We start from the raw sequence: 57,671 nt of genomic DNA on the forward strand, positions 1-57,671 counted from the left end.
GCTTCCTTATGCTGGCGGCGTGCATTGTAGAGAATGGGCATGCCAAAGCCGAAATGGGCGCGTTGTGCCAGTGCGAGGCCGATGCGGCCCATACCGACAATCCCCAACGTTTTGTGATGTACATCGGTGCCGAACCAATCCGGCCCGATGCTCTTGGTCCATTCACCTACTTTCACGCGTTCAGCCACCTCGACTACGCGGCGAGCCGTGCTTAACACCAGTGCCATTATCGTATCCGCCACGGTTTCGGTCAGTACGGTTGGGGTGTGCATCAGTAAGACATTACGGGCGTTAAGCGCCTCGACGTCGAAATTGTCATAGCCTACGGAGATTGTTGAGGTTGCGCGCAGCCTGGGCATGTTCTCCAGCAGGGCGCTATTGACGGTTTCGCTGGAGCCCAGCAGACCTTCCGCACTGGCGAAGGCCTGCGCGTGCTGTGCGACCGTTTCCGGGCGCAGGTTAGGGACTTGAGTCACCGAAAAATGTGCTTCCAGGCGCTGCAGTAAATCGTCAGGTAACGCTTTGTAGAGAATAATGGACGGCTTCATGCGAATCTCCGTAAGTTAAAATTTAAGCGTGGCGTGCGCCAACCGGAATGCGGGTATTATTAGCAGGCTTAACAATCAGAGTTAGCCACACTGAGACAAAAAGCGCCACCCCCATAAAAATGTACGAGGCGGACGGGCTGCCGGTGGTGCCATTGAGGTAGCCAACAAACCAGGAGCCAAAGAATGATCCCAGCGCGCCCATACTGTTAATCAGCGCCATGGCGCCCCCGGCGACGTTACGCGGCAGCATTTCAGGAATGATGGCGAAGAAGGGACCATACGGGGCGTACATCGCCGCACCGGCTATCACCAGCAGGGTGTAAGACATCCAGAAGTGGTCAGCGCCAACGGCCCAGGAGCCGATAAAGGCACACGCGGCGATCAGTAACAGCGGCCAGACAAACAGCTTACGGTTTTGCAGTTTGTCGGAAGCCCATGAGGCCAAAATCATCGCGACGGTGGCGGCCAGATACGGGACCGATGAAAGCCAGCCCACTTCCACCATGCCGAGATTCGCGCCGCCGCTGCGGATAATTGACGGCAGCCACAACACAAAACCGTAAACGCCGATACTCCAGGTAAAATACTGCATACACAGCAGGATCACATTGCGTGAGCGGAAAGCCTCACCATAGTTACGCACGGCTTTAATTCCCTGCTGCTCTTGTTCCAGCTGTGCCTGCAGCGCGCTTTTTTCGGACTCCGTCAGCCAGCCCACCTGGGAAGGTTTGTCTTTGACCAGCACCCACCAGCAGAACGCCCAGATGACGGCCGGAAAGCCTTCGATGATGAACATTTCACGCCAGCCGAGCGCCTGAATCAAATAACCCGAAACGACGGACATCCACAGCACGGTGACCGGGTTACCGAGGATCAGGAAGGTGTTGGCGCGTGAACGCTCGGATTTGGTAAACCAGTTGCTGATATAAATCAGCATCGCGGGCATGACGGCGGCTTCTACGACGCCAAGAATAAAACGGATGGCGGCAAGCATGGGGATGTTACTGACCATTCCGGTCAGCGAGGCGCACCCGCCCCACAGGATCAGGCAGATAAAAATGAGTTTTCGTACGCTGCGGCGCTCGGCGTAAATTGCGCCTGGGATCTGGAAAAAGAAATAGCCGAGGAAAAACAGGGCACCCAGCAGGGAAGAGATCCCTTTGGTAATGCCAAGATCCTCGTTAATGCCTGCGGCGGAGGCGAAGCTGAAGTTCGCGCGGTCGAGATACGCCAGGCTGTACGTGATGAACACGATTGGCATGATGTACCACCAGCGTTTTGCTGCATTGGTTGAGCTATTCATAGACTGCCCTCTGGTTATGCTGTTACGCCGCCTCTGTATGTAGGGTACAGAGTGGGCCGGGGGTTTATTCCGCTAATTGTTCACGTGTGGGTAATCCTTCGCTGTCGCCCTGAACCTGTATGGCCAGGGCGCCAATTTTATTGCCTCGGGTCACCGCCTGATGCAGTGAGTGCCCTTCCAGCAGTGCGCTGATGACGCCGACCGCAAAGCCATCGCCCGCGCCGACGGTATCGACCACGTTGTCGACCTTCACCGGTGCGACGCAGCCCTGCTCGCCGTTGGCTGCCTTATACCAGGCGCCATCGGCACCTGTTTTAACAATCACTGCCTTCACGCCATGGCGCAGATAAAAGTCAGCGATGCCTTCAGGCGTCTGTTGTCCCGTCAAAATCATGCCCTCTTTTAACCCCGGCAGAACCCAGTCGGCCTGGAATGCGAGTCGGTTGAGTTTCTCCACCATCTCCGCTTCGCTATTCCACAGCACCGGGCGTAAATTGGGATCGAATGAGATAGTCTTTCCCTGGGCTTTCATGGTGCGGGCGGTATGGGCCAGCAGTTCGTAAGAACTGGCGGACAGCGCTGCCGCCACGCCACTCAGGTGCAGGTGGCGTGCGCTGGAGAAGTACGCTTCGTGATAATCCTCCATGCCAAGATGGCTGGCGGCTGAGCCTTTGCGAAAATATTCCACGATGGGATCGGTTCCATTTTCGACTTTAGATTTCAGCTGAAAGCCGGTTGCGTAGCGTCCATCCTGGGTGACTCCCTGCGCATCAATCCCTTCCTTTTCCAGCGACTTAATAATAAATCGGCCAAAACTGTCGTGACCTACGCGACTCACCCAGCCGACCTTCAGGCCCAGACGGGCAAGGCCGGTTGCCACGTTAAGCTCTGCGCCCGCGACCCGTTTGATAAATGTCTCTACATCCGCCAGTTCGCCGGTTTGCGTGGCGACAAACATCGTCATTGCTTCGCCAATGGTGACGACATCCAGTGAATTTTTCATGTGTTACTCCTCGCGTAGCAGTTCGACGTAGTGACGGGTCACCGCCGCTAAGTCATGCCCTTCCAGGGGGAATTCAATGCCGCGCGGGACGTCCGTGGGCAGCGTGTTTAACAGTGCCAGCCAGCGCGGGTCTGCCCGATCGGGCGCAACGGCACGGAAGCTGTCGAGATGCGGAGTGGCGGCCTTCACATGGATATATCCCACGGTTGAGGCGAGCGCCTGCGCGGCGTCTTCGGGGGAGTCGCCGACCCACAGCCAGTTGCCCATATCAAAGGTCAGGGATACCGGCAGCTCCTGCTTCTGGCAGGCATCCCTGAAGTGCAGCATAGGCTGCAGGCGTCCGCAGGGCGTTTGATCGTTCTCGACCACCAGTTCCATACCGCTGTCGTTGAGCCACTCACGCAGTGTGTCGAATTGCTGAGTATGGGAAAAATGACCCAGGGAGACTTTTAACCATAACGCCTGCAACGTTTGGGCTTCCTGAAGGAGCGCCGGCAGGTGGGGATTGAGATGACCATCTTGTAGAAATAGCGGTTCTGGCGCGGAGTAGCAGGCCAGCAGGCCGAAGATTTCAATCGCGGATGCCAGGGTTGGCAGCGTTTTAAGCTCGGTGTCGCTCAGCATTTCGCGGCGAATTTCAACGCCGTCAGCACCAGCTTCAGCAATAATAGGCAGCATGGCAGTTTGCCCGCCTGCTGCATGCACCTGGTCGTAACCGTAAGCAGCGGTGACCACCATAATTTTTCTTTTCATGGAAACTCCAAATCGTGCGTTCTTGCTATAACGCTAGATGGAACCGGTTCCAAAGAAAAGACTATGATGCCGAATTTATGATCACCATCACGAAGGAAATTTAACGGGCGGTAGACCCGCGAACGATCAGCTCACCTGAGAAAACCTGTTCCTGAACAGCATCCGATTTACCATCGATCCGGCGTACAACCTGCTCGACGGCGGTATAGCCAATCTGCCAGGTGGGCTGCTTCAGGGTGGTGATGCCGACGCCAGCCAGTTCGGCCCATTCCAGTTCGTCAAAACCGAGCAGGCCGATGTCGCTGCCCCAGTTGAGGCCAATACGCTTCAGCGAGCGGGCCACCTGCAGCGTGAGCGCGCCGTTGGCAGAGATAACGGCCTTACGCATTCCGCGATGCTGCTGATGAAACTGACGCAGCGTGTCATCCAGTTGCGTATTTTCCGCCAGCGAAACCTCGGCATTTTCGGCGATAACGCCGGGATATCGCGCCAGCGTGGCGCGAAAAGCAGTCAGACGTTCGCGTCGGGTGTTAACCATCCCCAACGGCTCGCTGAGGAACAGAATAGCTTCGAAGCCTTGTTCAATCAGGTGCTCAGTGGCAACTGTCGCCGCCTGGGTGTTATCCAGACCGACCATATCACAGGCGAAATCCGGAATTTTACGATCAATCAACACCATCGGTAGTGCAGACTGTTGCAGGCGGTTCAGCCCTTCTTCGCGCATGCCGACGGCATTCACCACAATCCCCTCAACCTGATAGCTGCGCAGCAGATCGAGATAATGCAGCTCCTGGTCCACTTCGTTGTTGGTATTACAGACCAGCGGGGTAAAGCCTTTTTCGCGACAGGCAGCTTCGATACCGCTTAACACGTTAACGGAGTAGGGGTTGGTAATGTCGGCGATAATCAGGCCTATCAGGCGGGTACGGCCATGCTTCAGGCCTCGTGCCATCAGGCTGGGGCGATAGTCGAGTTCGGCAATGGCGTGTTCAATGCGGGCCAGCAGCGCGTCGGAAAGCAGATGCTTCTCACCGTTGAGGTAGCGTGAAATGCTGGTCTTACCCGTTTTTGCAGCTTTCGCCACATCGCTGATGGTGGCACGTGTTGATTTGCTCATCGCTGATTTCCCTGAATTTAGTGTGAACACCTTATCGTGAAAATCAACGATGGCAAGTGCTTCATGCCGGATAAGGCGCAGCCTGTCTCCGGCACAAAACGTTACTGAATTGGACTCAACGTGATTTCTACGCGGCGGTTTTGTGCTTTACCTTCCGCGGTGCTGTTGCTGGCTATTGGATTCGCCGGGCCCATTCCACGGGTGCGGATACGGTTAGCTTCCACACCCTGAGTGATCAGGGCGCTGGCAACGGAGTCCGCACGCTGCTGTGACAGACGCATGTTCAGATCCTGGCTGCCGGTGCTGTCGGTGAAGCCCAATACGTTGACCGCGGTTTTATTGTACTCTTTCAGTACCATAGCCACGCCGGTCAGGGTGTTGGCCCCGGCAGGTTTCAGGTTGGCGCTGCTGCTGTCGAAGGTGACGTTGTTGGGCATATTCAGAATGATGTTATCGCCACTGCGCGTCACGCTCACGCCGGTTCCCTGCATTTTTTCGCGCAGTTTAGCTTCCTGCACGTCCATGTAGTAACCGATACCACCACCCACGGCGGCCCCTGCGGCTGCGCCAATCAACGCGCCTTTGCCGCGATCTTTCTTCGACGAGGAGAGCGCGCCAATGCCCGCACCCACCAGCGAACCAATGCCCGCCCCCATGCCGGATTTACCCGCTTCGCGTTCACCGGTGTAAGGGTTTGTGGTGCAGCCAGAAACCGCCAGGGCGCCGCTCACGATGGCAGCAATCACAAATACACGTTTCTTCATCTTAATTCCTTAATGACTTTTTTATTCTTTACCACAGCGACTGTGGCGGTTGATTATGACGTGTGAACATGAAGAAAATTCCAGGGAAGACTCTGAAATTTGTAAGTAACATTGAACGGCATAATAAATAAGCCGTCACATCGCATTCAGGAGCGCCATCTTGGCTAATTCACCCGCACATTACTCGGTATTAACCGCCGCCCACTGGGGACCCATTCTTGTTGAAACCGATGGCGACACGGTTTTCTCCTCGCGTGGCGCATTGCCCACTTCACAGCCCAATTCGTTGCAGACCGTGGTGCGCGATCAGGTACATAGCAAAACGCGGGTGCGTTTTCCGATGGTGCGTAAAGGCTTTCTGGCCTCGCCGGAGGCCCCACAGGGTGTGCGCGGGCAGGATGAGTTTGTCCGTGTCAGCTGGGATGAGGCGCTGAATCTGATCCATACCCAGCATAAGCGCATTCGCGACAGTTACGGTCCGTCCTCCATTTTTGCCGGTTCGTACGGTTGGCGTTCGAACGGTGTGTTACACAAGGCCGCGACCCTGCTGCAGCGGTATATGGCGCTGGCGGGTGGTTATACCGGCCATTTGGGGGATTACTCAACGGGGGCGGCGCAGGCCATCATGCCGTACGTCGTGGGCGGGAACGAAGTCTATCAGCAGCAGACCAGTTGGCCCGTCGTACTGGAGCACAGCGACGTGGTGGTGCTTTGGAGCGCGAATCCGCTCAACACCCTGAAGATTGCCTGGAACGCCTCTGATGAGCAGGGGCTCGCGTACTTTGAGGCGTTACGCAACAGCGGTAAACGCCTGATCTGCATTGATCCGATGCGATCGGAGAGCGTGGATTTCTTTGGTGACAAAATGGAGTGGGTCGCCCCGCATATGGGTACCGATGTCGCCCTGATGCTCGGCATTGCCCATACGCTGGTGGAAAACGGCTGGCACGACGAGGCGTTTCTTGCCCGCTGTACCACCGGTTATGAACGATTTGCCGACTATCTTGTGGGGAAATCCGATGATGTCGCCAAAACGGCAGAGTGGGCTGCGGAGATTTGTGGTGTACCTGCGGCGAAAATACGTGAACTGGCAGAAATATTTCACCAAAATACCACCATGCTGATGGCCGGGTGGGGTATGCAACGTCAGCAGTATGGTGAACAAAAGCACTGGATGATCGTCACGTTGGCCGCCATGCTTGGGCAAATTGGCACGCCTGGCGGTGGTTTTGGTCTCTCTTATCATTTTGCTAACGGCGGCAATCCGACGCGTCGCGCGGCGGTGCTCGCCTCCATGCAGGGGAGCGTAAAAGGTGGCACCGATGCGGTGGATAAAATCCCGGTTGCGCGCATCGTTGAGGCTCTGGAGAACCCCGGAGGGTTCTACCAACACAACGGTATGGACCGCCATTTCCCGGATATCCGTTTTCTCTGGTGGGCGGGCGGGGCAAACTTCACCCATCATCAGGATACCAATCGTCTGATTCGCGCCTGGCAAAAGCCAGAGCTGGTGGTGATCTCCGAGTGTTTCTGGACTGCGGCGGCGAAGCATGCCGATATCGTTTTGCCCGCCACCACCTCTTTTGAGCGTAACGACCTCACCATGACTGGTGATTACAGTAACCAGCATCTGGTACCGATGAAGCAGGTTGTGCCGGCACGCGATGAGGCGCGTAATGATTTTGATGTCTTTGCTGAACTCAGCGAGCGCTGGGAGCAGGGCGGGTATGAACGGTTTACGGAAGGCAAAAGCGAGCTGGAATGGCTGGAGACCTTTTACAAGATTGCCGGGCAGCGCGGGGCCAGCCAGCAGGTGACGTTGCCGCCCTTTGCCGAGTTCTGGCAGGCCAACAGGCTTATCGAAATGCCGGAAAGTGCCGTCAACGCGCAGTTTATTCGCTTTGCTGATTTTCGCCGTGACCCGCAGGCGCATCCGCTGAAAACTGACAGCGGCAAAATCGAAATCTACTCGCAGAAGATTGCAAGTTACGGCTACGCGGATTGTGCAGGGCACCCGATGTGGCTGGCGCCGGATGAATGGTTCGGTAATGCTGAGCCCGAGCAATTACAGGTGCTGTCGGCCCATCCGGCGCACCGTTTGCACAGCCAGTTGAATTACAGCACGTTACGCGAGCAGTACGCGGTGGCGGATCGCGAACCGGTGACCATTCACCCGCAGGATGCGAGGGCGCGGGGGATTGCCGATGGCGACACGGTCAGGGTGTGGAATCATCGCGGGCAAATTCTGGCCGGGGCGGTGGTGACGACAGGCATCAAAGCGGGCGTGATTTGTATTCACGAGGGCGCCTGGCCAGATTTGGACCTGTCCGCAGGGGGTATTTGTAAGAATGGCGCGGTGAATGTGCTGACCTGCGATCTCCCCAGCTCGACGCTGGGGAATGGCTGCGCGGGCAACACCGCGCTGGCGTGGCTGGAAAAGTACACCGGGCCCGCACTGGCGCTTACGGCGTTTGATCCGCCTGCCAGTTCATAATCCACGTGGGGTGATGCGTCTCTTCCTGCCATGCGCTGTCTTCAATACGAAAACCCAGCGCATGGTAGAAATTCACCGCCGACTGGTTCTTCTGATAAACCTCAAGGCTGAGTAACGAAAAGCGCTGCTGGACATGCTGCACCAGCGCTTTGCCGATCCCGCTTCTGATGGCGGTAGGTTCAACAAACAGTGCGCCCAAAAAGCGCGCTTCCATCACGCTGGCAAAGCCTTTGAGCTGGCCGCTTTCCTCCCATACCCAGGTTTGTGCTGCGGGCAGGTAGACATCGCGTACGATGGGTTCACTCTCACGCCAGTAGCGTTCTTCAATAAACGGATGAGCATAAATCGTGCTATCCATCCACAGCGCCAGAATCGGCGCCAGATCGTCAGGCGTTGATTGGCGAATCATGTTGACCCTCCGGGTAGCAAATACAGCCGGTGACATGGTCGTTGACCAGCCCGCATGCCTGCATAAAGGAGTAACAGATGGTGGTGCCGACAAACTTAAAGCCGCGCTTTTTTAACGCTTTTGAGAGCGCGTCAGACGCAGGGGTTGAGGTGGGGATGTCGCTCAGGCTGGCGGCGCGCGTCAGCTGCGGTTGATGATCAACGAACGACCAGACAAACTCGCTAAACGGTTCGCCGTTTTGCGCCATCGCCAGGTAGGCGCGTGCGTTGCCTATAATGGCCTGAATTTTCCCTCGATGACGAATAATACCGGCATCCAGCACCAGCCTTTCGACATCATCTTCGGTCATCGCGGCAACGGCGACAGGATCGAAATGGTGGAAAGCATGACGATAGTTTTCCCGTTTCTTCAGGACGGTTATCCACGATAACCCCGCCTGCTGCCCCTCCAGACAGATCATCTCGAACAGCTTTTGACCATCGGTTTCGGGGACACCCCACTCCTTGTCGTGATAGGCAATGTATAGTGGATCCTGACTGACCCAGCCGCAACGCTGCATATTCTTCCTCGCTGTTTTTACTGGCGTAAAAATTTCATTCGGCTCGCCTTGACGCGCCCGCTAAAAAGACAATATTTAATACAGGGCCTAATGTGCCCGATATCCTTCACACAATGACAATAATATCGCCGAATTCGGCTCTTTTCTGGAGTCGCGTTGATGATTATAAGAAACAGTAGTGGTCGCCAGAGGTTCAGCCTTCTGGTGAGCGTCGTGGTCTGTGCGCTGTCTACCCATACGGCCTATGGCTGGCAACAAGAATATATCGTTGATGCTATGTCAGGTCATACGGCTGAACGTTATACATGGGACAGCGATCACCAACCACGCTATAACGACATACTTGAAGAACGCATTCGTTCCACGAAGAGCGTGGCGGGTCCGGTGGTGAACCTGGCGGACCAAACGACGCTGGATACGACCAGCGGTATGAGTATGGGCTGGAATTTCCCCGTGTCCAGACAAGTGACGACCGGCCCGATCGCAGCCCTACATTATGACGGTTCGGCAACGTCCACCTATAACGAGTTTGGCGACAGTGCGACGTCCGTCACGCAGACCGATCCGTTATGGCATGCCAGCGTTAGCACCTTAGGCTGGCGGGTTAATTCGCAGTTTGGCGATGTGCGTCCGTGGGCGCAAATCAGCTATAACCAGCAGTTTGGCGAGAATATCTGGAAGGCGCAATCGGGCCTCAGCCGGATGTCTGCGGCGAGTCAGGACGGCAACTGGCTGGATGTTACCGTGGGTGCCGATATGCTGCTCAATCCGCATATGGCGGCCTATGCTGCGCTCTCTCAGGCGGAAAATAGCACCAATAACAGTGACTATATGTACACCATGGGAGTAAGCGCTAAATTTTAACGCGAACATGCGTAAATAAAACAACTCTGTTACATATTAGAATCAATAATCACACGCGTCTCAGTGATAGCGGGTACTCACTTGTGTGAAAAAAACCGGTCCTCTCACTTTTTGTCTCGTCATTCATTCCGCAATCCAGGCATTTCATTCCGTTCTGATGGCACTTCATGCCGTTTTCCCCTCGTCATAAATGCACTTCGGTATGGTTGTTGGCAGAGAATTTCCCATTTTGCTTATGCAGGAATACTGCCATGAAAACTTCTGATTATCAGCGTACCCGGTGGCTGACCCTGATCGGCACCATCATTACCCAATTTGCCTTAGGTTCGGTTTACACCTGGAGCCTGTTCAATGGCGCGCTTTCTTCAAAGCTGGATGCGCCGGTCAGCCAGGTGGCTTTCTCCTTTGGCTTGTTAAGCCTGGGCCTGGCGATTTCTTCTTCTGTCGCCGGGAAACTTCAGGAACGTTTTGGCGTGAAACGCGTCACCATGGCATCCGGTATCCTGCTGGGCGTGGGCTTCTTCTTAACCGCACACTCTGACAGCCTGATTATGCTGTGGCTGAGTGCGGGTGTACTGGTGGGCCTGGCGGATGGTGCGGGCTACCTGTTAACGCTGTCCAACTGCGTAAAATGGTTCCCTGAGCGTAAAGGGCTGATTTCTGCCTTTGCTATCGGCTCTTATGGCCTCGGCAGCCTCGGCTTCAAGTTTATCGACACTCATCTGCTGGAAACCGTCGGGCTGGAGAAAACCTTTGTTATCTGGGGTGCCATTGTGCTGGTGATGATCGTCTTTGGCTCTACGCTGATGAAAGATGCACCAAATCAGGAAGTAAAAACGGTGAATGGCGTGGTCGAGAACGACTACACTCTGGCGCAATCGATGCGCAAACCACAGTACTGGATGCTGGCAGTGATGTTCCTGACCGCGTGTATGAGTGGGCTGTATGTCATTGGTGTGGCAAAAGATATTGCACAAACTCTGGCGCATATGGATGTGGCGACAGCGGCCAATGCGGTGACGGTGATTTCCATCGCTAACCTGTCAGGCCGTCTGGTGCTGGGCATCCTGTCCGACAAGATTTCCCGTATTCGCGTTATCACCATTGGTCAGGTTGTTTCGCTGGTCGGTATGGCGGCGCTGTTATTCGCACCGCTGAACGAAGCGACCTTCTTCGCGGCGATTGCCTGCGTTGCCTTTAACTTTGGCGGTACGATTACCGTATTCCCGTCCTTGGTCAGTGAGTTCTTTGGCCTGAATAATCTGGCTAAAAACTATGGGGTTATCTATCTGGGCTTCGGGATTGGCAGCATCTGTGGGTCCATCATCGCTTCCCTGTTTGGCGGTTTTTACGTGACCTTCTGTGTCATCTTCGCGCTGTTAATCATCTCGCTGGCGCTGTCTACCACCATTCGTCAGCCTCAGCGTAGCGTATTTACCGAGGCGCACGCCTGATTCTATTAGTGGTGTCATTAATACCTGGCGCATATATTTACAAAAATATATGCGCCATTTTCATTCTCTATAAGCACTTTTGCGTTTACCTGTGGTCTACTTACTCGCGCCCGTAGACATTTCAAACTCTGCCGTTGTCGCATCTTTCACCTGCCCGGTCTAACTGACTGTAAGTAGGGCTTTTTATCCCGTTTTCCAGGTTTTATTGATGAGATATATTAAGTCGATGACGCAGCAGAAGCTCAGTCTCTTGCTGGCAATCTATATCGGTCTGTTTATGAACTCCGCTGTATTTTACCGTCGTTTTAGCGGATATGCGTACGAGTTCACCGTCTGGAAAGGAATCTCTGCGGTTGTTGAATTAGCTGGCGCGGTGCTGGCAACCTTCTTTTTACTTCGTCTTCTCTCTTTATTTGGCCGACGCGCCTGGCGTGTACTGGCAACCTTTGTGGTGCTGTGTTCCGCAGGTGCCAGCTATTATATGACCTTCCTGAACGTGGTGATCGGTTACGGCATTATTGCCTCGGTTATGACCACCGATATTGATTTATCGAAGGAAGTTGTGGGCTGGCATTTTATTGCGTGGCTGGTTTCGGTCAGTATTTTGCCGTTGCTCTTAATCTGGAATAACCGCTGTCGCTACACCCTGATAAAACAGCTGCGCACGCCAGGTATGAGATTTCGCAATGTGGCGGTCGTTTTGCTGGCGGGGATCATGGTATGGGCGCCGATTCGTCTGCTCAGCATGCAGCAGAGATCCGTCGAGCGTGAAACCGGCATCGATTTACCCAGCTACGGCGGCGTCGTGGCAAACTCCTATCTGCCGTCAAACTGGCTCTCCGCGTTAGGGCTGTATGCCTGGGCGCAGGTTGATGAGTCCTCAGACAACAAATCGCTGATGAACCCGGCGAAAAAATTCACCTATGTTGCCCCCAAGAATCTCGATGACACCTACGTGGTGTTTATTATTGGTGAGACCACGCGCTGGGATCATATGGGGATTTTTGGCTACGAGCGAAATACCACACCAAGACTGGCTCAGGAGAAAAACCTGGCGGCATTCCGTGGGTATTCATGTGATACCGCGACCAAGTTGTCGCTGCGCTGCATGTTTGTACGTCAAGGTGGTGCGGAAGAAAACCCACAGCGGACGCTGAAAGAACAAAACGTTTTTTCCGTACTCGGTCAGTTAGGGTTTAAAACAGACCTTTACGCGATGCAAAGCGAGATGTGGTTCTACAGTAATACCATGGCGGAAAACATCGCCTATCGTGAACAAATTGGCGCAGAGCCGCGTAACCGTGGCAAAACGGTTGACGATATGCTGCTGATTACCGAAATGCAGCAATCCTTAAAGCAGAATGACAGCGGTAAGCGCCTGATTATTCTGCATACCAAAGGTTCACACTTTAACTACACGCAGCGCTACACTCGCGAGTATGCACAGTGGAAGCCTGAGTGTGTGGATGTCGATAGCGGCTGTTCGAAAGAACAGATGATTAACTCTTTCGACAACTCGGTGACCTATGTCGATCACTTTATTACCAAAGTGTTTGATCAACTGCGCGATAAGAAAGCGATAGTGTTCTATGCCGCCGATCACGGTGAGTCTATTAACGAACGTGAGCACCTGCACGGTACGCCGCGTAAAATGGCGCCGCCAGAGCAGTTCCGCGTGCCGATGATGGTGTGGATGTCGGATAAGTATCTGGAAGACCCCGATCATGCGAAGGCGTTTGCTCACCTGAAGCAAGAGGCGGATATGAAGGTCCCGCGCCGTCATGTGGAACTGTATGACACCATTTTGGGTTGTCTCGGTTATACCTCGCCAAACGGCGGTATAAATGAGAACAATAACTGGTGCAACGTTCCGGGCGGGCAGAAAGTCGCGGCGCAGTAACCGGCCTGCTGACTTTCTCGCCGATCGAATGGCATTTTGATACGAAGGGATTGACGGGCGCGCACCTGAGCAGTAAGATGCGCCCCGCATTCGGTGATTGGCGCAGCCTGGTAGCGCACTTCGTTCGGGACGAAGGGGTCGGAGGTTCGAATCCTCTATCACCGACCAAATTCAAAGCCCTGCTCTACGAGCAGGGCTTTTTGCATTTGATGCCGAGAGGATGAGAACCTCCGGGGGCAAGAGGTTCGACTCGAGCGGTAGCGAGAGAACGTTGCGCCAGCAACGGCCCGCAGGGCGAGCCACGCAGTGGCGAGTCATCCTCTATCACCGACCAAATTTAAAGCCGAGAGGATTTGTAGGCCTGATAAGCGTAGCGCCATCAGGCAATTAAAGCGCGTGGGAGTCTGCATCGCCGGATGGCGGCGCAGGCGCCTTATCCGGCCTACGGGCTGCTTCCCCGTTTCATCTTCATTTCGCCTGCAAAAATTGTGTACCACTTCCCACTGTCTGTTAACGATTCTGTGACATATTCCATTGTCTTTTTTTATATTTGCTTGAATCTTTTTTTGCGTTACTTATGGCTGAACCTAGCATTTTCCGCTGTGCGCTTTAACGTTCATGGTATTAATCGCTCAGATATGCAGCATTCATTAAGAAAATTTTCACATTTTGCATAAATGTTAATCACTAAACGTTGCTAAATATGAAGATATTTATTCTGGTATAGGCCGCGTAGCACAAATTTCCCTGCTGAAAATGCCCCTCTGCACTTTTTTTAATCTTTGTTTGCGAATTCTCACCGTTGGCGTAAATCACGGTTACCTGTATTGACGTTTTCACATTCTGTTGACAGATTGTAGGGCATGAGGGGCATTTCATGGAGAATCCGCACTGCAACTCAGTCGCTTATGTGAACGGAATCCCCATCCTCTTAACGCCGACCCGGCCGGGTAAAAAACAAAAAAGGCCAGGCGGTGCAAACCCACTGCAAAGGGTAAAACAACAAACATCACATTTGGAGCAGAAGAATGAGTATTTCCTTGAAGAAGTCAGGGATGCTGAAGCTTGGTCTGAGCCTGGTGGCTATGACCGTCGCAGCAAGCGTACAGGCTAAAACTCTGGTTTATTGTTCAGAAGGATCTCCTGAAGGCTTTAACCCACAGCTTTTCACTTCTGGCACAACCTATGATGCCAGCTCAGTACCGATCTATAACCGCCTGGTTGAGTTCAAAACCGGTACGACTGAAGTGATCCCGGGCTTGGCTGAGAAGTGGGAAATCAGCGAAGACGGTAAAACCTATACCTTCCACCTGCGTCAGGGCGTGAAGTGGCAGGACAATAAAGAATTTAAACCGACGCGTACCTTCAACGCTGATGACGTGGTGTTCTCCTTTGACCGCCAGAAAAACGCCCAGAACCCGTACCATAAAGTCTCTGGTGGCAGCTATGAGTACTTCGAAGGGATGGGCTTGCCGGATCTGATCAGTGAAGTGAAGAAAGTCGACGATAACACTGTCCAGTTCGTACTGACCCGCCCGGAAGCACCGTTCCTGGCAGATCTGGCGATGGACTTCGCGTCTATTCTTTCCAAAGAATATGCCGACAACATGCTGAAAGCCGGCTCCCCGGAGAAAGTGGATCTGAACCCAATCGGTACCGGTCCGTTCCAGATGCAGCAGTACCAGAAAGACTCGCGCATTCTGTATAAAGCGTTCGAAGGTTACTGGGGCACCAAGCCGAAGATCGATCGTCTGGTCTTCTCCATCACCCCTGACGCATCCGTGCGTTACGCCAAGCTGCAGAAGAATGAGTGCCAGGTGATGCCGTACCCGAACCCGGCTGATATCGCGCGCATGAAGCAGGATAAAAACCTCAACCTGCTGGAGCAGGCGGGCCTGAACGTGGGTTACCTGTCTTTCAACACCGAGAAAAAACCGTTTGATGACGTGAAAGTGCGTCAGGCGCTGACCTACGCGGTGAACAAAGAAGCGATCATCAAAGCGGTATATCAGGGCGCAGGCGTTGCAGCCAAGAACCTGATCCCGCCAACCATGTGGGGCTATAACGACGACGTTAAAGACTACAGCTACGATCCGGAAAAAGCCAAAGCGCTGCTGAAAGAAGCGGGCCAGGACAAAGGCTTCACCGTTGAACTGTGGGCGATGCCGGTACAGCGTCCGTACAACCCGAACGCACGCCGTATGGCTGAAATGATCCAGGCGGACTGGGCGAAAATTGGCGTCCAGGCCAAAATCGTCACCTACGAGTGGGGCGAGTACCTCAAGCGTGCCAAGTCTGGTGAGCACCAGGCGGTGATGATGGGCTGGACCGGGGACAATGGGGATCCGGATAACTTCTTCGCCACCCTGTTCAGCTGTGCGGCAGCGAAAGACGGCTCCAACTACTCTCGCTGGTGCTACAAGCCGTTTGAAGATCTGATTCAACCGGCCCGCGCGACCGACGACCACAACAAGCGTGTTGAACTCTACAAACAAGCTCAGGTAGTGATGCATGACCAGGCGCCTGCGCTGATCATTGCTCACTCCACCGTGTATGAGCCCGTGCGTAAAGAAGTCAAAGGCTATGTGGTTGATCCATTAGGCAAACACCACTTCGAAAACGTCTCTATCGAATAATTAAAACTCAGGGGTGTTCATGCACCCCATGCCTGGCGGCGCTACGCTTGCGCAGGCCTACGAGAGTAGGCCGGATAAGCGTAGCGCCATCCGGCGTAGTGCTTTACCCACAGTTGTTTATGCGTGGGATAAGATTTGTGAGCAATACAGATTCACGGTTCCAGGCCGTGCGTCATTAGAGAGAATCCGGGTTATGTTGCAGTTCATTCTCCGACGTTTGGGACTCGTCATCCCTACGTTTATCGGTATCACTCTTCTCACCTTTGCCTTCGTCCATATGATCCCCGGCGATCCGGTAATGATCATGGCGGGTGAGCGTGGGATCTCCCCTGAGCGTCATGCTCAACTGCTGGCTGAACTCGGTCTGGATAAACCGATGTGGCAGCAGTACCTCCATTACATTTGGGGGGTTATGCATGGTGACTTAGGCATTTCGTTAAAAAGCCGCTTGCCGGTGTGGGAAGAGTTCGTGCCGCGCTTTAAAGCGACGCTGGAACTCGGTGTCTGCGCCATGATGTTTGCCACCGCGGTAGGGATTCCCGTTGGCGTACTCGCCGCGGTTAAGCGTGGTTCCATTTTCGATCACACCGCTGTGGGTCTGGCACTGACCGGTTACTCCATGCCTATCTTTTGGTGGGGCATGATGCTGATCATGCTGGTTTCCGTGCAGTGGAACCTGACGCCGGTTTCCGGGCGGGTGAGCGACATGGTGTTCCTTGATGACTCCAACCCGCTGACCGGGTTTATGCTGATCGACACCGCCATCTGGGGTGAAGAGGGTAACTTCATTGATGCCGTGGCGCATATGATCCTGCCCGCGATGGTGCTGGGCACCATTCCTCTGGCCGTTATCGTGCGTATGACCCGTTCGTCAATGCTGGAAGTGCTGGGCGAAGATTACATTCGTACCGCGCGCGCCAAGGGGCTGACGCGGATGCGCGTGATCGTCATTCATGCTCTGCGCAACGCCATGCTGCCCGTGGTGACCGTTATCGGTCTGCAGGTCGGTACGCTGCTGGCTGGGGCTATTCTGACCGAAACCATTTTCTCGTGGCCGGGTCTGGGGCGCTGGCTGATTGATGCGCTGCAACGCCGTGATTATCCGGTAGTGCAGGGCGGTGTATTACTGGTAGCGACGATGATTATTCTCGTCAACCTGCTGGTAGACCTGCTGTACGGCGTGGTGAACCCGCGTATTCGGCATAAGAAGTAAGGGGCCATCATGTCACAGGTTACTGAAAATAAAGTTATTGCTGCACCGGTGCCGATGACCCCGTTGCAGGAGTTCTGGCACTATTTTAAACGCAACAAAGGTGCGGTCGTTGGCCTCGTTTATGTGGTCATCGTGCTGTTTATTGCAATTTTCGCCAACTGGATTGCGCCCTATAACCCGGCGGAACAGTTTCGCGATACGCTGCTGGCACCTCCTGCGTGGCAGGAAGGCGGCTCGTGGGCGCATCTGTTTGGTACTGACGACGTAGGGCGCGATGTGCTGTCGCGCTTGATGTACGGTGCTCGCCTGTCGCTGCTGGTCGGCTGTTTGGTGGTGGTGCTCTCGCTGCTGATGGGCGTGATTCTCGGGCTGGTGGCCGGTTATTTCGGCGGCATCGTTGATAACGTCATCATGCGAGTGGTCGATATCATGCTGGCACTGCCGAGCCTGTTGCTGGCCTTGGTGCTGGTGGCGGTATTTGGCCCATCGATAGGTAATGCGGCGCTGGCACTGACGTTCGTGGCGCTGCCGCACTATGTGCGTCTGACACGTGCCGCTGTGCTGGTGGAAGTGAACCGCGACTACGTCACCGCCTCTCGCGTGGCGGGTGCCGGTGCGATGCGCCAGATGTTCGTCAATATTCTTCCTAACTGTCTTGCGCCGCTGATTGTTCAGGCGTCGCTCGGCTTCTCTAACGCCATTCTCGATATGGCCGCGCTTGGCTTCCTGGGCATGGGCGCGCAGCCGCCAACACCGGAATGGGGCACTATGCTCTCCGACGTGTTGCAGTTCGCGCAAAGTGCCTGGTGGGTCGTGACCTTCCCGGGTCTGGCGATCCTGCTGACGGTGCTGGCATTTAACCTGATGGGTGACGGTCTGCGTGACGCGCTCGATCCCAAACTGAAGCAGTAAGAGGTTCGAGATGGCGTTATTAAATGTAGACAAATTATCTGTACATTTCGGCGACGTTGGCGCCGAATTCCGTGCCGTAGACCGCATCAGCTACAGTGTGAACCAGGGCGAAGTGGTGGGGATTGTCGGGGAATCCGGCTCCGGTAAGTCCGTCAGTTCACTGGCGATTATGGGGCTGATTGACTACCCCGGCCGCGTGATGGCGGAAAGCCTTGAGTTTAACGGCCGCGACCTGAAACGCATCTCTGAAAAAGAGCGTCGCCAGCTGGTGGGTGCTGAAGTGGCGATGATTTTCCAGGACCCAATGACCAGCCTCAACCCGTGCTACACCGTCGGCTACCAGATTATGGAAGCCATTAAGGTGCATCAGGGTGGCAACAAGAAAACCCGTATTCAGCGGGCGATTGACCTGCTGACGTTGGTGGGCATTCCTGACCCGGCTTCACGTCTTGATGTGTATCCGCACCAGTTGTCTGGAGGCATGAGTCAGCGCGTGATGATCGCCATGGCGATTGCCTGTCGTCCGAAACTGCTGATTGCCGATGAACCGACAACCGCGCTGGACGTGACTATTCAGGCCCAGATCATCGAACTGCTGCTGGAGCTTCAGCAGAAAGAAAATATGGCGCTGGTATTGATTACTCATGACCTGGCGCTGGTGGCAGAAGCGGCACACAAAATCATCGTTATGTATGCCGGTCAGGTGGTGGAAACCGGGGCTGCACACGATATTTTCCGCGCGCCCCGCCATCCGTATACCCAGGCATTGCTGCGTGCGTTGCCGGAGTTTGCGCAGGATAAAGCGCGTCTGGCCTCGTTGCCGGGCGTGGTGCCGGGTAAATACGACCGCCCGAACGGTTGTCTGTTGAACCCGCGCTGTCCGTATGCCACGGACAAATGCCGTAGCGTAGAGCCGGAGCTGAACATACTGGGCGAAGGTCGCCAGTCGAAATGCCACTACCCACTCGATGATGCCGGGAGGCCCACACTATGAGTACGCACGAGGCCACCTCGCAACAGCCATTGTTGCAGGCAATTGACCTGAAAAAACACTATCCGGTGAAGAAGGGGATGTTCGCCCCGGAGCGCCTGGTTAAAGCGCTGGACGGCGTGTCATTTACCTTAGAGCGTGGCAAAACGCTGGCGGTGGTTGGCGAGTCGGGCTGCGGGAAATCAACGCTGGGTCGCCTGCTGACGATGATTGAAGTTCCGACCGGCGGAGAGCTGTATTACCAGGGGCAGGATCTGCTCAAGCATGACCCTCAGGCGCAGAAGCTGCGTCGGCAGAAAATCCAGATTGTGTTCCAGAACCCGTATGGCTCGCTGAACCCGCGTAAGAAAGTGGGGCAGATTCTGGAGGAGCCGCTGCAGATCAACTCCTCGCTCAGCAAAGAGCAGCGTCGTGAAAAAGCGCTGGAGATGATGGCGAAAGTGGGTCTGAAAACCGAGCACTACGACCGCTATCCGCACATGTTCTCCGGTGGTCAGCGTCAGCGTATTGCCATCGCCCGCGGTCTGATGCTTGACCCGGACGTGGTGATTGCCGACGAACCGGTCTCCGCGCTGGACGTTTCCGTGCGTGCGCAGGTGCTGAACCTGATGATGGATCTGCAGCAGGATCTGGGGCTGTCCTATGTCTTTATCTCCCACGACCTGTCGGTAGTGGAACATATTGCCGATGAAGTGATGGTGATGTATTTAGGTCGCTGCGTGGAGAAAGGGACCAAAGATCAGATCTTCAACAATCCGCGTCATCCGTACACCCAGGCGCTGCTCTCTGCGACGCCGCGTCTGAACCCGGACGACCGTCGTGAGCGCATCAAGCTGACCGGCGAGCTGCCAAGCCCGCTGAATCCACCGCCGGGCTGCGCGTTCAACGCCCGCTGCCGCCGTCGTTTTGGTCCTTGTACCCAGCTACAGCCGCAGCTTAAAGATTACGGCGGTCAGCTGGTGGCGTGCTTTGCCGTAGACCAGGATGAGAATCCGCAGCAATAAGCGTGGGTTATGACCCAATAACCGGAGCCTTGTGCTCCGGTTTTTTTATATTTCGTTTTTACTTCCACAATGTGAGTCCATTGGCAGAACATTATTCCACAGCGTCTAGAATGTAGTCAGATTCTTGAGCGTCACCGAAATATCTACTTCGCAGTTGCTAACTACCTGGAGCAAATGTGGTCACGATACGCTGGGATATTAAAACAATTGATCGCCTGTCTATGGTTGAAGATGTCCTGAAGGAGTTTTCCTGCTGTGATATCAATATCATCTCAATGAAAGTGACGGCAGGCCGGATCCTGATTAAATCCTGGTGTCGTCAGTTGCAGGATATTTCCTGCGTGCAATCCAGCTTAAGTCAGCGTGCCGATATTATTAACGTTGCTTACTTTTGCGAAGAGATAAGCGAACTGTCGATGCCCGAAGTGGAACGCCCACGCTATTTTTCAGACATTATTTGCAGCAGCCAGAGCATGCAGGCACTGATCGAAAAAGCGATCAGAATTGCGGACAGCAAGTATACCGTCCTGATCCGCGGTGAAACCGGCACCGGTAAAGAGCTGCTGGCCCGAGCGATTCATAACTCTGGCCAGCGTAGCTTTTATCCATTTATTCCGGTTAACTGCTCTGCATTACCCGAGTCGCTGATGGAGAGTGAATTCTTCGGATACGAAAAAGGCGCCTTCAGCGGTGCGGACGGTAAAGGCAAAAAAGGGCTGTTTGAAATGGCGGATAAAGGCACCCTTTTCCTGGATGAATTTGGTGAGATGCCGCTGAATTTACAGGCCAAATTACTGCGAGTACTGCAAGATGGCGGGATCCGCCGCGTGGGCGGGGCGCAGATTATTCCGGTTAACGTGCGTATTATTGTGGCGACCAACGCCAATCTGGAAGAGATGGTCGAACAACGCCTGCTGCGCGCCGACCTGTATTATCGAATTAACGTCCTCTCCCTGACTATTCCTCCGTTGCGGGAACGCCCGCAGGATCTCAGCCTGCTGATCCGCCATTTTGTGCAGAAATACGCGAAAGAATTTCAGCGCCGGTTAATTTTGGATAAAGGCTGCTTTGATGCGATGCATCATCATGGTTGGCCGGGGAACGTGCGCGAACTGGAAAACACCATTATTCGTCTGATGTTGATGGCAGAATCTGATGTGATTACCCGAGAGGATTTGGGTATCGCGAGTATAACCTCAGTTAATCAGGCACGCGGCGGACAGCCTTTTAAACAGCAGGTTCAGTGCGCTGAGCGTCAGTTAATAGAGCAGATGATGGATGAGAATGTTTCATCGCGGCATATTGCCAAAGCGTTGGGGGTGTCGCATACCACGGTACTGAATAAAATCCGTAGCTATCAGCTGGAGAGCGTGGAGTAAGCGCCGTCAGGGCTGACGGCGCTGTTATCGGGTTAATTAATTTGTTATTCAATCAGCTTCAACAGCGGTGACAGGCACAGCAACATTCCGTACAGCAGGATAAGCCAGGTTTTTACCCCGCGCAGTTTTTCCAGCTGTGTGACTTTATAAATCAGGAAGAACGGAATAATGCACGAGACGATACCGTAAAGCGGGCTACCCAACTGGAAGAACACCAGTACTGATACGCGGAACGACACCCAAATCACCAGCGTGGTGACGATAAAGGCGCAAATCCCCAGCGTCAGAACCAATGGATTAATTTTCTCAACGTCGATAACACGACCCAGTACGTTAAGAATAATACCCTTCATGGCCTCGTGGAATCCCAGATAAATACCGAAGAATGCTGTCAGTACGGCAAAAATATTCAACACCGTGGAGGTGATGTGAATAATTTGTCCTGGGATAACTTGAGCCGCCAGCGCCAGTGCGGAAATATTTTGTTCGAAGGCTGAGACCGCTTCTTCATGGCTAATAGAGAAGGTAAAGGAAAATGAGAAGAACAGAATGACTGCAATCAACGTAATATAACTGATGCGGTGGGTACGAATGACCATGCGCGTAGCCAACACCCGGTCTGACACTCGTTTGCGGTAGGCGATATTCATGGGGTTCAGTACCTGAATAAACACCGCCGAGAAAAAACAGAACGGGATGGTTAGCAGGACATCGCGGAAGAAGACGCCCGCTTCAGGGAATGCGCTGATATTATTAAAGTTCCAGTGCGGGACCATCGCAAAGCCAAACACAATGATGATGCCAACTTTTACCACCACCATCGGGCCGGAGATTTTGAACAGCAGCTTTTCTCCGCCGGAAGCAATGGCAACCAGCACCGCAAAAATCGCGACTTTGTAGATAATGGACTGCGAAAGATCGGCATCGGTGAGTCCGAAGGTTTTGATATAGGACGCACTGTCAAAAACAACCGATAATGAATAAATAAAGATGCCGTGGATAATCATCAGAAAATAGATGACGCCAAGAAATACGCCCCAGTTCTTACCTAAATAATGACTAATAATATCGGTGTAGTCATTACAGGTTTCACTTTCAGAGAGCGTTTTTAAATAAATGTCCTGCACAATATAGGTGGCGGGATAAGCAATAATAAAGGCGACAATAAATACCCAAATACCGGTTAAACCAATTTGTACCGGCATCAGCACCGTTCCGGCGCCAATTGCCATGCCGATACAGAGTAATACCCAACCAAAATCGTATTTTGTAAAAGGTAGCTTTGTTGAGAAGGATGCGGCGGTTGCTGTAGTGTTGCTTAATTGTAATGTGTTGTCCTGCATAGAACCCCCTGCCGAAAATACACGCTCTCCCCCCGAAAAGGAATTACGTGTATAGCCAGGCCGTTGTGCCTTGATTCTCAACGGCCTGAACCGATCTGCATCGGTTCAGGCCGTAATAGTCAGAATGTTGCCTTTCTGATGGCGTGTTCAAGGTCGTTAATAATATCTTCTGGATCTTCAAGACCAACAGAAAGACGGATAAGTCCGTCGGTAATACCTGCTTTAAGCCGTTCCTCTGGCGCAACGGGCGAATGTGTCATAGACGCTGGGTGCTGAATGAGGGTTTCGGTGTCACCGAGACTGACCGCGAGGAGGCACAATTCTACAGAATTGATCATCCGTCTGCCAGCCTCGAGGCCGCCGGCGATTTCGAAGCTGATAATTCCTCCCGGCAGGCTCATCTGACGTTTACCCAGCTCATACTGCGGATGTGAAGGCAAGCCAGGGTAATACACGCGGGTAATGGCCGGATGCCCTTCCAGGAAGCGGGCAATTTTTAACGCGTTTTCACAATGGCGCTCCATTCGGATGCCCAGTGTTTTCACGCCGCGTAGCGTCAGCCAGGCGTTGAACGGACTCATGCAGCCGCCGGTGATATCTTTCAGCCCGACGAACCGTGCCTGGTCGATAAATTCCTGCTTGCCAACAATCACACCGCCAATCACGTCCCCGTGGCCGTTGATGTACTTGGTCACGCTGTGCACCACGATGTCGGCACCTAACAGCAAAGGTTGCTGGCAGTAGGGCGACATAAAGGTGTTATCCACGACCAGCAATGCGCCTTGCTGATGGGCGATCCCGGCGACCGTTTCAATATCAACCAGCGAGAGCGTTGGGTTTGCTGGTGTTTCGATATACACCACTTTGGTTTCCGGGCGCATGGCCGCGCGGATTTCTTCCGGCTTGGCGGCGTCGACGAAGCTGACGTTAATGCCGAACTTCGGCAGGCTGTGTGACAGAAAAGCGTGAGTGCAGCCGTAAATGGCACTGGCGGAAACGATATGGTCGCCCTGCTGGCAAAGGGTCAGCAACGAGGTGGTGATGGCTGAAATACCGGATGCAGTTGCCAGCGCGGCATCGCCTCTTTCCAGCACAGCCAGCTTTTTCTCCAGCGCGTCGGTGGTGGGGTTTCCAAGGCGCGTATAGATGTAGCCGGGTTCTTCAAGCGCAAAGCGGGCGGCGCCCTGTTCGGCACTGTCAAAAACGAAGGTTGACGTCTGGAAAATAGGCGTACTGAGCGCGCCAGTGGAAGGGTCGGGTTGTTGGCCCGCATGAACGATCTGGGTATTGAATCCGTAAGCACGACAGTCAGACATGATATCTCCTTTGATTCGGAACAGAACAGCTCACAGTCAAATAGCAATCGCTGTGCCAGAACATGAATTTATAGATATCAATGTGTTAGTAATTTAATCATTTGAGATGCCGTCAGGAAAGTTGCCAGCTGGCAAATAACTTTCCAGTTACGGCGAGATAAACGTGAATGCGAGGCTTCATGCAGACGCGGTACTGGCGAAGTGGTTGGGGTGATGTGTTACCGCAGAATCATCGATAAACCGGGCTTGTCCGGTGAGGCGTAATCTTGCGGCCTTTTTCGCCTTTCTGTCGGTAACTTTCCACGCCAGGCGTCAAACCTGCGGCGAAAATACGCGATGGGAACTTTTCAGATAGCGCCTCTCTTAATAACGCTATGATCGGGTATACTCTGACGGCAGTTTTATTTATCCATGGAGAGTCAGTTTGCGTGTCAGTCGCTCGTTAACAATTAAGCAGATGGCGATGGTTGCGGCCGTAGTCATGGTGTTTGTTTTTATTTTTTGCACCGTTTTGCTGTTTCATTTGGTACAGCAGAACCGCTATAACACGGCTACGCAACTGGAAAGTATCGCCCGCTCTGTACGTGAGCCCCTGTCGGCCACCATTCTGAAAGGGGATATCCCCGAAGCGGAGACGATTTTACGGCGAATTCAGCCCGCGGGCGTGGTCAGCCGCGCCGATGTGGTACTGCCGAATCAGTTTCAGGCTTTACGGATGAGCTTTATTCCCGAACGTTCGGTCCCGGTAACGGTGACGCGTCTGTTCGAACTGCCGGTGCAGATCTCGCTGCCGGTCTATTCTCTGGAGCGTTCTGCCAACCCACAGCCGCTGGCCTATTTGGTGCTGCAGGCAGATTCGTACCGTATGTACAAATTCGTGATGAGCACGCTCTCAACGTTAGTGACCATTTACTTACTTTTATCCCTGGTCCTGACGGTGGCGATCTCCTGGTGTATTAACCGCTTGATTGTGCATCCGTTACGTAAAATAGCCCGAGAACTGAATGAGATCCCTCAGCAGGCGTTAATGGGCTACCAACTGGCGTTGCCGCGCCTGCATCAGGATGATGAGATTGGCATGCTGGTGCGCAGCTACAACCTGAACCAGCAGTTGGTACAGCGCCGCAGCGAAGAGTTGAGCGACTATTCGATGCGTTTTCCGGTCTCCGAACTGCCCAACAAAACGTTTTTAATGGGGCTGCTGGAGCAAGTTGTATCCCGCAAGCAGACCACAGCACTGATGATTGTCACCTGCGAAACGTTGCGGGATACCGCAGGCGTGCTGAGCGAAACTCAGCGGGAAATCCTGCTGCTGACGGTTGTCGAAAAACTCAAGTCGGTACTGGCGCCCAGAATGGTGCTTACCCAGGTCAGTGGCTACGATTTTGCCATTATTGCGCATGGTGTGAAGGAACCCTGGCATGCCATCACATTAGGTCAGCAAGTACTCACTATCATTAATGAGCGTTTGCCTATCCACGGCATCCAACTGCGCCCCAACTGCAATATTGGGGTCGCGATGTTTTATGGCGACTTAACCGCAGAGCAGCTTTACAGCCGTGCGCTCTCTGCGGCACTCACCTCACGCCGGAAGGGTAAAAACCAGATTCAGTTCTTTGACCCGCAGCAAATGGAAGAAGCTCAGCAGCGTTTGACGGAAGAGAACGACATTCTTACCGCGCTGGACAACCAGCACTTTGCGCTGTGGATGCAGCCGCAGGTAGAAATTGCCAGCGGCAAAATACTGAGTGCGGAAGCGCTGTTACGGATGCAGCAGCCGGATGGAAGCTGGGAACTGCCGGAAGGGTTAATCGACAGGATTGAATCCTGTGGTCTGATGGTAACTGTCGGGTACTGGGTGCTGGAAGAGTCCTGCCGCCAGCTTGCTGCCTGGCAGGAGCGCGGTCTGATGCTTCCACTATCGGTCAATCTTTCTGCACTGCAGTTAATGCACCCGAATATGGTGTCAGACCTGCTGGAACTACTAAACCGGTATCGTGTGAAGCCCGGCACGCTGATTCTCGAAGTGACCGAAAGCAGACATATCGATGATCCCAACGCGGCCGTTGCCATTTTGCGCCCGCTGCGTAATGCAGGTGTGCGTATCGCGTTGGATGACTTTGGTATGGGCTACGCCGGTTTACGCCAGCTACAGCATATGAAGTCGCTGCCGGTGGATGTGCTCAAAATCGATAAGATGTTTGTCGACGGCGTGCCTGAGGATTGCAGCATGATCACGGCGATTATTCAGCTGGCGCACAGCCTCGATTTACAGATGATTGCCGAAGGTGTCGAAACCGAAGCCCAACGCGCGTGGTTGGAACAGGCGGGCGTGGAAGTGGCGCAGGGATTCTTATTTGCCCGTCCAGTTCCGGCAGATATCTTCGAAGAACGTTATTTAACGCAGTAATGGGCTGATTACAAAACTTAAAAAAGGGTGCGCTTGTGCGAGCCAGCTCAAAATTTTTAACATTTTTGTATCAATTATGATCTTTGTACATTTCTGTCATGTTGTGTGGGTGTTACTTTAGGGCCGCAGGTTAAATAAAACCTTACAAGACCTGTGGTTTTTACTTTAAGGACACCCTATGAAAACCTCAATATTCAAAAGCCTTTACTTTCAGGTCCTGACAGCGATTGCCATCGGTATTCTCCTTGGCCATTACTACCCTGAATTGGGCGCCCAAATGAAACCGCTTGGCGACGCGTTCGTTAAGCTCATTAAGATGGTCATCGCTCCCGTCATCTTCTGTACTGTCGTTACCGGCATTGCCGGCATGGAAAGTATGAAAGCAGTAGGCCGCACGGGTGCGGTTGCACTGCTTTATTTTGAAGTAGTCAGTACGATTGCGCTGATCATCGGTCTTATCATTGTCAACGTGGTGCAACCCGGTGCCGGGATGAACGTTGATCCGGCCACGCTGGATGCCAAAGCTGTCGCGATTTACGCTGAGCAGGCAAAAGACCAGGGGATTGTGGGCTTCCTGATGGATATTATCCCAGGTAGCGTCATTGGCGCGTTCGCCAGCGGCAACATCCTGCAGGTATTGCTGTTCGCGGTGATGTTTGGTTTCGCGCTGCACCGTCTGGGCAGCAAAGGCCAAATGATTTTCAACGTGATTGAAAGCTTCTCGCAGGTCATTTTCGGCATCATCAACATGATCATGCGCCTGGCGCCAATCGGTGCTTTCGGGGCCATGGCCTTTACCATCGGTAAATATGGCGTCGGTACGCTGGTACAGCTGGGGCAGTTGATTATCTGCTTCTACATCACCTGTATTCTGTTTGTGGTGGTGGTGCTGGGGTCTATTGCTCGTGCAACCGGCTTTAGCATCTTCAAGTTCATCCGCTATATCCGTGAAGAATTGCTGATCGTTCTGGGGACATCATCTTCCGAGTCCGCGCTGCCGCGTATGCTTGATAAGATGGAAAAACTGGGCTGTCGGAAGTCGGTGGTCGGGCTGGTTATCCCTACAGGTTACTCGTTTAACCTTGATGGGACCTCGATCTATCTGACGATGGCGGCGGTGTTTATCGCTCAGGCCACGAACAGTCATATGGATATCTTCCATCAGATAACCTTGTTGGTGGTGCTGCTGCTCTCCTCGAAAGGGGCTGCGGGTGTCACCGGAAGTGGCTTCATTGTCCTGGCGGCGACGATCTCCGCTGTGGGCCATTTACCGATTGCCGGTCTGGCGTTGATTCTCGGTATTGACCGCTTTATGTCTGAAGCCCGTGCGCTGACCAACCTGATTGGTAACGGTGTGGCCACGGTCGTTGTGGCTAAGTGGGTGAAAGAATTGGATACCAAAAAGCTGGATGACACGCTGAATAACCGTGCGCAGGATGGCAAAACGCACGATTTATCCTCTTAATCTCGTCACTTCTGCCCGTAGTCCCTTGTAGGGCTACGGGCTCCTGCGCATAATTACCCCCTGTACCTGAAGCTGTCGATCCGATGGCTTCGGGATTTTTTCACTTCTTCCGTGACATTTTTATGTTTTCGCGGTCTAACACGAAGTGTTTTAACGTCATATTCAGAGAGTCCTGTTCAGGGCTGTCTTTTTATTACCAGGATTGTTGATCAGGGGTTCACATGCAGGGCACAAAAATTCGACTTTTAGCGGGCAGCTTGCTGATGATGGCCTCTGCCGGCTATGTGCAGGCAGATGCGCTCCAGCCTGACCCGGCGTGGCAACAGGGTACGCTGGCAAACGGTTTACAGTGGCAAGTATTAGCCACCCCCCAGCGCCCCAGCGACCGTATCGAGGTTCGCCTGCTGGTTAATACCGGTTCACTCACCGAAAATACACAACAGAGTGGTTTCAGCCATGCGATCCCGCGTATCGCGCTGACGCAAAGCGGTGGCCTTGATGCCACGCAAGCCCGTTCACTGTGGCAGCAGGGGTTCGATCCCAAGCGTCCCATGCCGCCTGTTATCGTTTCCTATGATTCCACACTGTATAACCTCAGCTTGCCCAACAGCCGTAACGACCTGCTGAAAGAGTCGCTCTCTTATCTGGCGACTATCTCCGGCAAACTGACCATCACGCCAGAAACCATCAACCATGCGCTGAGTAGCGAAGATATGGTGACAACCTGGCCGGTGGACACCAAAGAAGGCTGGTGGCGCTACCGACTGAAAGGATCAACGCTGCTGGGACACGATCCTGCCGATCCGCTGAAAACCCCGGTCGATGCTGAGAAAATCCAGTCGTTCTACCAGAAATGGTATACCCCGGATGCCATGACGCTGATTATCGTCGGCAACGTTGACGCACGTAACGTGGCAGAGCAAATCAACAAAACCTTCGGCGAATTAAAAGGTAAACGTGAGACTCCGGCACCGGTGCCGACACTTTCTCCGCTACGCGCTGAAGCGGTGAGCATTATGACCGATGCGGTACGCCAGGATCGCCTCTCCATCATGTGGGATACGCCGTGGCAACCGATTCGTGAATCTGCCGCGCTGTTGCGCTACTGGCGTGCTGATTTAGCCCGTGAAGCGCTGTTCTGGCACATTCAGCAGACGCTTACTAAAAACAATGCGAAAGATATCGGCCTCGGCTTTGACTGTCGGGTGTTGTTCCTGCGTGCGCAGTGCGCCATTAACGTTGAGTCACCGAATGATAAGCTGAATGCGAATCTGGGTACGGTGGCGCGTGAGTTGGCGAAAGTGCGTGATAAGGGGCTGCCGGAAGATGAATTTAACGCGCTGGTGGCACAAAAAAATCTGGAACTGCAGAAGCTGTTTGCCACCTATGGCCGAACCGATACCGATATCTTAATCAGCCAGCGCCTGCGCTCGCTGCAAAATCAGGTGGTGGATATTGCGCCGGAACAGTACCAGCGTTTACGCCAGAACTTCCTCAATGGCCTGACCGTAGAAATGTTGAATCAGGACCTGCGCCAGCAACTGTCGCAAGAAATGGCACTCATTCTGCTGCAGCCGAAGGGTGAGCCGGAATTCAATATGAAGGATCTGCAGGCGACGTGGGATGCCATCATGGCGCCGGTGGCCGCTGCGGCAGCGTCGGTTGAAACCGATGAGTCGCATCCTGAAGTGACGGATATTCCGCCAGTACAGTAGAGGGTATCGTAACCTGTAGGCCGGGCAAGCGAAGCGCCCCCGGCGTACCCAATGCCGGATGCGGCCTTAACGCCTTATCCGGCCTACAAGAACAATAAGTTACTGCGGCATTGCGTCGCGGGGAATAATCGCCCCGCGATGCTGAATCACCGTGCTGGCCGTCAGATGACCGCGTTTGGCGGCTTCTGCGGCATCACCACCGGTTAAGCGTACGGCCAGATATCCGGCGCTGAACGAGTCGCCCGCGGCAGTGGTATCAATCACTTTCTCTTTCGGCAGTTTTACCGCCGGTACATCAATGAGCTCTTCGCCATTGATAGACACCAGGCACGAGTCTGCGCCGCGTTTCACCACTACTTCTTGCACACCGGCCGCGTGGGTACGGGCAATGACCTCAGCAACGGGTTTTTCACCCCACAGCGCGTCTTCATCATCCAGCGTCAGGAACGCGATATTGGTGCACTCCAGCATCTGCTGATACACCTGCTGCGTCTCTTCTTTACTGCTCCACAAGCGCGGGCGGTAGTTGTTGTCAAAAATGACTTTTCCGCCGTTGGCGCGGCATTCGCGCAGCAGTGACAGCAGTTTCTCGCGGCTGGTCGGGCTTAAGATCGCCAGGCTTATACCGCTCAGGTACAGGTAGTCGAACGTCGCCAGCTCTTCGCAAATGGCGGCGGATTGTTCACTCTCCAGCCAGAATTTTGCCGCGGCTTCATTACGCCAGTAATAGAAGGTACGTTCGCCGGTGCTGTCTGTCTCAATGTAATAGAGACCCGGAAGGCGATTGTCCATGCGTTGCGTTAATGAGGTATCGACGTTTTCGCCATGCCAGGATTCCAGCATCTGTTGGCTAAAACTGTCCGTGCCCAGCGCCGTGACATAGTGTACAGAAAGGGCCGCAGAATCGACCTGACGGGCGATATAAACGGATGTATTCAACGTGTCGCCACCGAAACCGCGCTGAACGTCTGCGCCTTTCTGTGACAGTTCAATCATGCATTCGCCAATCACGGCAATCTTGCTGGACATAGTCGTAACCTGCTCTGAAAAAAATTAACGGTAGTGTGCGCTGTGGGTGTTAAGTGGTCAACTATATTAAAACATCGTTCCATTAATTTTTTGAGCCAACGCGTATTCTGCGCAATTTTTTTGCTGCCTGGTTTTTATTTTGCGATGTGCTGAACGTAAAGTTCTGCGCCCGAGCGCCGATAACCTTTGACGAGTCCGGTCAGTCACACTCTTATTTACAGGACATCTCAGATGATAAAGCAGGTTACCCAGCAGCTAATTACGCCTGATGCGAGTATCGAGAGCTTGCTGGAGAGACGCTATTGGCTGCAGTGCGAGCGTGCTTACACCTACCAGCCGATTTACCAGACCAATGGGCGGCTGATGGCCGTTGAACTACTGACAGTAGTGAGCCATCCTGACAATCCTGCCCAGCGTCTTGCGCCGGACCGCTATTTTGCCGAAATAACCGTACGTCATCGTATTGACGTGGTGAAAGAGCAGCTTCTGCAACTCCAACTGAAAAGCGACTTTTTCAGAGCCCACGACCTGCTGGCGTCGGTGAACGTCGATGGCCCGACGCTGCTGGCGATGCGCCAGGATCCCGACATACTGAAAATCATTGAATGCCTGCCGTGGCTGCGCTTTGAACTGGTGGAGCATATTCGTTTACCGAAGGGAGCGTCATTTGCCTCAATGTGCGAGTTTGGTCCGCTTTGGCTGGATGACTTTGGCACCGGGATGGCGAATTTCTCTGCTCTGAGCGAAGTCAGCTATGACTACATTAAGGTAGCGCGGGATCTGTTTATTATGCTGCGCCAGACGCCGGAAGGCCGCAACCTGTTCACACTGCTGCTGCAGTTGATGAACCGTTATTGCCGCGGCGTGATTGTTGAAGGTGTGGAAACACTGGAAGAGTGGCGCGACGTGCAAAACTCACCGGCGTTCGCTGCGCAGGGCTATTTTCTCTCGCGTCCGGTTCCCCTGAATACCCTTGAAGAGGTGATATTGTCGCTGTGATGTTGGCGTCATCGGCCTCCTTTTAACCCTGCTGGACTATCTTTAGAACAGGCAAGGAAGAAAGTGAGGAGGTAAAAGATGACGAAAGCAGGCAAAATAACCACAGCAGTATCAGGGGTTTTCTTGTTGTTGATCGTCGTACTCATCATCGTGATTGCGACATTTGACTGGAACCGGCTCAAACCGACCATCAACCAGAAAGTCTCTACTGAGCTCAACCGACCGTTCGCGATACGCGGTGATTTGGGCGTCGTCTGGGAACGCCAGAAGCAGGAAACCGGCTGGCGAAGCTGGGTTCCGTGGCCGCACATTCATGCGGAGGATATTATCCTCGGCAACCCGCCGGATATCCCTGACATCACCATGGTGCATCTCCCGCGCGTTGAAGCCACGCTCGCGCCGCTGGCGTTGCTGACCAAAACGGTCTGGCTACCGTGGATTAAGCTGGTGAAACCGGACGCGCGGCTTATTCGCCTGTCGGAGAAAAACAACAACTGGACCTTTACCCTCGCGGGGAGTGAAAACCCCGATCCCAACACCCCGCCTTCAGCCTGGTCATTTCGACTCGATAATATTTTGTTCGATCAAGGACGTATCGCCATCAACGATAAGATCACCCAATCGGAGATTGAGATCGTCGTTGATCCGCTGGGCAAGCCGTTGCCCTTTAGCGAAGTGACGGGAACGAAAAGCACAGAAAAGCGTGCCAACGTTGGCGATTACGTTTTCGGCCTGAAGGCACAGGGGCGGTATCGCGGTGAACCGCTAACCGGCAGTGGAAAAATCGGTGGGATGCTGGCGTTACGCGGCGAAGGCACACCGTTCCCGGTGCAGGCCGATTTCCGTTCAGCTAATACGCGGGTGGCCTTTGTCGGTGCGGTAAATGACCCGATGAATATGGGCGGCGTCGATCTTCAGTTGAAATTCTCCGGTGATTCGCTCGGGGATTTGTACGATTTGACCGGCGTTCTGCTGCCGGATACTCCCCCCTTTGAAACTGACGGGCGGCTGGTGGCCAAAATAGGCAGCGAGAAATCTGCCGTATTTAGTTATCGCGACTTTAATGGCCGCATCGGCGACAGCGATATTCACGGCACGCTGGCTTACACCACCGGCCAGCCGCGCCCGAAACTGGAAGGCGACATTGAGTCGCGCCAGCTGCGGCTGGCGGATTTAGGGCCGCTGATTGGCGTGGACTCCGGAAAAGGTGCACAACGCGCCAAACAATCTGAACAGCGTAAAGGCGAAAAGAGCGTTCAGCCCGCGGATAAAGTCTTGCCGTACGACCGTTTCGAAACCGATAAATGGAACGTGATGGATGCCGATGTGCGCTTCAAGGGACGGCGTATTGAGCATGGCAGCAGTCTGCCGGTAAGCGATCTCTCCGCCCATATCATCCTGAACAATGCCGACCTGCAACTGCAGCCGCTGAAATTTGGTCTGGCGGGAGGCAGCATCGTCTCTCGCATTCATCTGGAAGGGGATAAAAAGCCGATGCAGGGCCGGGCGACTATTCAGGCGCGTCGTCTGAAGCTGAAAGAGCTGATGCCGGATGTGGAACTGATGCAGAAAACGCTCGGTGAAATGAACGGTGATGCCGAATTTCGCGGGAGCGGGAATTCGGTGGCTGCGCTGCTCGGAAACAGTAATGGCAACCTGAAGTTGTTGATGAACGACGGGTTGATCAGTCGAAACCTGATGGAAATAGTGGGGCTGAATCTGGGCAACTATATCGTCGGACAGATATTTGGTGATGACGAAGTGCGAGTGAACTGTGCGGCGGCGAATCTGGATATCGTCAATGGCGTTGCGCGCCCGCAAATTTTTGCTTTTGATACCGAAAATGCGGTTATCAATGTTACCGGAACAGCGAGTTTTGCCTCTGAACAGCTGGATTTAACCGTCGATCCGGAGAGTAAAGGCATTCGTATTATTACGCTGCGTTCACCGCTGTATGTTCGCGGGACATTCAAAAATCCGCAGGCCGGAGTGAAAGCAGGGCCGTTGATTGCGCGTGGAGCCGTCGCCGCGGCACTGGCAACGCTCGTCACACCGGCAGCTGCCCTGCTGGCACTGATCTCACCGTCAGAAGGTGAGGCCAATCAGTGCCGGACGATTTTGTCGCAAATGAAGAAGTGATGTCTGGCCGGATGTTTACCCGGCCTGGATTTCATGCTCAACGTAGGCCGGATGAGGTGGTTACACCGCCATCCGGCAAAAGAATCACAACGACTGATGACGCGTCTCGTGGATTAACAGCAGCGCGATCAGCGTTAATGCGGCCATCGAGGCCAGATAAATCCCGACGGCCGGCAAACCATAGTTACCTTGCAACCATGCCGCGATGTAGGGGGCCACGGACGCGCCGAGAATCGATGAAACGTTATACGAGAACGACGCGCCCGTGTAGCGCACCTCGGTCGGGAACAGCTCCGGCAGCAGCGCGCCCATCGGGCCGAATGTCAGCCCCATCAGGCTCAGCCCCAGCAGCAGGAAGACAAAGACCAGCGCCGGATTGCCAGAACCCAGCAGCGGTTTAAAGGCGAACAGAGCGAACAGAATGATAAGCGTGGTGATGATGAGCATGCTCTTGCGACGACCAAACGCGTCGGCCAGCAGTCCGGCAACCGGGACCATCACGCCAAAGCCAATCACCGCCATCATCAGCATCCACAGGACTTCATTGCGCGGTAAACCAAGGCCCACAGGGGCGGCGGCGGTACTGAAGGTCATTGAGTAAACGGTCATGATATAGAACAGCGTATAGGTCGCCAGCATGATAAACGTGCCGAGGATCGTGACGCGAACATGTTTTGTCAGCAGGGTTCCCAGCGGGATCTTGACCTGCTTTTTCGCTGCCGCGACTTTGGCGAACACCGGGGATTCATGCAGTGAGACGCGAACGTACAGACCGATAATCACCAGTACCGCAGAGGCTATAAACGGTACACGCCAGCCCCAGCTCATAAACTGCTCATCGGTCAGCAGCCAGGAGAGCAGCAGAAACGTGCCGTTGGCAAAGAAGAAGCCGATCGGTGCGCCCAACTGCGGGAAGGACCCATAGAGCGCCCGTTTGCGCGGTGGGGCATTTTCTGTGGCCAGCAATGCAGCACCGCCCCATTCACCGCCAAGACCCAATCCCTGACCAAAACGCGCCAGTGCCAGCAGGATCGGGGCGAAAATCCCAATCGACGCATAACCCGGCAACAAGCCGATAATCACCGTCGAGATCCCCATGGTCAGCAGCGAAGCAACCAGCGTGACCTTACGCCCGACGCGGTCGCCGAAATGTCCGAACACCGCCGAGCCGATCGGCCGCGCCACAAAGGCGATAGCAAAGGTGGCGAGAGACTGCAGCGTGGCCGCCGCCGGGTCGCCCTGCGGGAAGAAGATATGGGGGAAAACGATCACCGCGGCGGTCGCGTAAATATAGAAGTCGAAGAACTCAATGGCGGTACCGATGAGTGAGGCGACGACGACTTTATTGCGCGAATTGACCGGGGTGTGTTCCTGTTCGTTGTCGAGCGTTGTGGCGGTTGCTTGCATAATATTTTCTTATTTTTTGTCGAACGAACGGTCATATTACGCACAGCAAAAGAGACATTTCAATCTGTAACAAACGTTGCGCTTGGTTAAAAATCGGGCAAAAAGGGGATAATGTTTAGGCCGAAGATTTCTCTTCTATGAAATGCTTCACATAATTTAAAACTTGGATGATAAAACTGGTTTTTGGTTAAATAAAAGTTACGGGTTGGATTTATTCACTGAATCAGTGAGAGCGGGCGGCATTATAATTGCCGGATGGCGCTACGCTTATCCGGCCTACAAAACTCACCAGTAGGGCAGATAAGCGTAGCGCCATCCGGCAGTTAACGAAGATTAGCGGTGCGTTTTCCCCGGCATCCGCGGGTCGTCTTTGTATTCTGCGGTGGCTATCCAGGCGGCGCAGAACAGGGTCAAACGGGCGAAGAAGTAGAAGAAAGCCATTAGACCTAATACCGAGCCAAACGCCGCGCCTGACGGGGATTGCACCAGCGACGGCAGCGTGTAAGTCATAATAATTTTGATTGCTTCAAAGCCAAAGGCCGCAATAAAGGTACCGCGAATGAGCGCCTTCTTACGTGGGCGATGACGCGGGAGTCGCCAGAAAATCCAGAAGAACAACAGATAGTTGGCGAAAATAGAGATCGCCAGGCCGATCAGTCGCCAGGCGGGCTTCAGCCAGTCAATACCATCGAGGTACAGGGCCGAGATTATCATCTGCTGGGCGGAACCGGCGATGGAGGTAATTGACAGGGTGACAATCAGCGCAATCAGTAATCCAATCAGCGAGACAAAATCGCGCAGATATTTAACCCAGATTTTCTCCTGATCCTGCGGCGTGCGTTCCCAGACATCACGCGACTGGGCGCGAATGGCCTCGCGCAGGTTTCCCATCCAGTTAACCCCGGAGTAAAGGGCGATACCCAGCCCGACCAGCCCGACGGTGGTACGTTGCTGAACGGCGGTATTGATGGTGTTTTTCAGCGTGGATGCCAGCGTCGGATCGCTGACGTTGGCCAGGATTTTACTGAAGATATCCTGCAATAACGTGGGGTGCGACGCGAGAATAAAACCGGCGGCAGCGAACGATACCATCAGGATAGGGATCATCGACAGGAACGAGAAATAGGTGATTGCTGCACCAAACTGGTTTCCCATCCGGTCATTAAAACGTTCTGCGGCGCGGATAAGGTGGGCGATCATGGGCTGGCGTTGAACGCGTTCCGCCAGAGTCAGGGCTGTTTTCAGCGCCTGATGGGTCTTATTGTTGGTTTCTGTCTGGTCACGCTCTGGTGTGTCAATTTTGGCGATCGGCGCGTGCTCAAGTTCCTGAATGGGGCGTTTTACGTCTTTTTCCTGCGTCATCAGGGCGGTAGTCCTTATTCTGTGCATTCACAGGACAGTATAGCGCGTCAGTCCACATAGTCTTTCATCACGCCGGTCAGCCATTCCATAAACAGGTGGACCCGGCGGGAGAGATTACGGCGATGTGGATACAGCAGAGAAACCGGCATCGGTTCGGCGCGATACTGCGGTAAGACTTCAACCAGCGTACCGGCGCGCAATGCCTCACGTACACCCACGCGTGGGACCTGAATGATGCCCAACCCGGCAAGACAGGCCGCATGATAGGTTTCGGTACTGTTTACCGTCAGCATGCCGCCGGTTTTTATCCAGCGGGGCCCGTTGTCGGTCGCTATTTCAAAGCCCTGAGAACGGGTACCCAGATTTACCGCGTAATGCACCACCGCATGCGAGGCCAAATCGTCCAGACTTTCGGGATAACCAAAACGGGCCAGATACTGTGGGCTGGCGCAGTTAATCTGCGTCAATTTCCCCAGCGGGCGGGCAATCAGCCCTGAATCTTTCAGCGCACCCACGCGCACCACGCAGTCGAAACCCTCACGGATTAAATCCACCAGACGGTCGCTGCTGCTGAGTTCTAGCTCAAGTCCCGGATACTGATGTAAAAAGGCAGGCAGGCGGGGCATCACCAGATTTCTGGCCACGCCAACCGGCATATCGACCCGCAGTTTACCGCTGATGCTGGTGGGATCGTGATGAAAAAGTCCGTCCAGCTCATCCAGATTGCTCAACAGATCTTTCGCACGTTCGTAATAGATCATCCCGTCCTGGGTCAGTTGAACGCGGCGGGTGGTGCGATGCAGCAACTGGGTACCCAGATGATTTTCCAGCGCCTGGATTTGTCGCGATACGCTTCCCTTAGGCAGTCCGAGGGTGTCGGCCGCACGCGAAAAACTCTCCAGTTCTGCGACGCGGAGGAACAACTGCATTGCGTGAATTTTATCCATCTCTCTGCCCTATTGTTGTTCCTAAGGAAACAGTAATGCGCAATTCGACATATTTATTGTTTTTCTAACACCTAATAAGCTTTATCTCAATCTTCACAACGCCTGAAATGAGGTTTCTTATGACGCAACGTATTGTATTGGTGACCGGCGGCGGTCGTGGACTGGGGAAAAACGCGGCGCTTAAGCTGGCGAGTAAAGGAATGGGCATCATTCTGACGTGGAACAGCAATGAAAAAGAAGCTCAACAGGTGGTGGATGATATTCGCCAACTTGGCGGCAAAGCAGCAGCATTGCCGCTGAATGTCGGCGATATCTCAACGTTTCCGCGCTTTGTTGAACAAATGCAGGAGACGCTGCAAACCCAGTGGCAATGTACGAGGTTTGATTATTTATTGAACAACGCCGGAATCGGCATAACTGCGCCGTATTCTGCCTTCACCGAAGCGCAGTTTGACCAGCTTTTGAACATCCAGTTTAAAGGGCCTTTTTTCCTGACGCAGAGCCTGTTGCCGCTGATAAACCAAGGGGGAAGGATCCTCAATGTGTCGACCGGGCTGTCGCGTTTTGCCCTGCCAGGCTACAGCGCCTATGCCGCCATGAAAGGCGCGATGGAAGTGCTGACCCGCTATCAGGCAAAAGAGTTGGGGGAGCGCGGTATTACGGCGAACATTATTGCGCCCGGCGCGATTGAAACCGATTTTGGCGGCGGGAACGTGCGGGACAATGCGCAGCTGAATGCATATATTGCCTCGCAAACCGCATTGGGACGTGTCGGGCTGCCGGATGATATTGGTGATGCCATCGCTGCGTTGCTTAGTGATGACCTGGCGTGGATGACCGCGCAGCGCATTGAGGTCTCTGGCGGGATGTTCCTGTAAACCCGTCCCGTGCTTATTCGGTCACTGACTCTGATTAAATAAGCACTTCATGCTACATTATTTTTTGTAACATATTTCCCTGATATGCCATGTTCCTTATTTTTGGTGAAAAACATAGACTCTGATTAATTAATATTACTTGGCGAGAGGCATGCGCTAATAATAAGGAATTCCTTAATTCAGAGTCTTTTTATGACCTCTTTATGTAATCCTTTTGTTTGAGCTGTAACTATTCATAACTTCTGCTTCTCTCTTCTTCTTTCATCGGTAGAATGGCCCCTGCCAAATGGTGAGTTCTTATTTTACCCCATGGGTAATACCCTTCCGCGTGTTAAGGCCAATATCTTATTCAGACGGAGAGAAATAATGCAGGTAATAATGTTTGACAGGCAGTCAATATTTATTCATGGAATGAATGTCAGTTTACAAGAAAATCTTCCAGGAGTGGATGTTCAGGGTGTCAGTCAGGCAGATGACCTTTGGCAAAAGCTGGAAGACAATCCCAATGCGTTGGTTATGCTTGATGGCGATCTTGGCAGTGAGTTTTGCCGTGAACTGCTCCAACAACTCGCGCAACGCTATGAGACGGTAAAAGTACTGATCACCGCCACAGATTGCCGTAAAAAATGGCTGCAGGAGGTGACACAGTTAAACGTGCTGGCCATTGTGCCGCGCGACGCTGACGCAGAAACATTCGCGCTGGCGCTCAATAGCGTGGCAATGGGCATGATGTTTTATCCCAGAGATTGCTTAACGCCAACCACGTGCGGTAGCCAAAATATAAAAGCACTAAGTTCGCGTCAGCGCGAGATCTTGACCATGCTGGCTGCAGGGGAGTCCAATAAACAAATTGGTCGCCTGTTAAATATCAGCACCGGGACGGTAAAAGCGCATCTGGAGTCGCTGTATCAGCGTCTGGAGGTAAAAAACCGTACCCAGGCGGCAATGATGTTAAACGAAGTACATTAATCAACGCTTATTTCACAGTCAGATCGTCTCTGGCTGTGAAATATGAGCAGGCCACATTTCTGATGCGCAAAACCGGGTTATCCCCACGCTAAACATCCACGCAATTAATGCTTCCAGCTGAAACAGATCGTTCAGTTGCGGCAGTTTCGCCTGGATTAATTCCTCGCAGGCGTAGAGATCCATGAGCAGCAGCGTTTCTGCCTGTGCTACTGAAATTTGGCTCGTGAAGGTTTCACCTACGGTGATTTCATGCCCGTAGCCAATGACCCAGACCCCGCGTTCATCCTGATATTTTTCCAGCGACAATCCCTGTCCTTGTTTAATAAAGGCGATACAGGCGGGCGTAAAATGTGATGAATGGCGGTACATACTGATTTCTCTGCAAAGAGAACCATTCTAGAGCAAACCTTCCGTTATGGTACCTGCCATACAGCCCGTTTTTTCAGTAAGACACCTTATGACGCGCGGAGCGGATATTCGTGCTTTAACAGGCCGAAAATCCAGTCATCGTGCCAGGTTTGATGCAGCCAATAGCTTTCGCGCAGTGTACCTTCGAGAATAAATCCCGTCTTTTCCAGCAGACGTCGAGACGCATAATTGCCGGCGGTGACGCAGGCCGTCATACGGTGTAGCCCGCCGGTTGTAAACGCGAAATCACACACGGCATGCAAAGACTCCGCGCCATAGCCTTTACCTTGCGCTTCGGGCGCGAGCAGAAACCCCACTTCGGCACACTCATTATTTTCGTGAACATATCCGGTGACGCCGAGCGGCGTTCCCGAGTCGTTATCGCACATGACCAGGCATAGCCAGTGTGGGCTTCCGGGAGACCATTCGGCTAAACGCGAGTCGAATATTGTCCGTACGTCTCGTTCAGAGCGCGCATCAGAGACATAGTGCATTACGCTAGGATCCTGCTGTAATGCTAAGAAAAAATCCCAATCAGACGCCGTCAGCGGGCGGCAGGTCAGTCGTGGTGTTTTTAACACGGGCACAGGCTTATCTCCTGGATAATTTTCAATGATTACGAGGTCATCACTGTAAAACACATTCATTTGTTATATGAATGTATTTCAGTTTGCACCGGCCCGTTTTAATACGGCGTCGCGTTTATAAAAAGAGCAATAAAGACCATTGTGAGGCCGTACCGTTACGGCCCTTTTAGGGATGATAATGACCAATAGCGCATTACCGGCGACATGTACGCCATTTGAACACTGTTTGGGGATCATCCGCCAGGCATCGGTGGAAATCCTGTTGTTGTTAGGTGTGCATGTTGCAGAGGGAAAAGACCCGCGCTGGTTTCTGGAACAGCTCGACCAGGCTCGCCTGAATCTGGGTGGCTGGGGGGCGGTAGCCAGACGATTGCAGATGAACGATGCGCAATTAAGCCAGTTCACCCTGCGGTTACGCCATCTTCAGCAAAACGTTCCCCAGTATGAAAGTGGTCAGGATGTCAGTGAAAACCAGCTCATTTCTGCGCTGCGTTTTGTCGCGTCTCTGGAGCAACTGCGCCATCTTCAGCCGATCCTGCACTATCAAACCGATATTGAAAGTGGAGGACAGGAGGCGCAGCTGCAAGCGCAGAGTCAACTTCGTGCTATAGAGTTAACCCTCAAAGCCCTTGTCGCAAGGGTATGGCCGGACCAGCATCCGCTCAACAGCTTCCTGAAACAGCACTTCGGTGCTGACAGGCTACGCCGCTGGCTTAAGCTGGGTGAGGGGCGTGATGCGCTGGACGGCATGTTGTTTAGCGAGCTGGCGCTGATGGTGGTCGATAAGAAACTGTTCGTGCGCCACTTTACCCAGATTTTTAATGACACTTCGGTACTCACGCTGTTTGTCGAACCGCGCTTAACGCTGCGCATGTTTCTTGATGATTGCCGGATAGCACGTAATAGCGTCATTGCTCAGCAGCCGCTGACCTCGGTACAGCTGATGTTGTTAAAGTATCAGTACCGACAAATTACCCACCCCGTGCAGCGGGCGTTTGAAGAACGTCGTGTCCGCATCAATCCCGCATCGTATCTGGAATCTGATGAGGGTCTCGTTCGCCAGTTCTGGGAAACGGCAAAGCAAAAGGCTGAACAGACCGGGGATGATAAACACGAAATTGCCGACAGCATTGACCCACCAGAAAAGCGAGCGCAGCGTACGGCTGAAGAGCGTGAGCAGCTGATTTCCAACATGCTGTGGGTCGCCGTTGGCGCGATGGTGCTGGCAATATCGCTGGGCGCATTCTGGTTATTTAGCTCGCCTGCGCCGCGGGTGACCGCCGGTCAATCGGTTGAAATCATACAAGAGGAACCGCGACGTGATGCTCCTTCCGCACGGGAAGCCGTGACCCGCATGGGCATTTCGTGGGATGCGTTTACCATGCGGGCGGCTATCGATCGCAATGATACCCGCATTACGTCATTGTTTTTACAAGGCGGGATGGACTGGAAGCTGGCGTGGACGGAGCAGGCGTTCTCTGCGGGCAATACTGCTGTGCTGAAGCTGTTGTTGCGCTATCCCTCGCAGATGGATGAAACCCAGCCCTGTCAGCAGTTTATGAGTACGCTAAGTCATGCGATGTCGAACGGCGCATCGCTGACGTCGCTGCATAAAAGCTATCTGCAAAGTTTTTGTGCTAAACCGGACGTTGTCGCGCGCCAACGGTATGACGCCGAGCAAGCCGAACGACGCGCTCGCGCGGAGCCAAACGCCGAAAACAAGAAATGGCAGAAAATTCATACCGCGCTGTATGACGCCATTAACTGACGGCCTGATGAGCAACGTCCTGTCAGACCGTTACGGCTCGCCGTAGAGACCGATTAATCGGCGCACGACGCCGTTGGTCCAGCCAAAGCCATCCTGCAACGGGTACTCGCCGCCGCCGCCTTCACGTGGCGTGCCGTCGGCGATATGGTACTTCTCGATAAGCTTATGGTGCTCCTGATAAAAAAGGTTAACCGTTTTCAACCAGTTGCGGGCAATCTCATCTCCCAGGTGGTCGTCACCGTACAGCTTGAAGCCCTGAATCGCCATCCACTGCAGTGGTGCCCAGCCGTTGGGTTTATCCCACTGTTCACCGGTTTCGTATTCCGTCGCCATAATACCCCCGGGGGTTAACAGACGGCTGCGTACGGCATTAGCGAGGCGGTCGGCTTGTGCATGGGTTGCCATACCGACATACAGCGGCACGATACTGGCGGCGGAGAAGAGGGCCATCTCTTCGCGTCGCCAGTCATAATCCCGATAACAGCCGTTTTCATCATCCCATAGAAAGTGGTCCACGGCGGCGCGGCGGTTGGTGGCTTTCTGGCGAAACAGAGCCTCGGTTTCGCGATCGCCTTTCAGTGCCGAAATGTTTGCAATGGTGCTTTCCAGTTTGTACAGGAAGGCGTTGAGATCAATGGGGATGAACTGGGTGGTGCGGATGCTGGCAAGGCGGCCCGCATCGCGCAGCCAGCGTGAGGAGTAATCCCAGCCGGAAGCCGCACCGGCACGCAAATCCCGATACACCTCATTCGGCGGCCGGCCAGAATGCTTGGCCGTTTCGACGTCTTCGATCCACGATTCATCGCGCGGGGTATCACGATCGTCCCAATAACGGTTGAGCAGAGAACCATCCGGCATTCTGATGACATGACGGTACGCCTGGTTTAACGCCAGGGAATCTGCGCCATCCATCCAGAACGCGTATTCCATTTTGAGATGATCCAGATAACGCCGCGCGCCGCGCACGCCATCTTCTTCAAACAGTTCCACCATCAGTGCAAACACCGGCGGCTGAGAGCGACTCAGGTAGTAGGTCCGATTACCGTTCGGGATATGGCCATAGTTTTCAATCATCCAGGCAAAGTTATCCGCCATACATTTCAGCAGGTCCCCCCGTCCGCTCTCCGCCAGACCCAGCATGGTGAAGTAGGAATCCCAGTAGTAGGTTTCGCTAAAACGTCCGCCCGGCACAATATACGACTGCGGCAGCGCCAGCAGCGAGGACCAGGGAATGTGATCCTGCGGTTCGCGTGTTAGCACTGGCCACAGCTGGTCAATATGCTCTTTCAGAGAGTCCTGCGGGTTGGAAACGTACTCACTCGACGGGGTCTCGGGGAGCCAGAAATGGTTCTCAACAAAGCGCTGCAGGTCAAAGTCCCGGTGCCGCTTAACCTTGCGATAGCGGATCAAAATGTCCAGCGGGTCCATTTTGGGTGCGCAGTCGGGGAAGGTTTTGCTGTCGGCAAACAGCTTTGACGACTGAACATGTTCGAACAGTTCGAGGTAACGATCGGCGGGCGTTAACGCATCTGAGGCAGGCAGCCCTTCAATCATCTCCGGCTCAGGCTCTGCCTCAATCATTTCATCCAGCTTTAACTCGCACGGATCCATTTCATAAAGCAGATCGAGGTCGATCGTCAGTTCTTCTGAAGGGGCGTGGGGTAGTTTCTGGTTGAGCATAATGAGAAAGACCTCCGGTAAAGAGATGTTGAAAGGAAACGGCTATTGCCCGGCTGTCTGTTAAGCGTAGACATTCGCTTCGGTGTCGGGTGAGTAAAGCGTGCGGTTGATCACGTTCTTATGTTTTTTAATATTTAAAAAATAAAACTATCTTAATGATAATAATGAAGAATTACTGGTCTTGTGCGATCTGTATATTTTCCATTTTCAGAACATTCGATTGCAACGAGGTGTGAACAGAATCAGCTAACATCCGATCCCTGTAATAGGTGCAGGCTATTCTAATGATAGTTCTGGCCCATGTAATTGATTGATACTTATCAAAATAATACTCCGCTTATTTTCTATGATGGTCAAGTCTGACAAAGACTGCGCATTAATTATTTCAATTTTCTGGGTCACAATAACTCACAACGGTGAGGGTAAAATAATGAAAATCATTACCCGTCTTACCGCGATTGCCATAACAGGCATCGTAATTTGTTATTTTGGATTATCCGGTTATGTGTGGTATCACGATAATCAACGTAGCAAACAGGCTGATGTTCAGGCCTCTACGCTGGAAGCCAATAATAAGGTATTAGGATTTTTACGCGAAAAGGGATGTGATTATTGTCACACGCCTTCAGCTGAATTACCTTTCTATTCTTCCTTTCCCGTCGCTAAACAATTGATGAATTATGACATTCAATTAGGATACAAATCATTCAATCTTGAAGCTGTTCGTGCCGCGCTGGTTGCGGATAAACCCGTTTCGCAAAGTGATTTGAATAAAATTGAATGGGTGATGCAGTATGACACCATGCCACCAACGCGTTATACCGCACTGCACTGGGCCGGTAAGGTCAGCGATGCTGAGCGAGAAGACATTCTTGGCTGGGTAGCCAAACAACGTGAGCAGTACTACGCCAGCCGTGATACCGCCACGCAGCATCGCAATGAGCCCGTACAGCCAATACCGGAAAGTATTCCGACTGATGCCCGCAAAGTGGCGCTGGGCTTTACGCTGTATCATGACCCGCGCATTTCTGGCGACAGCACGATCTCCTGTGCGCACTGCCACGCCTTAAACGCAGGCGGTGTGGATGGCAGGAAAACGTCAATCGGTGTCGGTGGCGCCGTTGGACCGATTAATGCACCGACGGTGTTTAACTCGGTCTTTAACGTGGAACAATTCTGGGACGGTCGCGCACCAACATTGCAGGCGCAGGCGGGTGGTCCACCGTTAAACCCGATTGAAATGGCGTCGAAATCCTGGGATGAAATTATCCAGAAGTTAGATAAAGACCCGGTGCTGAAGCAAGAATTTATCACCGTTTATCCTCAGGGATTCAGCGGGGACAATATTACCGATGCGATTGCTGAGTTTGAGAAGACGTTAATTACGCCAAATGCACCGTTTGATAAATGGCTGCGGGGTGATGAAAGCGCGTTAACGGCCCAGCAAAAACATGGCTATCAATTATTTAAGGAAAATAAATGTGCCACCTGCCATGGCGGTATTATTTTAGGCGGGCGTTCATTTGAACCCTTAGGCTTGAAAAAGGACTTTAATTTTGGTGAGGTCACTGCCGTAGATATTGGTCGAATGAACGTCACCAATGAATTACGAGATAAGCTGCGCCAGAAAGTCCCTGGATTACGCAACGTTGCACTGACTGCGCCTTATTTCCACCGGGGAGATGTGCCAACCCTCGACGGCGCGGTAAAACTGATGCTGCGTTATCAGGTCGGCAAAGAACTGCCGCAAAAAGATATCGACGATATCGTGGCGTTCCTTGAAAGCCTCAACGGGATCTATACGCCGTATATGCAGGATAAGTGATTAATACAATGCCGAAGGGCGACTGATGCTTTATCTGGCCTACATATTACGGTGTTTGTAGGCCGGATAAGGCATTAGCTGCCATCCGGCATTTATAGTATTAACGCATGGTGACAAATTCTTCCGACGCGGTCGGGTGAATAGCGACTGTGTTGTCGAAGTCTTTCTTGGTCGCGCCCATTTTCAGTGCCACGGCAAAGCCCTGCAGCATTTCGTCCATGCCAAAGCCGATGCCGTGAATACCGACAATCTTCTCTTCCGGACCCACGCACACCAGCTTCATACGGCACGGCTGACGGTGTGTGGTGACAGCGGTATACATCGCGGTAAACGATGATTTATACACTTTCACCTGATCATCGCCGTGCTGCTCGCGCGCCTGTTGCTCGGTTAAGCCGACGGTGCCAATTGGCGGATGGCTGAAGACCACGGTCGGGATGTTGCTGTAGTCCAGATGTTCGTCCGGCTTGTTGTTAAACAGACGTTCGGACAGACGACGACCCGCGGCAACGGCAACCGGCGTTAATTCAACGGCACCGGTGTTATCGCCCACGGCGTAAATCCCAGGAACGCTAGTGTTCTGGTATTTATCAACGATGATGTAGCCTTTTTCGTTGGTTTTCACGCCAGTAACCGCCAGGTTAAAGTTATCGGTTGCCGGTTCACGGCCAATCGCCCAAATCAGGCAATCCACGGTCTGGCTACGACCATCTTCCAGCTCCAGGGTCAGGCTGCCATCTGCATTTTTAACCACCGCTTTTGGAATCGCGTGTGTATGCAGGGTCGGGCCTTCGGCATTCATTACCTCAACCAGCGTGTCGACGATCATCGGGTCAAAGCTGCGCAGCGGCGCGTGTTTACGCACGAACAGATGTGTTTCTGCGCCCAGGCCGTTAATCACGCCAGCCAGTTCAACGGCGATGTAACCTGCACCAACTACCGCAACGCGCTTCGGCAGGGCCGGCAGTTCAAAGAAACCGTCGGAATCAATACCGTATTCCACGCCTGGAATGTTCGGGTGGCTCGGGCGGCCGCCGGTAGCAATCAAAATATGATCGGCGGTGATGGTTTCACCGTTTACTTCAATGGTCTTGGCATCAACGAAGCGGGCAAAACCTTTGATCACATCGACATTATTTTTACCCAGTACGTTGTCGTACGAGGTGTGAATGCGGTCGATATAGGCGGTACGGGTGGCAATCAGCTTGTCCCAGTCGAATTTATTGATGGTGGTATCGAAGCCGTAGTCCGGGCCGTACATATGGATCGCTTCACGAACCTGTGCGGCATGCCACATCACTTTCTTCGGTACACAGCCAACGTTGACGCAGGTACCGCCCAGTTCTTTGGCCTCAATCAACGCGCATTTCTGACCGTACATGGCCGCGCGGTTAATGGAGGCGATACCGCCGCTGCCGCCGCCGATAGCGATGTAATCATAGTGTTTGGTCATGACCGCTCCTTCATGTTCATTGTAGGGCGGAGAAGCGTTATGCCTTCCGCCAAAATATTCGCGATTGTATACCTGAAATCAAAAGGTTCCACCGATGGCTGCGATTACTCCGGTACGATCCAGCTTACCGAGGTATGTCCGGTTCCCGCCGGAACCAGTTTGCGGTGCAGCCATGGCAGCACATTGTTCATTTGCTGTTCCAGCTTCCACGGTGGATTAACCACAATCATGCCGGACGCTGTCATGCCGCGTTGATCGCTGTCCGGACGAACCGCCAGCTCAATTTGCAGGATGCGGCGAATGCCGGTCGCTTCCAGCTCTTTGGTCATGCGTTTGATTTGCTGGCGCAGGACTACCGGATACCACAGGGCATAGGTGCCGGTCGCGAAACGCTTATAGCCTTCGTGGATACCGGCCACTACCGCCTGGTAGTCGGTTTTAATTTCGTACGGCGGATCGATGAGGATCAGCCCGCGACGGGAGACGGGTGGTAATTTCGATTTCAACTGCTGATAGCCGTCGGCTTTTGCCACGCGCGCGCGCTCATCTTTCTGGAATTCGGAGCGCAGCAGCGGAAAATCGCTTGGGTGCAGTTCGGTTAGCTGCAGGCTGTCCTGCGCGCGCAGCAGCTGGCGGGCAATCAGCGGAGAGCCTGGGTAGTAGCGCAGTTGACCGCTACGGTTGAAATGATTCACTACGCTGATGTACGGCTCGAGTTCTGCCGGCAGGTCGTCCTGCTGCCAGATGCGGGCGATGCCTTCCAGATACTCACCGGTACGTTCAGCACGTTCACTGCTCAGCTGATAACGGCCCGCACCGGCGTGGGTGTCCAGATAGAGAAACGGTTTATCTTTCTCTTTGAGCGACTCGATGATCAGGCTCTGAACCGTGTGTTTAAGGACGTCGGCGTGGTTGCCAGCGTGAAAGCTGTGGCGATAACTGAGCATGGGTAAACGTGTTCCAGGTTGTAAACGTAGGCCCGATAAGCTGCGTGCCATCGGGCGAAAATAGAGCGTATCGCCACAGTATACAGAAAAGTCGTCACTGCCGCGAAAGCGCAACGCCTGGCATTGAAATCCTCTACACTTAACCCCATTCTACAAATAATATGCACAGCGCCGGATGCGCGCTTCATTCACTCTTTTCTACAGGACTGCGCTAATGACCAATCCATTGCTGACTCCCTTCGAACTGCCGCCGTTTTCCAAAATTCAGCCGGAGCATGTTGTACCCGCCGTCACTAAGGCGCTGAACGACTGCCGCGAAAACGTCGAGCGCGTGGTTGCGCAGGGGGCGCCATACACCTGGGAAAATCTTTGCCAGCGGCTGGCGGAAGTGGACGATGTTCTGGGGCGTATCTTCTCTCCGGTCAGCCATCTGAACTCGGTGAAAAATAGCCCGGAACTGCGCGAAGCCTACGAACAAACGCTGCCGCTGCTGTCTGAGTACAGCACCTGGGTTGGGCAACATGAAGGCCTGTACCAGGCGTACCGCGATCTGCGTGAAGGTGACCATTACGCCACTCTGAATACCGCGCAGAAAAAAGCCGTCGATAACGCCCTGCGTGACTTTGAGCTTTCTGGTATCGGCCTGCCGAAAGAAAAACAGCAGCGCTACGGTGAAATCGCGACCCGCCTGTCTGAACTTGGCAACCTGTACAGCAACAACGTGCTCGACGCCACCATGGGCTGGACCAAACTGGTCACCGACGAATCTGAGCTGGCTGGCATGCCGGAAAGTGCGCTGGCGGCAGCAAAAGCCCAGGCCGAAGCCAAAGAGCAGGAAGGTTATCTGCTGACGCTGGATATCCCGAGCTATCTGCCGGTGATGACCTACTGCGACAACCAGGCATTGCGTGAAGAAATGTACCGCGCCTACTCCACCCGTGCGTCCGATCAGGGGCCCAATGCGGGCAAATGGGACAACAGCCCGGTGATGGAAGAGATCCTCGCGCTGCGCCACGAGCTGGCTCAATTGCTGGGCTTTGAAAGCTATGCCTTTAAATCTCTCGCCACTAAAATGGCCGAGAACCCGCAGCAGGTGCTCGACTTCCTGACCGATCTGGCAAAACGTGCCCGTCCGCAGGGTGAAAAAGAGCTGGCCCAGCTGCGCGCCTTCGCCAAAGCAGAGTTTGGCGTTGATGAGCTGCAGCCGTGGGATATCGCCTACTACAGCGAGAAACAGAAACAGCACCTGTACAGCATCAGCGACGAGCAGCTGCGCCCGTACTTCCCGGAAAACAAAGCCGTAAACGGCCTGTTCGAAGTGGTTAAGCGTATTTATGGCATCACTGCCAAAGAGCGTACCGATGTTGACGTCTGGCACCCGGAAGTGCGTTTCTTTGAGCTGTATGACGAACACAACGAACTGCGCGGCAGCTTCTATCTGGATCTTTATGCGCGTGAAAACAAGCGCGGTGGGGCATGGATGGACGACTGCGTCGGGCAGATGCGTAAAACCGACGGCACGCTGCAAAAACCGGTCGCTTACCTGACCTGCAACTTTAACCGTCCGGTCAGCGGCAAGCCGGCGCTGTTTACCCACGATGAAGTGATTACCCTGTTCCACGAGTTCGGTCACGGCCTGCATCATATGCTGACCCGCATCGAAACGGCCGGTGTTTCCGGTATCAATGGTGTGCCGTGGGATGCTGTCGAACTGCCAAGCCAGTTTATGGAAAACTGGTGCTGGGAGCCGGAAGCGCTGGCGTTTATCTCCGGTCACTATGAAACCGGTGAGCCGCTGCCTAAAGAACTGCTGGATAAAATGCTGGCGGCGAAAAACTACCAGGCGGCGCTGTTCATCCTGCGTCAGCTGGAGTTCGGCCTGTTCGACTTCCGTCTGCACGCTGAGTTTAACCCGCAGCAAGGGGCGAAAATTCTCGACACCCTGGCGGAGATTAAAAAGCAGGTTGCCGTGGTGCCGGGCCCAACATGGGGTCGCTTCCCGCACGCTTTCAGCCATATTTTTGCCGGGGGTTATGCGGCGGGATATTACAGCTATCTGTGGGCTGACGTGCTGGCGGCGGACGCCTTCTCCCGCTTTGAAGACGAAGGGATTTTCAACCGTGAAACCGGCCAGTCGTTCCTCGATAACATCCTGACTCGCGGGGGTTCCGAAGAGCCTATGGAACTGTTCAAACGCTTCCGTGGCCGTGAACCGCAACTGGATGCGATGCTGGACCATTACGGCATCAAGGGCTGAAGACTGGCGTGAAAATTTGTTTACTGGATGAAACGGGCGCCGGAGACGGCGCCTTATCTGTTCTGGCTGCTCGCTGGGGACTGGAACACGATGAAGACAATCTGATGGCGCTGGTGATGACACCGGCGCATCTGGAACTGCGCAAGCGCGATGAACCCAAGCTCGGCGGCATCTTCGTTGATTTTGTCGGCGGGGCGATGGCCCATCGGCGTAAATTTGGCGGCGGTCGCGGTGAAGCGGTGGCGAAAGCCGTTGGCGTGAAAGGCGATTATCTGCCGGACGTGGTGGACGCGACGGCCGGGTTGGGACGCGATGCGTTCGTGCTGGCCTCCGTGGGCTGTCGCGTACGGATGCTGGAACGTAACCCGGTAGTGGCGGCGTTGCTCGACGATGGTCTGGCGCGCGGTTATGCCGATGCGGAAATTGGCCCGTGGTTGCAGGCGCGTTTGCAGTTAATTCATGCATCCAGCCTGACGGCACTCACCGATATCACCCCACGCCCGCAGGTGGTGTACCTCGACCCGATGTTCCCGCATAAGCAGAAAAGCGCGCTGGTGAAAAAAGAGATGCGCGTGTTTCAGTCGCTGGTGGGACCGGATTTAGATGCCGATGGCCTGCTGGAGCCTGCGCGCCAGTTAGCCACTAAACGCGTGGTGGTCAAGCGCCCGGACTATGCCCCGCCGCTGGCGGAGGTGGCAACGCCGAACGCGGTGGTGACCAAAGGGCACCGGTTTGATATTTATGCCGGAACTCCGTAGGCCGGATAACACGCGTCGCGTCGCCATCCGGCATGGTTTGCTGCCCGATGGCGCTGCGCTTATCGGGCCTACGCGCAGCCTTGCGAGTACGCTGACATCCGGCAATATCAATTACACAAACGGTGCCAGCGGGTCGGCAATCTCAAAGGCGACTGCACGGTCCGCTTTCGGTGGATAAATCAGCTCGCTGACGATTGATCGCTTCAGTTTCTTCGCCTCTGCGCGCGTCAGTTTCACTTGCTGATCCCAGCCTTCGCTGTACACCGCGCCCCACGCGCCCAGATCCAGACAGGTGACGTAGTTTTCCTGGCGATAGGGCAGTGGCATCACATCTAACAGGCTGGCAGCGGCATTGTTCCCGGCGAATTTACCCAACAGAATCGCGTGCTGGCAGGTCATTAAGGCGTGGTTGCCTTTGTCATCAGTGGCGGCCCAGGCGACATCACCCGTCGCGTAGATATCCTCGTGGCCCACAACCTGAAGATGCGCATTCACATGCAGACGGCCCTGACGATCGCGCGGGGCGTCGATCTGTGCCGTTAAGCCGTTTGCCTGCACGCCGACTGTCCAGATAACGGTTTGTGATGCAATCGTCTGCCCGTCTTTCAGCGTCACGCCTGACGCATCCACGTTTTCGACTTCTGCATTGACCCGCCATTCCACACCCAGTTCAGCGGAGGCTTCGGCGATCACATCGCGCAGCTCCTGGCTCCAGCGTGCACCCGGTTGCGGGCCGCGTTCAACTACGACTACTCTGGTCTTAGCATCAGCACCGAGAATGTCGCGCAGGCGACCCGGTAATTCCAGCGCCATTTCGATCCCGGTAAAGCCGCCGCCGCAGACCACCACGGTATTGCGCTCCTCGCTTTCTGGTCTGTGCGCGAGATCTTTCAGATGCTGCTCCAGTACGGTTGCGCTTTCCAGCTGATCGAGGTCGAAGGCGTGCTGCGCAGCGCCGGCAACCCTATTGCGATTAACTTCACTGCCGCTGGCCAGAATCAGCCGGTCGTAGCTGAGAAGCTGTTTTTGGCCCGTTGCGTCCGTCCAGCTCACTTCTTTAGATTGTGGAAGCAACTGGGTAACCGTGCCGCGCAGGAAGTTCACACCGGTGACATCAAACAGCGGCTGCAGTGGCGCAACCAGCGTCTGGACATCATTCTCATAAAAACGCGGGCGCACGCGCAGCTCTGGCTGCGGCGCAATAACAGTAATATCAATGGACTGCTGATGTTTATCCGCCAGTCGTGCGGCGCTTAATGCTGCCCACATACCGGCAAAACCGGCGCCCACGATCAGAATTTTTTTACGCATTGGCGTTTCTCACTGGTGACTATGAATTATTTACTCGGATTTTATTGGTCGTAGTTAAAGATTGCAATGTGATTTCCTGTAAAAGCGCTTCTTTGTCTGTCGAATTGTATTTATATATTTGATATTTAATGAATTAAATTTTATTTATGAGCAGGTGAATTCTGAGTATCTGGTATGTGCAGGCCGAAAAAGTTACAATAACTCAGATTCATTTTGGCTGAGATAAGAGCATGGCATTCTACAGTTCCGGGGTTGAGTACGGCATCCATAGCCTGATGTGTATGGTTGACAGTAAGGGGGATGCGCGGGATATGAGCGTACGGGAAATTGCTGAGCTACAAAGCGTGCCGTATGACTATCTGGCGAAGATCTTCACCCGTCTGTCGAAGGCCGGACTGGTGCGCAGCAGTGAAGGAAAGGGCGGCGGTTTTCAGCTCGCCAGGCCCGCCGAGCACATCACGGTGCTGGACGTGGTCAATGCCATTGACGGCGATAAGCGCATCTTCGAATGCCGTGAAATCCGCCAGCGCTTAGCGGTCTTTGAGGAGCATCCGCCGGAGTGGGCCTGTGAAGGGATTTGCGGCGTGCGCTCAGTGATGGATATGGCGCAGCAGCGTATGGAAGAGGCGCTTGGTCAGCACACGATCCTGGATTTGGCGCGTAAAATGTATCGCAAAGCACCGGATACGTTTGTCGTAGAAGTGCAGGACTGGATCGACGCACGCAAAGGATAACCACTAAAAATGCCCGATAGCGCAAGGCGTATCGGGCATAATGAATGTAGGCCGGATAAGGCAATAGCCGCCATCCGGCACGGCGTATTACTGTTCAGTACTCGGCGTATTAATCATCCGATTCAGCCAGGGCACCATAATCGCCATCACTACCGTGACGGCCAGCGTGACCAGACCGATTTTACTAAAGACGTTGGTATAGATAGGCAGCGTCTGTAGCGGGTCAGTGATGTTTTCCGGTACCGCGGTGAACGTTGCCACGTAGCCACCCATCAGGAACGCTGCAGCCTGGGTCAGGAACCACATCCCCAGAATAAAGCCCATCAGATGCTGCGGCACCAGCGCGGCGACCATGGCCAGCCCCAGGGCGCTAATCAGCAACTCACCCAGACTCTGGAAAAGATATACCAGTACAATGAACCACGGCGAGGTCAGCCCCTGCGCATCGGCAAACCACATACCCGCGGCAGCAGCGGTCAGGAAGCCCAGCGAGCACAGGAACATACCGAGCGTGAACTTCATCGGCATGGTCAGGTCTTTGCCCTTGTTGCCCAGACGGGTATAAATCACTGCCAGTACCGGGCTGGCAAGCACCACCCAGAACGGGTTCAATGCCTGGAAGCTCACCGGGTTGATGGCGAAACCGAGAATTTCATGGTGTACATTATTGATGGCAAAGAAGTTCAGTGATGTCGGCATCTGCGCGTACAGCACGTAGAACACCACTGCTTCCAGCATCAGGATAAAGGCCACGAACATCTTATTGCGCCCGGTTTTATCCAGTTTGAATGCCTGACGGAAGAAGATGATGGTGACGATAATCGACAGGACGATCAGCACCAGGTTGGCAACTTTCACGTTGTGCATCAACCAGGCGCACACGAATATCATCACCACGGTACCGGCCAGTACACACAGCAGATTGCGGAATACCAGCGGCTTATGGTCTGGCTCAGAACCGATATCCTTCACCATGCCACGGCAGGCAAAATAGACCAGCAGTGCAACGATAAGTCCCGCGCCACACAGGTTGTAAGTCACCGCATAGCCAAACTTATCGGCAATGACCGGCGCCAGCGACAGCGACAGCAGGGAGCCGATGTTAATCGACATATAAAACAGGGTGAAGGCGCCGTCCAGTCGGGCGTCTTTTGGCGGATAGCATTTTGACAGCAAGCTTGCCGGGTTGGCTTTAAACAGCCCGTTACCTACGGCGATGGTACCCAACGCGATAAAAATCAGGTCGGGTTTCAGCAGCGACATTCCGGTCATGAAATAGCCAATGGCTAACACGATGGCGCCGAGAACCAGCGTGCGCTTGGTGCCCAACAGGTGGTCGCCAACGTAGCCACCAATGGATATCAGGCCGTACACCAGCGCAGCAAACGCACCGAAGGTGATAAACGCCTGTTCCTGAGAGAAGCCGAGTTGTTTAACAAAAAATACCGCCAGGATGCCCTGAACGCCGTAATAGCCAAATCGTTCCCATAATTCTACAAAAAAGATCATGAAGAACGGACGAGGTTGCTGCAGCAAGCCCGTAGGTGCTCGTGTATTCATATTCCTTCGCCTTTCAAAGCCATCCCGAAAAGTATGAACGCGTATTCTAAAACGCGCCGAAAAAGTCTTATTTTGTTATAGACTGCGGTGATAGGCCGCGCGGGTAGAGTATTATAGAGATAGTTTTCGATCCAATTAGTTGATCACACTAATTATGATTTATTTGTTGGATTGATGTACTGATAGGCAATAATTTTCACGCAAGGTACAAAAACAAAAACGCCCGCACAGGCGGGCGCTTACAGGCTTAAATGTTTACAGCGGGGCGGGTTACCCCCCGACAGCTAGCATTTTATGCTTCTTCGTCATCTCGCAGCGGGACAATCAACATGTCGACGTGAACGGTGTTGATCAGCTGGCGCGCAGAGGACATCAGCTTGCTCCAGAAATCCTGGTGATGGCCGCACACGACAAGATCCATATCGTATTTTTTGATGGCATCAACCAGAACCTGACCCAGATCGCCGCTACCGCTCAGGGTTTCGGTGATAGGGTAGCCTGCGTTGGTGGACAGTTCGGTTAACGCGTGATGAGTTTCTTCAGAAATGCGTTTCTGCATGTCGCCCAGATTTACGTCGATTAGCCCGGTGTACAGGTCGGAATAGTTTACGTCAACGTGGATAAGGGAAACTTTTGCATTGTAAGGCCGCGCCATAGAGACCGCTTTTTCAACCAGAACTTTGCTTTCCGGAGAAAGATCAACCGCGATGAGAATGTGTTTATAAGCCATAGTGTTACTCCTTCCATAAGTTGTCGATGACTAGCCTTCTGGCGATCGTTTGCCGCCGCGTCATCCGCATCCTGCGGACCTTACGCGCGGGGCTAGCCCAGTCGTAAAGACGTACCCTATAGGGACTATCCTTACATTATAGCGACCAGAATAATCCGTCAATCCACCTTGATTGCCAAGTAGTTAAACAAATTTTTCAGTTAATTGTATTGATAGTGATTAACCTTCTGGCAAAAAAATTAACTAATCTCCTACACTATCTAGAGAGGCGCTCGGATGCGTGACACTAACACGAGCGGTTTCGGTAGCACTCTTCACTGCATAGTTTGGTAGGGTATCGGGGAGCGGTAGTCCCGGAGAGGAACTCCGTGGGCGGGTCGCCGGGGAGGGGGTATGATAAGCACCATTGCGTTATTCTGGGCTTTGTGTGTCGTTTGCATTGTTAATATGGCGCGCTATTTCTCGTCGTTGCGCGCACTGTTAGTGGTACTTCGTGGTTGCGATCCATTGCTTTACCAGTATGTTGATGGCGGAGGCTTTTTTACCTCGCATGGGCAACCCAACAAGCAGATGCGTCTGGTGTGGTATATCTACGCTCAGCGCTATCGCGATCATCATGATGATGAGTTTATTCGCCGCTGTGAGCGCGTGCGTGGCCAGTTCATTCTCACCAGTTCGTTATGTGGGCTGGTATTAATCAGTATGGTTGCGCTGATTATCTGGCACTGAACCTGATGACAGCGTAAAAAAAAGCGGACCTGTTTGCAGGCCCGCTTTTTTATTGCGCATTCGCTTAGATAAGCTTCAGGGAGAGCCAGTACAGCCCCCCGGAAAGAATAATCGCCGCAGGCAGGGTGAAGACCCAGGCCATCAGAATGCTGGTCACTGTTTTACGCTGTAAGCCGCCACCGTCAACGACCATCGTACCCGCAACGGAAGAGGAGAGTACGTGGGTGGTGGAAACTGGCATACCGGTATAACTGGCGAGACCGATAGAGACGGCGGCCGTCATCTGCGCCGACATCCCCTGAGCATAGGTCATGCCTTTCTTACCGATTTTCTCACCGATAGTGGTTGCCACGCGACGCCAGCCAATCATCGTACCGCAGCCCAGAGCCAGCGCAACGGCCATGATGATCCACACCGGAGCGTACTCAATGGTGCTCAGCATGTCGGTTTTCAGTTTCTTCAACAGACGCTGATCGTCGTTGCTTACACCAGGCAGTTTCACGACCTTATCGGTGGTATCGGAAATGCACAGCATAATACGGCGCAGTTGTCCGCGCTGCTCAACGCTTAACTTGTCGTAGGTTTCCAGATTCGCCAGCATACCTTTCGCACGTTCCAGCGCGTTAATGGTATTAGCCGGGTGGCAATGGAACTCTGTCGTCGTCGCTGTACCTGTTTCCGTCGGTGACGGAATCAACTGGTCTACGCCGGTCGCCTGCTTGAGCAGGTCAGGACGTTGCTGGAAGAAGGTTTCGACGTTATTGATAGCATCGCGGGTACGGGTAATTTCGTAACCGGAAGCGTTCATATTCACCACGAAACCGGCAGGTGCTACGCCAATCAGTACCAGCATGACCAGACCAATGCCTTTCTGCCCGTCGTTTGCGCCATGAGAGAACGCCACGCCGATTGCGGAGAGGATCAGTGCGATACGCGTCCAGAATGGCGGCTTTTTCTTGCCGTCTTTCTTTTCACGCTCTGCTGGCGTCAGGTGAATACGGGCACGTTTTTTAGTACCGCTCCAGTAGCGACGCAGCAAAAAGATCAGGCCGCCTGCAACCACCAGGCCGACAATCGGCGAGATGATAAGAGAGGCAAAAATACCCATCACTTTCGGGATGTTAAGTGCATCCACGACCGATGTGCCGTTCATCAACGCATTGGTTAAACCAATACCGATAATCGCGCCAATCAGCGTGTGGGAGCTGGATGCAGGCAAACCAAAGTACCAGGTACCCAGGTTCCAGATAATTGCCGCCAACAGCATAGAGAACACCATGGCGAGGCCATGTGATGAACCCATGTTGAGCAGCAGATCCGTTGGCAACATATGCACGATGGCATACGCTACGCTGAGACCGCCCAGCAAAACACCAAAGAAGTTAAACACCGCAGCCATGATCACCGCCAATTGCGAACGCATGGCACGGGTGTAGATCACAGTAGCGACGGCATTGGCTGTATCATGGAAGCCGTTAATTGCTTCGTAGAACAGAACAAAAGCCAAAGCAAGCAAGAGTAAAAGCCCGGTATGTAAATCCAGGCCAGCAAACAAATGTAGCATAGGACGTTACGCCATTTTGAGGACATGAACGCGGCGCATTATCAGTGACTTTGGCGGCGCGGGCAAAGTGAAATATAG

47 protein-coding genes, 1 tRNA gene and 1 other RNA gene (1 of these 49 cut by a window edge) are annotated in these 57,671 nt (G+C 53.6%); 26 read left to right on the plus strand and 23 right to left on the minus strand.

The window, feature by feature from the left end:
* The 6 genes from ghrB to AC3ITF_RS00855 form a co-directional block, all read right to left on the minus strand.
* Positions 1-548, minus strand: partial view of a glyoxylate/hydroxypyruvate reductase GhrB gene (ghrB, locus tag AC3ITF_RS00830; protein WP_115257203.1) — the 5' portion only. It extends 427 nt beyond the left edge of the window; the window shows 548 of its 975 coding nt (coding positions 1-548); its start codon is at positions 546-548; its stop codon lies beyond the left edge, outside the window.
* Between the two features lie 22 nt (positions 549-570).
* Positions 571-1,851 (minus strand): MFS transporter, encoded by a 1,281-nt coding sequence (locus tag AC3ITF_RS00835; RefSeq protein WP_137399633.1) that lies wholly within the window; start codon positions 1,849-1,851, stop codon positions 571-573.
* 64 nt (positions 1,852-1,915) lie between these two features.
* Complete coding sequence (locus tag AC3ITF_RS00840; protein ID WP_146718148.1) at positions 1,916-2,854, minus strand: sugar kinase; 939 nt, start codon at positions 2,852-2,854, stop codon at positions 1,916-1,918.
* 3 nt (positions 2,855-2,857) lie between these two features.
* The gene (locus AC3ITF_RS00845; RefSeq protein WP_146718147.1) at positions 2,858-3,607 is read right to left on the minus strand and encodes a sugar phosphate isomerase/epimerase family protein; all 750 of its coding nucleotides are present in this window, start codon (positions 3,605-3,607) and stop codon (positions 2,858-2,860) included.
* Positions 3,608-3,707: 100 nt separating this feature from the next.
* The gene (locus AC3ITF_RS00850) at positions 3,708-4,724 is read right to left on the minus strand and encodes a LacI family DNA-binding transcriptional regulator (protein ID WP_096759151.1); all 1,017 of its coding nucleotides are present in this window, start codon (positions 4,722-4,724) and stop codon (positions 3,708-3,710) included.
* Between the two features lie 101 nt (positions 4,725-4,825).
* Positions 4,826-5,488, minus strand: coding sequence for an OmpA family lipoprotein (locus AC3ITF_RS00855; protein ID WP_045448680.1), 663 nt, complete (start codon positions 5,486-5,488; stop codon positions 4,826-4,828).
* 160 nt (positions 5,489-5,648) lie between these two features.
* Between AC3ITF_RS00855 and AC3ITF_RS00860 the strand changes: the two genes are divergently transcribed.
* Complete coding sequence (locus AC3ITF_RS00860; RefSeq protein ID WP_489176075.1) at positions 5,649-7,982, plus strand: molybdopterin guanine dinucleotide-containing S/N-oxide reductase; 2,334 nt, start codon at positions 5,649-5,651, stop codon at positions 7,980-7,982.
* Here the strand turns inward: AC3ITF_RS00860 and AC3ITF_RS00865 are convergent.
* Both AC3ITF_RS00865 and tag read right to left on the minus strand, forming a co-directional pair.
* Positions 7,951-8,391, minus strand: a complete 441-nt coding sequence (locus AC3ITF_RS00865) for an N-acetyltransferase (RefSeq protein WP_096759154.1) — start codon at positions 8,389-8,391, stop codon at positions 7,951-7,953. The genes AC3ITF_RS00860 and AC3ITF_RS00865 overlap by 32 nt on opposite strands.
* A complete protein-coding gene (gene tag, locus AC3ITF_RS00870) occupies positions 8,369-8,950 on the minus strand; it encodes a DNA-3-methyladenine glycosylase I (protein ID WP_096759155.1) in 582 nt (193 codons plus the stop codon). The genes AC3ITF_RS00865 and tag overlap by 23 nt, the downstream gene beginning before the upstream one ends.
* A 159-nt stretch (positions 8,951-9,109) precedes the next feature.
* Between tag and AC3ITF_RS00875 the strand changes: the two genes are divergently transcribed.
* The 12 genes from AC3ITF_RS00875 (at position 9,110) to AC3ITF_RS00930 (ending at position 21,303) form a co-directional block, all read left to right on the plus strand.
* Positions 9,110-9,814 carry an autotransporter outer membrane beta-barrel domain-containing protein gene (locus AC3ITF_RS00875; RefSeq protein WP_117342514.1) on the plus strand — a complete coding sequence of 235 codons (705 nt, stop codon included), beginning with the start codon at positions 9,110-9,112 and terminating at the stop codon, positions 9,812-9,814.
* 251 nt (positions 9,815-10,065) lie between these two features.
* A complete protein-coding gene (locus tag AC3ITF_RS00880) occupies positions 10,066-11,268 on the plus strand; it encodes an L-lactate MFS transporter (protein WP_096759157.1) in 1,203 nt (400 codons plus the stop codon).
* A 208-nt stretch (positions 11,269-11,476) separates the two neighbouring features.
* Positions 11,477-13,168 carry a kdo(2)-lipid A phosphoethanolamine 7''-transferase gene (gene eptB / locus AC3ITF_RS00885; RefSeq protein WP_117342512.1) on the plus strand — a complete coding sequence of 564 codons (1,692 nt, stop codon included), beginning with the start codon at positions 11,477-11,479 and terminating at the stop codon, positions 13,166-13,168.
* A gap of 91 nt (positions 13,169-13,259) precedes the next feature.
* Positions 13,260-13,336 (plus strand) — tRNA-Pro (locus tag AC3ITF_RS00890).
* A gap of 31 nt (positions 13,337-13,367) precedes the next feature.
* A non-coding RNA gene (locus AC3ITF_RS00895) (RtT sRNA) lies at positions 13,368-13,502 on the plus strand.
* A gap of 543 nt (positions 13,503-14,045) precedes the next feature.
* On the plus strand, positions 14,046-14,282 hold the full coding sequence (locus tag AC3ITF_RS00900; RefSeq protein ID WP_162604169.1) for a hypothetical protein: 237 nt from the start codon (positions 14,046-14,048) through the stop codon (positions 14,280-14,282).
* Positions 14,197-15,804 carry a dipeptide ABC transporter periplasmic-binding protein DppA gene (dppA, locus tag AC3ITF_RS00905; RefSeq protein WP_115257213.1) on the plus strand — a complete coding sequence of 536 codons (1,608 nt, stop codon included), beginning with the start codon at positions 14,197-14,199 and terminating at the stop codon, positions 15,802-15,804. Before AC3ITF_RS00900 ends, dppA begins: the two co-directional genes overlap by 86 nt.
* A gap of 193 nt (positions 15,805-15,997) precedes the next feature.
* Complete coding sequence (dppB, locus tag AC3ITF_RS00910) at positions 15,998-17,017, plus strand: dipeptide ABC transporter permease DppB (protein ID WP_096759162.1); 1,020 nt, start codon at positions 15,998-16,000, stop codon at positions 17,015-17,017.
* A gap of 9 nt (positions 17,018-17,026) precedes the next feature.
* Positions 17,027-17,929, plus strand: a complete 903-nt coding sequence (gene dppC, locus AC3ITF_RS00915) for a dipeptide ABC transporter permease DppC (RefSeq protein ID WP_115257214.1) — start codon at positions 17,027-17,029, stop codon at positions 17,927-17,929.
* Between the two features lie 10 nt (positions 17,930-17,939).
* Positions 17,940-18,923, plus strand: coding sequence for a dipeptide ABC transporter ATP-binding protein (gene dppD / locus AC3ITF_RS00920; protein ID WP_096759164.1), 984 nt, complete (start codon positions 17,940-17,942; stop codon positions 18,921-18,923).
* Positions 18,920-19,924, plus strand: a complete 1,005-nt coding sequence (dppF, locus tag AC3ITF_RS00925) for a dipeptide ABC transporter ATP-binding subunit DppF (RefSeq protein ID WP_115257215.1) — start codon at positions 18,920-18,922, stop codon at positions 19,922-19,924. The genes dppD and dppF overlap by 4 nt, the downstream gene beginning before the upstream one ends.
* 176 nt (positions 19,925-20,100) lie before the next feature.
* Positions 20,101-21,303, plus strand: coding sequence for a sigma-54 interaction domain-containing protein (locus AC3ITF_RS00930; RefSeq protein WP_146718143.1), 1,203 nt, complete (start codon positions 20,101-20,103; stop codon positions 21,301-21,303).
* Positions 21,304-21,347: 44 nt separating this feature from the next.
* On the opposite strand, the gene AC3ITF_RS00935 is transcribed toward AC3ITF_RS00930, so the two are convergent.
* Both AC3ITF_RS00935 and megL read right to left on the minus strand, forming a co-directional pair.
* A complete protein-coding gene (locus tag AC3ITF_RS00935) occupies positions 21,348-22,646 on the minus strand; it encodes an SLC5/6 family protein (RefSeq protein ID WP_096759167.1) in 1,299 nt (432 codons plus the stop codon).
* A gap of 119 nt (positions 22,647-22,765) precedes the next feature.
* The gene (gene megL, locus AC3ITF_RS00940; RefSeq protein ID WP_096759168.1) at positions 22,766-23,962 is read right to left on the minus strand and encodes a methionine gamma-lyase; all 1,197 of its coding nucleotides are present in this window, start codon (positions 23,960-23,962) and stop codon (positions 22,766-22,768) included.
* A 424-nt stretch (positions 23,963-24,386) separates the two neighbouring features.
* Between megL and hmsP the strand changes: the two genes are divergently transcribed.
* From hmsP to AC3ITF_RS00955, 3 genes are all read left to right on the plus strand, one after another.
* Positions 24,387-26,372: a biofilm formation regulator HmsP gene (gene hmsP / locus AC3ITF_RS00945; RefSeq protein ID WP_096759169.1), complete on the plus strand. Its 1,986-nt coding sequence runs from the start codon at positions 24,387-24,389 to the stop codon at positions 26,370-26,372.
* Between the two features lie 178 nt (positions 26,373-26,550).
* Positions 26,551-27,837 carry a dicarboxylate/amino acid:cation symporter gene (locus AC3ITF_RS00950; protein WP_115257217.1) on the plus strand — a complete coding sequence of 429 codons (1,287 nt, stop codon included), beginning with the start codon at positions 26,551-26,553 and terminating at the stop codon, positions 27,835-27,837.
* 221 nt (positions 27,838-28,058) lie between these two features.
* Positions 28,059-29,552 carry a M16 family metallopeptidase gene (locus AC3ITF_RS00955; RefSeq protein WP_115257218.1) on the plus strand — a complete coding sequence of 498 codons (1,494 nt, stop codon included), beginning with the start codon at positions 28,059-28,061 and terminating at the stop codon, positions 29,550-29,552.
* Between the two features lie 99 nt (positions 29,553-29,651).
* On the opposite strand, the gene kdgK is transcribed toward AC3ITF_RS00955, so the two are convergent.
* Complete coding sequence (gene kdgK, locus AC3ITF_RS00960) at positions 29,652-30,581, minus strand: 2-dehydro-3-deoxygluconokinase (RefSeq protein ID WP_096759172.1); 930 nt, start codon at positions 30,579-30,581, stop codon at positions 29,652-29,654.
* Positions 30,582-30,812: 231 nt separating this feature from the next.
* On the opposite strand from kdgK, the gene pdeH reads away from it, so the two are divergent.
* Both pdeH and AC3ITF_RS00970 read left to right on the plus strand, forming a co-directional pair.
* On the plus strand, positions 30,813-31,580 hold the full coding sequence (gene pdeH, locus AC3ITF_RS00965; protein WP_146718141.1) for a cyclic-guanylate-specific phosphodiesterase: 768 nt from the start codon (positions 30,813-30,815) through the stop codon (positions 31,578-31,580).
* Positions 31,581-31,658: 78 nt separating this feature from the next.
* Positions 31,659-33,719 (plus strand): AsmA family protein, encoded by a 2,061-nt coding sequence (locus AC3ITF_RS00970; protein WP_489176076.1) that lies wholly within the window; start codon positions 31,659-31,661, stop codon positions 33,717-33,719.
* 84 nt (positions 33,720-33,803) lie between these two features.
* On the opposite strand, the gene AC3ITF_RS00975 is transcribed toward AC3ITF_RS00970, so the two are convergent.
* From AC3ITF_RS00975 to AC3ITF_RS00985, 3 genes are all read right to left on the minus strand, one after another.
* Complete coding sequence (locus tag AC3ITF_RS00975) at positions 33,804-35,126, minus strand: MFS transporter (RefSeq protein ID WP_096759175.1); 1,323 nt, start codon at positions 35,124-35,126, stop codon at positions 33,804-33,806.
* 333 nt (positions 35,127-35,459) lie between these two features.
* Positions 35,460-36,488, minus strand: a complete 1,029-nt coding sequence (yhjD, locus tag AC3ITF_RS00980) for an inner membrane protein YhjD (RefSeq protein WP_115257221.1) — start codon at positions 36,486-36,488, stop codon at positions 35,460-35,462.
* 47 nt (positions 36,489-36,535) lie between these two features.
* Positions 36,536-37,435: a LysR family transcriptional regulator gene (locus AC3ITF_RS00985; RefSeq protein WP_096759177.1), complete on the minus strand. Its 900-nt coding sequence runs from the start codon at positions 37,433-37,435 to the stop codon at positions 36,536-36,538.
* A gap of 119 nt (positions 37,436-37,554) precedes the next feature.
* Here AC3ITF_RS00985 and AC3ITF_RS00990 point away from each other — a divergent pair, with 119 nt between their 5' ends.
* Entirely contained in the window at positions 37,555-38,313 is a 759-nt protein-coding gene (locus AC3ITF_RS00990; protein WP_137362478.1) for an SDR family NAD(P)-dependent oxidoreductase, read from the plus strand.
* 366 nt (positions 38,314-38,679) lie between these two features.
* Positions 38,680-39,282 (plus strand): helix-turn-helix transcriptional regulator, encoded by a 603-nt coding sequence (locus AC3ITF_RS00995; RefSeq protein ID WP_489176077.1) that lies wholly within the window; start codon positions 38,680-38,682, stop codon positions 39,280-39,282.
* A gap of 18 nt (positions 39,283-39,300) precedes the next feature.
* Here AC3ITF_RS00995 and AC3ITF_RS01000 read toward each other — a convergent pair whose 3' ends face one another.
* Both AC3ITF_RS01000 and AC3ITF_RS01005 read right to left on the minus strand, forming a co-directional pair.
* Positions 39,301-39,651 (minus strand): glycoside hydrolase family protein, encoded by a 351-nt coding sequence (locus tag AC3ITF_RS01000; RefSeq protein WP_117342504.1) that lies wholly within the window; start codon positions 39,649-39,651, stop codon positions 39,301-39,303.
* Positions 39,652-39,737: 86 nt separating this feature from the next.
* Entirely contained in the window at positions 39,738-40,277 is a 540-nt protein-coding gene (locus AC3ITF_RS01005; RefSeq protein WP_489176078.1) for a GNAT family N-acetyltransferase, read from the minus strand.
* Between the two features lie 178 nt (positions 40,278-40,455).
* Between AC3ITF_RS01005 and AC3ITF_RS01010 the strand changes: the two genes are divergently transcribed.
* Positions 40,456-42,045: an STY4199 family HEPN domain-containing protein gene (locus AC3ITF_RS01010; protein WP_181490855.1), complete on the plus strand. Its 1,590-nt coding sequence runs from the start codon at positions 40,456-40,458 to the stop codon at positions 42,043-42,045.
* Between the two features lie 30 nt (positions 42,046-42,075).
* On the opposite strand, the gene AC3ITF_RS01015 is transcribed toward AC3ITF_RS01010, so the two are convergent.
* Complete coding sequence (locus tag AC3ITF_RS01015) at positions 42,076-43,725, minus strand: alpha,alpha-trehalase (RefSeq protein ID WP_115257227.1); 1,650 nt, start codon at positions 43,723-43,725, stop codon at positions 42,076-42,078.
* Positions 43,726-44,155: 430 nt separating this feature from the next.
* Here AC3ITF_RS01015 and AC3ITF_RS01020 point away from each other — a divergent pair, with 430 nt between their 5' ends.
* Positions 44,156-45,550, plus strand: coding sequence for a cytochrome-c peroxidase (locus AC3ITF_RS01020; protein WP_115257228.1), 1,395 nt, complete (start codon positions 44,156-44,158; stop codon positions 45,548-45,550).
* A 100-nt stretch (positions 45,551-45,650) separates the two neighbouring features.
* Here the strand turns inward: AC3ITF_RS01020 and gorA are convergent, their stop codons facing one another.
* Both gorA and AC3ITF_RS01030 read right to left on the minus strand, forming a co-directional pair.
* Complete coding sequence (gene gorA, locus AC3ITF_RS01025) at positions 45,651-47,003, minus strand: glutathione-disulfide reductase (protein ID WP_115257229.1); 1,353 nt, start codon at positions 47,001-47,003, stop codon at positions 45,651-45,653.
* Positions 47,004-47,107: 104 nt separating this feature from the next.
* On the minus strand, positions 47,108-47,950 hold the full coding sequence (locus tag AC3ITF_RS01030; protein WP_096759184.1) for a 23S rRNA (adenine(2030)-N(6))-methyltransferase RlmJ: 843 nt from the start codon (positions 47,948-47,950) through the stop codon (positions 47,108-47,110).
* Between the two features lie 214 nt (positions 47,951-48,164).
* On the opposite strand from AC3ITF_RS01030, the gene prlC reads away from it, so the two are divergent.
* On the plus strand, positions 48,165-50,207 hold the full coding sequence (gene prlC / locus AC3ITF_RS01035; protein WP_117342500.1) for an oligopeptidase A: 2,043 nt from the start codon (positions 48,165-48,167) through the stop codon (positions 50,205-50,207).
* A gap of 8 nt (positions 50,208-50,215) precedes the next feature.
* Positions 50,216-50,965 (plus strand): 16S rRNA (guanine(1516)-N(2))-methyltransferase RsmJ, encoded by a 750-nt coding sequence (gene rsmJ, locus AC3ITF_RS01040; protein WP_115257231.1) that lies wholly within the window; start codon positions 50,216-50,218, stop codon positions 50,963-50,965.
* Positions 50,966-51,076: 111 nt separating this feature from the next.
* On the opposite strand, the gene AC3ITF_RS01045 is transcribed toward rsmJ, so the two are convergent.
* The gene (locus tag AC3ITF_RS01045) at positions 51,077-52,276 is read right to left on the minus strand and encodes an NAD(P)/FAD-dependent oxidoreductase (RefSeq protein ID WP_489176079.1); all 1,200 of its coding nucleotides are present in this window, start codon (positions 52,274-52,276) and stop codon (positions 51,077-51,079) included.
* A gap of 230 nt (positions 52,277-52,506) precedes the next feature.
* Here AC3ITF_RS01045 and AC3ITF_RS01050 point away from each other — a divergent pair, with 230 nt between their 5' ends.
* Positions 52,507-53,010: an RrF2 family transcriptional regulator gene (locus AC3ITF_RS01050; protein ID WP_115257233.1), complete on the plus strand. Its 504-nt coding sequence runs from the start codon at positions 52,507-52,509 to the stop codon at positions 53,008-53,010.
* Between the two features lie 87 nt (positions 53,011-53,097).
* Here AC3ITF_RS01050 and dtpB read toward each other — a convergent pair whose 3' ends face one another.
* Positions 53,098-54,570, minus strand: coding sequence for a dipeptide/tripeptide permease DtpB (gene dtpB / locus AC3ITF_RS01055; RefSeq protein WP_115257234.1), 1,473 nt, complete (start codon positions 54,568-54,570; stop codon positions 53,098-53,100).
* A 292-nt stretch (positions 54,571-54,862) separates the two neighbouring features.
* On the minus strand, positions 54,863-55,300 hold the full coding sequence (gene uspA, locus AC3ITF_RS01060; protein ID WP_003023368.1) for a universal stress protein UspA: 438 nt from the start codon (positions 55,298-55,300) through the stop codon (positions 54,863-54,865).
* Between the two features lie 393 nt (positions 55,301-55,693).
* Between uspA and uspB the strand changes: the two genes are divergently transcribed.
* Positions 55,694-56,029: a universal stress protein UspB gene (gene uspB / locus AC3ITF_RS01065; RefSeq protein WP_096759190.1), complete on the plus strand. Its 336-nt coding sequence runs from the start codon at positions 55,694-55,696 to the stop codon at positions 56,027-56,029.
* Positions 56,030-56,093: 64 nt separating this feature from the next.
* Here the strand turns inward: uspB and pitA are convergent, their stop codons facing one another.
* Positions 56,094-57,593 carry an inorganic phosphate transporter PitA gene (gene pitA, locus AC3ITF_RS01070; RefSeq protein WP_096759191.1) on the minus strand — a complete coding sequence of 500 codons (1,500 nt, stop codon included), beginning with the start codon at positions 57,591-57,593 and terminating at the stop codon, positions 56,094-56,096.
* Between the last annotated feature and the right edge of the window lie 78 nt (positions 57,594-57,671).

Source organism: Citrobacter sp. KH_055_1, assembly GCF_057838705.1.

Coding starts and splice junctions, on each gene's coding strand:
- AC3ITF_RS00835 (WP_137399633.1), bottom strand. CDS start 1,851: ATGAATAGCTCAACCAATGCAGCAAAACGCTGGTGGTACATCATGCCA.
- AC3ITF_RS00840 (WP_146718148.1), bottom strand. CDS start 2,854: ATGAAAAATTCACTGGATGTCGTCACCATTGGCGAAGCAATGACGATG.
- AC3ITF_RS00845 (WP_146718147.1), bottom strand. CDS start 3,607: ATGAAAAGAAAAATTATGGTGGTCACCGCTGCTTACGGTTACGACCAG.
- AC3ITF_RS00850 (WP_096759151.1), bottom strand. CDS start 4,724: ATGAGCAAATCAACACGTGCCACCATCAGCGATGTGGCGAAAGCTGCA.
- AC3ITF_RS00855 (WP_045448680.1), bottom strand. CDS start 5,488: ATGAAGAAACGTGTATTTGTGATTGCTGCCATCGTGAGCGGCGCCCTG.
- AC3ITF_RS00865 (WP_096759154.1), bottom strand. CDS start 8,391: ATGATTCGCCAATCAACGCCTGACGATCTGGCGCCGATTCTGGCGCTG.
- tag (WP_096759155.1), bottom strand. CDS start 8,950: ATGCAGCGTTGCGGCTGGGTCAGTCAGGATCCACTATACATTGCCTAT.
- AC3ITF_RS00875 (WP_117342514.1), top strand. CDS start 9,110: ATGATTATAAGAAACAGTAGTGGTCGCCAGAGGTTCAGCCTTCTGGTG.
- AC3ITF_RS00880 (WP_096759157.1), top strand. CDS start 10,066: ATGAAAACTTCTGATTATCAGCGTACCCGGTGGCTGACCCTGATCGGC.
- eptB (WP_117342512.1), top strand. CDS start 11,477: ATGAGATATATTAAGTCGATGACGCAGCAGAAGCTCAGTCTCTTGCTG.
- AC3ITF_RS00900 (WP_162604169.1), top strand. CDS start 14,046: ATGGAGAATCCGCACTGCAACTCAGTCGCTTATGTGAACGGAATCCCC.
- dppA (WP_115257213.1), top strand. CDS start 14,197: ATGAGTATTTCCTTGAAGAAGTCAGGGATGCTGAAGCTTGGTCTGAGC.
- dppB (WP_096759162.1), top strand. CDS start 15,998: ATGTTGCAGTTCATTCTCCGACGTTTGGGACTCGTCATCCCTACGTTT.
- dppC (WP_115257214.1), top strand. CDS start 17,027: ATGTCACAGGTTACTGAAAATAAAGTTATTGCTGCACCGGTGCCGATG.
- dppD (WP_096759164.1), top strand. CDS start 17,940: ATGGCGTTATTAAATGTAGACAAATTATCTGTACATTTCGGCGACGTT.
- dppF (WP_115257215.1), top strand. CDS start 18,920: ATGAGTACGCACGAGGCCACCTCGCAACAGCCATTGTTGCAGGCAATT.
- AC3ITF_RS00935 (WP_096759167.1), bottom strand. CDS start 22,646: ATGCAGGACAACACATTACAATTAAGCAACACTACAGCAACCGCCGCA.
- megL (WP_096759168.1), bottom strand. CDS start 23,962: ATGTCTGACTGTCGTGCTTACGGATTCAATACCCAGATCGTTCATGCG.
- AC3ITF_RS00950 (WP_115257217.1), top strand. CDS start 26,551: ATGAAAACCTCAATATTCAAAAGCCTTTACTTTCAGGTCCTGACAGCG.
- AC3ITF_RS00955 (WP_115257218.1), top strand. CDS start 28,059: ATGCAGGGCACAAAAATTCGACTTTTAGCGGGCAGCTTGCTGATGATG.
- kdgK (WP_096759172.1), bottom strand. CDS start 30,581: ATGTCCAGCAAGATTGCCGTGATTGGCGAATGCATGATTGAACTGTCA.
- pdeH (WP_146718141.1), top strand. CDS start 30,813: ATGATAAAGCAGGTTACCCAGCAGCTAATTACGCCTGATGCGAGTATC.
- AC3ITF_RS00970 (WP_489176076.1), top strand. CDS start 31,659: ATGACGAAAGCAGGCAAAATAACCACAGCAGTATCAGGGGTTTTCTTG.
- AC3ITF_RS00975 (WP_096759175.1), bottom strand. CDS start 35,126: ATGCAAGCAACCGCCACAACGCTCGACAACGAACAGGAACACACCCCG.
- yhjD (WP_115257221.1), bottom strand. CDS start 36,488: ATGACGCAGGAAAAAGACGTAAAACGCCCCATTCAGGAACTTGAGCAC.
- AC3ITF_RS00985 (WP_096759177.1), bottom strand. CDS start 37,435: ATGGATAAAATTCACGCAATGCAGTTGTTCCTCCGCGTCGCAGAACTG.
- AC3ITF_RS00990 (WP_137362478.1), top strand. CDS start 37,555: ATGACGCAACGTATTGTATTGGTGACCGGCGGCGGTCGTGGACTGGGG.
- AC3ITF_RS00995 (WP_489176077.1), top strand. CDS start 38,680: ATGCAGGTAATAATGTTTGACAGGCAGTCAATATTTATTCATGGAATG.
- AC3ITF_RS01000 (WP_117342504.1), bottom strand. CDS start 39,651: ATGTACCGCCATTCATCACATTTTACGCCCGCCTGTATCGCCTTTATT.
- AC3ITF_RS01010 (WP_181490855.1), top strand. CDS start 40,456: ATGACCAATAGCGCATTACCGGCGACATGTACGCCATTTGAACACTGT.
- AC3ITF_RS01015 (WP_115257227.1), bottom strand. CDS start 43,725: ATGCTCAACCAGAAACTACCCCACGCCCCTTCAGAAGAACTGACGATC.
- AC3ITF_RS01020 (WP_115257228.1), top strand. CDS start 44,156: ATGAAAATCATTACCCGTCTTACCGCGATTGCCATAACAGGCATCGTA.
- gorA (WP_115257229.1), bottom strand. CDS start 47,003: ATGACCAAACACTATGATTACATCGCTATCGGCGGCGGCAGCGGCGGT.
- AC3ITF_RS01030 (WP_096759184.1), bottom strand. CDS start 47,950: ATGCTCAGTTATCGCCACAGCTTTCACGCTGGCAACCACGCCGACGTC.
- prlC (WP_117342500.1), top strand. CDS start 48,165: ATGACCAATCCATTGCTGACTCCCTTCGAACTGCCGCCGTTTTCCAAA.
- AC3ITF_RS01045 (WP_489176079.1), bottom strand. CDS start 52,276: ATGCGTAAAAAAATTCTGATCGTGGGCGCCGGTTTTGCCGGTATGTGG.
- AC3ITF_RS01050 (WP_115257233.1), top strand. CDS start 52,507: ATGGCATTCTACAGTTCCGGGGTTGAGTACGGCATCCATAGCCTGATG.
- dtpB (WP_115257234.1), bottom strand. CDS start 54,570: ATGAATACACGAGCACCTACGGGCTTGCTGCAGCAACCTCGTCCGTTC.
- uspA (WP_003023368.1), bottom strand. CDS start 55,300: ATGGCTTATAAACACATTCTCATCGCGGTTGATCTTTCTCCGGAAAGC.
- uspB (WP_096759190.1), top strand. CDS start 55,694: ATGATAAGCACCATTGCGTTATTCTGGGCTTTGTGTGTCGTTTGCATT.
- pitA (WP_096759191.1), bottom strand. CDS start 57,593: ATGCTACATTTGTTTGCTGGCCTGGATTTACATACCGGGCTTTTACTC.